The following is a 57,671-nucleotide window of genomic DNA, read 5'->3' as shown; positions in this document are numbered from 1 at the left end:
CGTGTTTCGCAAGAGTGCGAGCGAAAATTGCCTTATCAATTAGCGATGCTCCCAGCGAATTACTGCCGAAATCGATCGGAATTTCGTGTAAGCTCTTAACTAGGGTAAAGTCGGTAGTCGAAGAACCGATATCGACAATTAGCACGGAAGATTTGAGTTTGTCGTACTCAAGCTTGCCGGCTTCTTTGGCTTGCATAAAAGCGGCTCGCGATTCCGGAACAACACTCAGCAAAGGAATTCCAGCTTCTTTGAGTAGCTTTTGATATTCTTCGCGATCGCTCAACGACCATCCCGAAGGACAGCCAACATAAAAGTAGTCGCTATCTCCACCTTTGATTTGCTTGTTATCTTTTAAAAGGCGGAAGTAGGTTTCCAAAAAAGTGCGAATTGTCTCCCGATAAGTTGGATCGTTGTTTGGTTTTTGCTTGAAAGTGATTTTGAGTTGAGTAACGCCTGCTTGAATTAAGGCTTGTTCTCCGACAAGATAACCTAAATCCGGATGCCAACCAAGTGCCGTTACTTGGATTTTCTTATTATTAACCTCAAGCATTTCTGGAGGCTCAATGCTCTCCACTATTGCTTTAGCTACGGCTGTTTCGCCATGTCCCAAATCGAAACCGATCGTCTCTAAAATTTCCATACTTCTACTGTTAAATGATACCTTATGCCATTTCTGCGATAACTTACGCAACCGTCACAAAAGAAGAGTTCAATTTTAAGGTACGTTATTGCGCTTTAGCGCTGAAGCGCAACAACCTACCTATCAATCTGCCAGCTGCGTAACACCTGTATCTTCATCTGCGTTCATCTGCGTTCATCTGCATATATCTGCGGTAAAAAATCTTCAAAACCTATGAATCTCTAGCCTGAGAGAAAGCCGGCTCAATTACTCTACCTCTTCTGAGCAAGCGATCGCCCTTCAACAAAGCCGGAGTTATGGTAATGTAATCTTTGGTGGTGCGATCGATACTTGGTTCAAAGTCAAAATACTCTCGTCCGTTTTGTGCATCCTCCGGTCGGTAGATTTGCACGCGAATTCCCTGTTCCATCAAACTTTGTGGCAGCAGCCTTGCTAATTCTAGCGTCATTTGCGGTCTTTCCAAATATGACGCGCCCATCAATCTTTGAATCAGATTCAATAGTTCTGGTAACTCTTCTATACCAAGGTCATCGAGAGGTTTTTTGGCGTCTTGAGAGCGACCTACTGCTAAATCTATCGTATTCAAAGCATCGGCAATGTTGTCTAGAAGCACTTGACTATCAACTCGCACAATTGGTTGGGGTGCTTCCGGAAGTTGGGGAAGTTCCGCACTATCTTTATTTTTATCTTTATCGAGTTGGAGTACAACTTCCACCCCCAGCAGCACTCCCACCAACAAAATCGCCATCCAAGCGCCTGGAGATGTTCTCGTCAGGGAAACTAGGGAACCCAAAATAGCGATGGAAATCAGTCCCTGTACCGCTTTGAGGATTAATCTGTTGGGAGAAAGTCGTCCGCCTTGGTTTACAATGCGATCGGGCTCTGGGAGAGCAAGTTGAGTTTCGTTAGCGGCGGTGAGAGTGGCGACAGATTGTCGCAATGTATCCAAGAAAAACGAAGCCAGACGTACCTGATTTACATTCAGCTCGCCAATGTAACTCTTTTGAAGAGTATCGAGTCGGCTATGAACCAGCTTAACAACTTGCTCGACGCTGGTTGCGCGATCGATTTCTTTCTGTAGTTCGCTGCGTTCTTTGCCAAAAAGTGTTAATAGCGTGTTCATCTCTCGCACCAAGACTTCAGGTTTGCCCAAAAGTAGAACGATCGGGCGTCTTTTTCAAGTTTGACGCAAAGGGGATACAAATTTCACCAATCGAGTCTCGCTCCGGTAATAAAACTTAATAGTTAAGCTCGCTAAAATTGGTTGAGTGAGGGAATTGCTGCTGTGCCGAGCTATTCCCATCGCACATATTCCCATCATAACCGATTTAGTTACAAATCTCAACCTTTTAATGCACAATCCCTCTTGAGAGGTAAATTAATATTAAGCAAGAGAAAACGGGAGAAAAAAATGGCTGAGGAAAAAACCTATTTAGAATTATCCGAATCCGATGGCGTTTCCCATAAATTTTACGAAGTAATTATCAACGGTACGGAAGTTTCCATTCGCTACGGTCGGATTGGCGACAAAGGTCAGACTCAAGTAAAATCCTACCCGACAGCGGAAAAAGCGAAAGCGGAAGCGACGAAAAAGATTAACGAAAAACTGAAGAAAGGTTACGAACAAGCAGTCATGGGTGTGCGCCAAAAACGTGCTGTGACTCGACGGGAAATCAAGAGCGATCGATCCACCGCTTCCCCATCTCCCGTGCTGTGGAAATTCGCCTCCGGTTCTGCCGCTTTTGGTATATTTATTGAAAAAAATCGCTGTTGGGTTGGCAATCAAGCAGGTCAAATATTTGCCCTCAACAATACAGGTCAAGTAATCAATCAATTGCGATTACCTGACGGTGTGAAATGTATCGTCGCCGATGAAGGTTGGCTTTATGCGGGATGCGATGATGGCAAAGTCTACGATTTGACGGGAAAAATACCCCGCGTCGCCTATGAAATTGCGGAAAATGTGGATATTTTCTGGCTCGATATTAAAGATGCAATTCTGGGAGTTTCCGATCTAGAAGGGAACATTACAACTATCAATCACGAAGATGAATCCCAGTGGACGAAAAAAAGTAGCGGTAAGTACGGTTGGATGGTACGTTGCGATGAAATTGGCGTCTATCACGGACACAGTGAAGGCGTCACCATGTACGATTGGGAAGATGGCAAGAAAATTTGGCATCAAAAAACACGCGGAGATGTATTGTTTGGTTGGCAAGAAGAAGCAATGGTTTATGCCAGTACCAGCCAAAATTTAGTTTGTTCTTTTACTAAGAAAGGCGAAGCTAAAACAATTTATCAGTGCGATGCAGCAGTGTATTCTTGCGCGACAGCAGAAGATGGGAAATATGTATTTGCAGGGGATAATTGTTCGTCGATTTATTGCTTTAACGAAAAAGGCGATCGACTCTGGAAACTAGCCACCGGATGCGGTTCCGCCTTCTCCATGCAATTTTTAGACGATCGCCTTTACATCGTCACCACAGACGGTTCGCTTGCTTGTATCGACGCCAGCGAATCTGCAATTAATGCCGCACAAGCGGGTACACTTCCTCAAACAATTAATATTAAAGCACCAGCAGCAATTGCCGCCGCCGTTCCTTCCAACACTTTGGAAACTACTTCAAACACAACTCAAGGAGTAATTGTCGAGTGTTTCAAAGAAGGAAGTAACTTAAGAATTCGCGTCGTTTCTCCCGGTTACAATTCCAACTGGAAAGTGCAATTTCCTAAAGACATTCGCGAAGAAGGTGCGCGTTATTTGGTGGAAGAGGTGCGGGCATCATCTCGCGGTGGTTTTTATCGCGCTTTTGGGGATATTAAGAAGTTAGTTACTCGTTGAGATTGAGGATTGTTTTTTCAACGCAGAGGTACGCAAAGGTTAGCGCAGAGGTACGCAGAGGAAAAGAAAAACTTTGCGTTACTTTGCGTTGACCTTTGCGTCCTTTGGCGCTTGGGCGAAAGCTGGCGTGCCACTGCGATCGCATATTGGTTACATTCTGCGAATGTTCTTGCTATAATTAATAGTAAAAGTTTATCGTCTGGAAAAGAGCGAATTTTTACTGTTTAGTAAAAGGAACCGTATAAATTGCCATTGCCGAATCCCGAAAATGCTTTTATTCAGCCTGCAAAGCTGGCGGGGTATTTGCTTTCAGAAACTCACTCTGTCGGAAAATCAAAAGCTAAGTTTTTTCGCGAACTCGGTTTTAATGAGGATAATGTCGATATTTTAGAGCAGGAGTTATTAAAAATCGCTCGTTTTCAGGAGATTAGTGAAACAATTGCTACAACACATGGCACTAAGTATGTAATAGTAGGGACAATTAATACACCAAGCGGTAAAGCGGTTAGTATCCTCACAGTATGGATTATTGATGCAGGTCAAGAAAACCCTCGATTTGTTACCGCTCGACCATTTTTAGAAAATAAGGAGCGATCGTAATATGCTTAAAGAGCTAGATGTAATTACTTTAACTCGCGATCTTGAAGAACACGGATTGAAAAAGGGCGCTAAGGGAGCGATCGTTCATTGTTATGATGATGAACAGGCGTTTGAGATAGAGTTTGTCAGCGACACGGGAGAAACACTAGCTTTATTAACTTTGGCAAGAGCGGATATTCAATTAGAGCGAGAAATAATTAGAGGGCAAGTTTTAGAAGTTCTTGATGCTTTACCCGCCGATTTATTGGCAGAAGTGCGAGATTTTGCTGAATTTTTGCAGCACAAGCTTCAAAGAAAAGTGAGTTAAAAGTTATGCAGTCAAATAGGGGTAGTTATTATGAGTCTCACCGATTTAAAAAATCTCTACGAAGTTGATGACTATCAATGGCTAGAAGAAACAGTAAAATTGTTAAAAAAGCAGCAATTTGAAGACCTAGATTTAGATAACTTAATTGAGGAGTTAGAGGATTTGGGCAAGGAAAAGAAAAATGCTGTAGCCAGCCTTTTAGAACAGGTTATCCGTCATTTATTATTATTGCAATATTGGAGGAGTGAATCGGAGTATAATGCTGTTCACTGGCAAGAAGAAATCTATAATTTCAGAATTCAGTTGAGACGAAGGATTACTACGAATCTCCGTAATTATTTGGAGTCGGAATTGAACTCTATCTATAAAGATGCGTTAGGGTTTGTGAAAATTAAAACTCAAAATTCCGTCACTTTCCCCCCAGAGTGTCCTTACTCGCTTGACCAATTACTTGACGTTGAGTGGTTGCCCTCGTTAAATTAAATCTGAACACACAATCCTGGTAAAATGGTAGCGAGCGATTAAGAAGAATAAATAGGCGTGATACACGCCACGCGCACGCTACCATTTTGGGTAAAAGAAGAAGCGAATCTCTGTTGTTATGTTACAAAAACTGCATACCAAGATGCTGCTTTATCCTGCTCCCAATCCAAACAATTTAATAATAAAATCCGATACTTTATTGAACTCTTCTACAAACTTAGCAGCTACTGGTAACACGGAAAACATTGTTTTGAGAGCAGAATTCGCCTCTTGAGCCTGTTTCTTTTTTTCTCCTCCATCGGGATTGTTAACAGCATCTTCAATTAGTTTTACTTGTGCTAACACTTTCTCTTTTTGGTCTTTAGTCAAGTTTGACTGTTCCTCAATACCCTCTTTAAGTTTGGAAATCAAATCTTCGATTTCCGCCTTATCCTCTTTTGGTGATGCAGATTCTTTTTCAATATATTCGTAAGTAGTATTTTTAGCATCACCACCTGTGAAATTACCTTTAAAGTCTCCTCCGATACTGTTCTTGATTGATTTATCGTCCATAACTTCCTCCTAGTTTGCTTTGTTTTGTTGTTTAACGATAACTTGAAGTAGTGCCAGAAGCATCTCCTCCAATGTAATTACCAGTAACGTTACCTCCAACTATATTCACTATGTAACCACCTAATTTATTATTTTCCATATAGTTACACAAGTCTTCAACTACGATTTTTAAACCTCTTACATCTGTAGTCACAAATACTTTCATGTGTCCTGAATTCAGATATAGTCCTAGCCCATATCGTTGTGGCTGATTAAAGTTGTATGTAACTCCACCAACCGCTGCTAAAATCATTAATCCGCCTACTAAGCTAATATCTGGAATACTGCCGAGAAACAATCCTATAATAAACAAAATTAAAAGCGCTCCCAGTGGGATTTTAATTGTCTCAACTTTGGCTATGCCAAAACCTGTGACGTTATGGAATTGAAAAACATTAGAACCAAACTGAACTGTCTTGGCTGTCAGCTTTATTGTTCCACCTTCCAGAATTTCAGTATATCTATCACCGGGCAAGATTTGTTTATTTTCAGCCATTGTCACGTCCTGTCAATTTTTCTTAATTAACTTAAAAACTATTTGCAAAGGTTAGGTTTCGTTACTTAAACGAACCAGGTCTACGCTAGCGTGTGGGTCATCTGGGTTATCCTCTTCCTTGCCTGTACAAGTTTGCTGCCATTCTTAAAGATCGTAAGCTCGCTGTTATTGTGCAGTAATTTGGCTAACTGCATCAGGAAAAGTCGAATTTTGTCATCTAAATTGTGAGATAATGTCATAAAAAGTCAGATAAAATACACCAAAACCAGCAGATACACTACCTATGGAGCTTAAGGAAATCTTAAGGTTTGCCGACGATCTAGTCTTTGCCAAGACAGGAAAACACTTGGACGACCTGCAACAGGCTATCTTAAGGGAAACGTTCCAAGGTCAGAAATATGCCAAAATTGCACAAGACCGTAACTGTAGTGAAGGTTACGTTAGGAGTGTTGCTTCTGATCTGTGGAAAATATTTTCAGATGTATTAAAAGAAGATGTTACAAAAACGAATGTTAAATCTATATTGGAGAGAGCAAGGTTTTATAATTTTTCACAAACTATAGCTAGCGATAATGCAACAGTTAATAACTTCAATATTTGTTCAAAAAATTCCCAACTTCCACAAGTCACACCACAACCGCAACAAACCCCAACCCGATCGCACATCGACTTAGGCGACGCACCGGAAATCTTCAGCTTCTACGATCGCACCCACGAACTCGCCACCCTGGAAAACTGGATTGTGCGCGATCGCTTGCGCCTCATCGCACTTGTGGGTATCGGCGGAATTGGCAAAACTTCCCTCGCACTGCAACTCATAGAACAAATCAAAACCCATTTTGATTATCTTATCTACCGCAGTCTCCGCTTTTCGCCAACGCCAGATGCAATCCTCACCAATCTGCTGCAAATCTTCTCCCAGCAAGGAGAAATACCGCAGGCGATCGAAACGCAACTTTCCCAACTCATCAACTACCTACGCAAGTATCGCTGTTTGATTGTCCTCGATGACCTACAGATGCTTTTCAGCAGCGCACAACTCGCTGGTCAATATAAATCTGGATATGAAGATTATCAATTATTTTTTAAACAAATAGCCGAAGTTTGTCATCAAAGTTGCATACTATTAATAAGTTGGGAAAAATCTAGAGAAGTCGCCTCACTGGAAAGAGTAAATAATTATGTGCATTCCTTCGTATTGGGTAGCTTAGGCGTCGCCGCTAAACAAATTCTCAGACAGCATAATTTATCAGATGAAGATTGTTGGGAAACTTTGATTAATACTTATCAAGGCAATCCTCTCTGGTTAGAGTTGACCGCCACGATGATTCAAGAGTTATTTAGAGGTAATGTTTCGGAATTCTTAGAATGCGACGCGCCGATATTGTGCGAATCCTTGCAAGCGCAGTTAGACCGACAATTTCAGCGATTAACTCCGCAAGAACAAGGAGTTACGATCCAGCTTGCCAATCAAACCGAACCCGTCTCTTTGCCGCAAATTCGCAAGACAGTAGAATTATCGACTTCAGATTTATTGAATGCGATGCAATCTTTGGGAAGGCGGTTTTTGTTGGATGCAAAAGAACAGGGTAAGACAAGTTTTTTTTCTCTCAATCCTGTGCTGCAACAGTATGTGAAAAATAGATATGGTAACTAAATAATACAGTATTTACTGGGCGAATATTTTTGGAGGTTGGGTTGAGCGAGAGGGAAACCCAACAATTTGAGAGAAGAAGTTGGGTTTCGTTCCTCAACCCAACCTACAGATATTACTTATGCTTGCTACAATTGGCAGTATCTAGGACTGCTTTATTAGGTGGGAATTTAGCGAAAGTTTTAGAAATATTGCCAAAATTTTTCTCTTACTTATCTGGATGCCAAAAAAGTTATCGCTCGTTTAATGGATAAACCTGTTGATTTTTTCCCAGCAGAACCCCCCGCGTCTTTAGAACAAGTTTTAAACGAAGATTGGTTTTTTGATATTGCGTAGTTTTTTGTTTATAAATAAATAGACATTTACTCCAAAAGAATCTCTCTCGGCAGGCAGGATGCCTACCCCACAAGAATTTTTGGAGAGGTCTAATGAATGATGAATCTGCAAAACTCACTCGTTTGTGACGGGGGTCGATCGAAAACCGCTTGGCTTTTTGTGAGCGAGTAACCAATAAGTATTCATCAATCCTTTGCCTTTGATAGAAATAGTACCGCGTTCCTGAAAGCGGTAGTTTTTCTTCAGATGTTCGTAAACTGTTTGACTGACTTGAATTTGTCCTGGTTCTCCATGAGATTCCATGCGACTGGCAACGTTGACCGTATCTCCCCAGAGGTCATAAATGGGTTTGCGTCTACCGATGACTCCAGCTACCACAGCGCCGGTGTGAATGCCAATTCGCAGTGCAATAGGTTGGTTATCTGGCGTGCGGAATTGGAGGATTTCTTGCTGCATATCCAATGCCATATCAGCAATAGCGACAACGTGATCGGGTCTGGGTTTGGGTAATCCGCCTACCACCATGTAAGCATCGCCAATAGTTTTGATTTTTTCCACACCATGTTGGTCTGCCAATAAATCGAAAGCAGAGAAAATATCATTTAGTAACTTTACCAGTTCTTTCGGAGATATCTCGGAAGAGAGTTGGGTGAAGTTGGCAATATCGGCAAACAGAACTGTAACTTCAGTAAAGTTTTCTGCGATCGTCTTTTCTCCTCGTTTCAATCTTTCTGCAATCAGTTGAGGTAATACATTGAGCAACAACCGTTCCGAGAGCAACCTTTGCTGGCGCAATTCTGCTTCCGCCGCTTTGCGATCGGTAATATCGCGCACGCTGCCTTCGTAGTGCAAAGAACCATTGCGATCGGAAATTGCGCGGACATCTTCTGATATCCAGATAGTGCTGCCATCTTTGCGGTAAACTTGTGACTCGAACCCGCTAAGCGAATCGAGTCCCTTCAAGTAAGCAAGCAATTCCTCCCATCTCTGGGGTTGCACGTATAGTTGCTTACCAATATGTTTGACGCTGGCAATTAATTCCGCAGGAGATTCGTAACCGTACATCTTTGCTAATGCGGGATTCGCATTCAAATAGCGTCCGTCGCCACTCATTTGAAAGATCCCCTCGATCGCATTTTCAAAGATGCTGCGATATTTCTCCTCAGAAAGTCGCAGTTCCTGAGTGCGTTGTTCCACTATATGTTCCAATTGCTGTGCCTGCTTTTGCAGTTTTTCTTGCGACTGACGCAAGGCAGATTCTGCATCTTTGCGATCGCTGATATCGTATAGTGTTATCAGCAAACTTGACACTCCCGCAAGACGCAAAGGATGCACGGAAGCCGATACCCAAAACAGGCTACCATCTTGTCTCTTCACCTGCATTTCGTAATCCCGTACATGGCCTTGTGCTGACAGCAAATCATTGATTTTTTGCTCGTCATACGGATTGGCAAAAAATGCTTGCACCTTTGTTCCGATCAAAGTTTGCACATCGATTTTCAGCATCTCGCTGGAAGCTGTATTGGCATAGGAAATCATCCCATTCTGCTGCTGAGTCAAAATCATCAAAATAGATGTGGACTCGGAGATCGCCCGAAATAACTCCTCGCTTTGGCGCATCGTTTCCACGGCTTGAGTATATAACTGATACTCCACTGCATCGCCGTGTTCTCTTGTCGTCAGGAGCATTATTTCCAGGTCAGCTTTATCTTGAGAAACCGTTTCTAAAATTTCTTGTAACGTTGCTTGTGCCAGCTGGCGTTCGCCGATTTCTGCCTGCAACTTTTGGTTGGATTCGTGCAACTCGGCTTCTATGAGATCGCCATGTTCTATAGTCGTGAGCAGAGCAATTTCCAGATCGCTATTAGTTTGTTTTAGGTCGGCCACTTCTTGGCGGAGACGTTCTATCTCCGCTAAAAGTGCGGCTTCTCGATTGGTGATTTGCTCTGCGTTCATCATATGCCATCAAGCAAACTCCAGTTTTAACGCAGGCATCAAGCGTTGGAGGTTCTTTAAGGATTTGGTCTGCCAAAGAATCTTTTCTGAACCTTGGAGAGCGAGATTTACGTTGCCTTTTTCCCGTACCTTAATCACAAACATAGATAGCATACTGATGCCGGAGCTATTGAGAAATTGCAGCTCGCGCAAGTTAATGGTGAAATTGGGAGATTGTTCGATCGCACCCAGCAACAAATCCATTACAGGTTTATATTCTTCCATACCAGCCAATCGCAGGAAGCCCCGAAAAAACACAGTTGAGGTTTCCGGGTCGTGCCAGATATAATAGTCATCGGTTTTGATTTCCACCAGTTCTGTACTCCTCGCCATAAAGAATTGTACCTACCTAATCAACTTTCAATCCTAACTCTAATGGCATATTCGGATGCTCGCCCCTGTCTGCCGATTGGAATTGTGGATTGAACAGTTTAGAGGTCTAAACGTGCAATCACGCTTATCCAAACCACGTCCGGATGCCGATCCGCGTACTCGAATTTCCAGCCTAAGCGGGCTGAATAATCGTTGAGTACGGTCAGCAAGCCCATATTGGATTCTCCATTTCCCATCGCCGTTTTTTCCAGTTGACGGGTATAGAACTCATCTAGATCCGAATCGAGCAATTCTCGGATAAAGTGCTGATATTTTTCCCCCCTTTCCCGGTTAGCATAATTGATCGCATTAAATATCAGTTCGTGTTCGTACAGATATAGGGTAATCGATATCGGCAGATTGGCAGACTCATCACTGTATTTAACAGCATTTTCCAACAGCTCGTTGGCGATATAGCTGACAATTCCTTTGACGGTATCTTTGCGGTTTATTTTGCTATCTTCAGTCGGCTCTCCCGGAAAAAAAGCAGCAAAGTAGTCGCCCAAAAAATCCGCCGATATACCGTTGTGTTGCCAGCGACGTTTGCGGGGAACAGAATTGGGAGAAAAGTTGAGGGTGAGATACTCGTTACTGGCAGGTATTTCTGCCAAAAATTGTCCAAATATCTGAAATTCAGAAGATAAATTCATAACGGTCTTTTGCATTTAAATAAAGGTCACAAATTGCAATTCTTACGATGAATAATTTGATGACTGCCCTGTTGTTTTGCTAAATATAGTCTTTGGTCTGCGTTGTCTAATCAGCTACTAGGCGATCGCAGATCGGACGGCATACTAGAAGCCACCTCTATACTGAGCGTAACATGGGAGCTAACGGCAGATCCGGGATGGGAGATTTGCATCTGGGCGAAAAGCCGCTGGCATTCTTTCCGCGATCCGGCTTCCAGCATAGCTTCTGCCCGGTGTCGTTCTAGGATACACCGCTTTTAGCTGGTGACTTTTCACCATATATATCCCCTGCTAAAGGAAAAGGTCATCTTATAATGCTACGATATTATACATTGCATCTACCTTAAGAAAGAAATAATAGTTCATCTTCGATCGCTAGCAGCGATCGGCGGGACAAGGACGAGATTTGTCTCTCTTGTCCTGAAAATACCTATTTAACTAGCATCCCAGTCCCCAAATAAGCAGGGTATATGCAAACCAAAACTTGGATTCGAGAAATTAGAAAAGCCAAAAAACAACCCATAATTGCTGCTTTATGGACAAGCCGAGCAATTTTTGGTTGTCAAACTTCATCACAAAATCAAACTACTCCTCAAGCTGACGCTTCTCCAGTTGGTGTCAGCCAACGCTTTGACGGCGTGAAATTAAGAGTGCTAACCTTCGATGGGCCGCAAATTGCCGAACCTCTGAAGCGACGTGCGCCAGAATTTAACCCTCGCACAGGAGCAGCAGTTAAGGTAATTACCGTTCCCTTCGGAAAGTTATACGACGAAATTAAATAAGAATCCCGAAAAAAGCAGCGGAACTTTCCCTGTGAAGTAGAGGTCAATGCTTTCGGTTGAACGACCCCTATCATCAGGTGTAAGTTATGAAAAAAATCCTACTTGTTGCTGCCAGCTTATTAGTGCTTTTAAATTCCAATCCTGCCGATGCCTGTAGTTGTCTTTCCGCTAACCCCAGACGAAGCTATCAACAAGCAAGAGCGGTTTTTGCTGGTAAAGTAACCGATATTGTTGTGCGTCAGCGTGCAGTCGATCGCCAACCAAATAACGACAATGAAGCCGATCGACTTTTTACAGAAGTGAAAGTTACATTTGAAGTTACCAAAGTTTGGAAAGGCAGAATTAGCAGACAAGCTGTTGTTATGACATCTCGTTCTAGCGCCAGTTGCGGCTACAATTTTGAAAAAGGTAAAGAGTACCTCGTTTATGCTGCCAATGAAGACGCTGAATTAACAACCGGCTTATGCAGCGGCACCAAACCTCTTGCTATGGCGCAAGCAGATTTATCTATATTGAGGAATGCAGGCACAACAAGAATAGAAAATCAGACTGGAGAGCGATCGCAAGAAGACCGAGGGCTCTAAAATAGATATAAACCTCACTACAGGTGGTGGCGATAATCGCGATGAAGAAGGTACGGGTGCGGAGGTAGTATTTCGTCTTAATTTGGGTATTCAAGGAGTGCCAGAATTTCTATCAAGAATTAGCTTGTAGATTGGTAGATATAGCAAGCGATCGCACATTCGGCAAATCTTTGGCCACCAATTGCCAACTTTCACCATCATCAGAACTGCTGAAAACGCGATCGCCACTTGCAGCCCAAATATCGCCAGCATTATCTATCGTTAACAGCACCATGCGATCGAACTGTTCTGGCAAACCCTGCTGCAACTGCACCCAGTTCTCACCGCCATCATAGCTGCGATAGATACCCACATTAGCACCCCTAGACCAAGTTGGAGGTGGGCCCGCCGCTGCTGCCGCGAACACCTTCTCCGGTTGCGTTGGCATCGCGACGCAAGAAACAGTATATTTGCGATCTAACCCATTCATCGAATATTGCCAGTGCAGTCCGCCATCACTGCTGCGATGAAAACCCTTGCCTGTCGTCGCATACAGCCTCAGACTGTTGAGAGTCGGAATCACCGTATGCACATCCCAATACAGTCCCTCGTTCAGACTTTTCCACGTCTGACACCCATCAATGCTGTGATAGATGCCGCCTTCTTCCACCGCGATGTACACACCGCCAGCTACCTGGGGGTCGGGAGAAATATAGCGGACGTGGGGAATGTGCGGCGGTGGTGGAAAAGTCCAAGTCTCGTATCCCGGAATTCCTCGAATCGATTCGACTTCCCTCCAACTTTCTCCCCCATCATCGCTGAGGTACAGCATCGCCGGGGAAACACCCAAATACATTCGCCCAGACTTGGCGGGGTCAGCTGCAAACGACCAAACTTCTTCCTTAACGGGTTTTTCGTTGACTTTTTGCCAGTTATTCTGCTTGCTGCGTACCCAAATTGCACCCTCTCGCGAGAAAGCAAAGACAGTTGCACCAGCCGATGCTAAAAACGATACGGAAGGAGACCCCGCCTCCTCTCGGATATCGTGGGAACGGTTATCGAGTTGAAAAACGCCGCCTTCTGTACCGACCAGCACAACTGACATGAACGTCCTCCTGCTAGGAAAGGTGACATTTATTAGGTTGCCATAAAAACCGATCGCACAACGTCTCTCAAAAGTAGTAGGAGATTCGCTCACCGAACAACGAACAACTGACAACTGATATCGTGTCCGGTAGCATTGGTAGTATATGAATGATGACCTGGATTGTTTCTTGGAATCGTTGGGTTAAAATTTAACCGCAGATGAAGGCAGATAAACGCAGATAAACGCAGATAAGATCGCCAATTTTTTAGGTAAACCATGCTAGCGGACACTATCTGACAACGGATGACTGACTATTTTCCGTAAATAAATTCATGGACTTGTATCACTTGTTTGGGAATTGGGGATAACTATTTGCGAGTCTCCTTACCCCGACTGCGATCTATTTTATACTGCGTGACCATGAGTTTTGCCATATTTGACGAAGGTTATTACTTGGAAAAGAATCCAGATGTAGCGGCGGCTGTTCGAGCCGGAACTTTTCAGTCTGGTCTGCAACATTTCCAATTAGTTGGAATGCAAGAGGGGCGAACTTCTGTTTCGCCATTCTGGAGCGAGGGCGGTTACTATGGCTCTGGTTTCTTGCCCAATAATTTCGATGTTTTGTCAAAGGTAATGCAGGGAGAGTTACCCTCTGCTTTGGCGCACTTTATCCAAACTGGCGAAGCAGAAGGTCGGGTAATATCGGACGCTTTCTACAATGAAAGGTTTTATTTGGAGCGCAATCGCGATGTGGCTAATGCCGTTGCAGCAGGAATTTTTGCTTCTGGTTTTTCCCACTTCATTCAAATCGGTAAAAATGAGGGTCGTCAGGGTTCGGCTTTCAACGAAAAAGCGTATTTAGCCTTCAATCCGGATGTAGCGGCAGCAGTTAGTTCTGGCGTTTTTAGTTCCGCATTGGAACATTACACAGAGTCTGGCAGAAGTGAGTCTCGCGCTGCTTTTTTGAGTGGCAGTAAGGGCAATGATTATGTGAGCGCTTTTGACACTGGTAACTCTACAATTACCGGAGTTGCTATTGATGTAATTACTGGGTCAACTCCCGAAATTGTTCCTACCAGTTTGGGAGTTGGCGAAGTCGATACGTTGATTGGCTCTAATTCAGGTATTAGCGATCGCTTTATTCTCGGTGTCGGTCGTAGCGCTTCCAATCCCACCCCGTTAAAGTTTTACGTAGGACAAGGAGACGCCGACTACGCATTAATCTCCCACTTCGACATTCTGGGCGGTGATGCTATTGTACCGGGTCTCGATCTAATTCAATTAGCAGGAAGACCGGAGGATTATGTCATCCAAACTTCAAATGAAACGTTTAAAACTAATATTTTTGCGATTGTTAACGGGGGAAATAATCCGCAGTTAGATTTAATCGCGGTTGTTGAATCTCTTCCTCTTTCAGTGCGGAGTGTAGACTCGACAAACGAAACCTTTACCCTCAGCGCTCAACCGCAGTTTTCATAAGTGGTAAAGTGCTGTAGTTGAGAAGCTGGCAGTTGGTGCGATCGCTACTCCAGCTTCTACAAATTTTCGATGAACTTTTTGTTAGATTTTTTGACTTTTTCTACCCAACTTTTGTGTAAATTCAAAATTTTTCCATAAGATTCCGTGGTTTCTGATATTAACTGCATCATGGATGGAGGAAAGACATTGGGAAATAGTTTGTGCATAAATTTAGCAAAAATTTCCCTTAAAATATACTCAACAAACAATCGCCCAGACAAAGGAAAAGCGTTGTCGCTAAGCTCTACCAAAGCATGAGCATCGGGCTTTCGACGCATAGTAAACTGCTCTGTTACTTTGGCCAAATTATCGGAATATTCATCAAAAAGACGACCCAAAATAACCGCATCTTCGAGTGCCGAATTGCAACCTTGACCGAGGGAGGGCGACACGGAATGGGCTGCATCACCAATTAGCACTACGCTGTCACCGTAATGGTAGCGATTACACCGAATTGTTAAGACCGTCGATATCGGTCTGGAAAGAAAATCTTCTGCCTCAGAATCAGACATTTTCTGAGCGATTGCGGGAAAATTATCCCGAAAGAATTGCCGTACATCTTCTTTACTAGAAAGCCGAACTATTTTATTTTTATCGCGAGGAAAGTGGATAACACCGCTCATCATCCCGTCCTGTTGATGCAGCAGCAATAAAGCGCTGCCATCGTCCAATCTCCAACTATGAATATAGCCCGGTTTTAACTTGCTGTCTAAGTTTTCGTCCGGTCGAGGTAGAAAAATTGATTTATAATCAGAACGAACATACTGCTGTTCTAATTCAAACATTTCTGTGTTCGTAAAATGCTCTCTGACAACAGAACTCGCTCCATCTGCACCGATTAGCAGGTCATAATAAACGGTGAATTCTCCGCCTTCAGGTGCTGTTTCGGCAATGTTTTGAAAAGTGACTGTTTTTGCCTCAAAATTTACGGCACTGCATTTGGAGTCAAAGCGAATGTTGAATCGGCTATTATCGTATTTTTCAGTTAGCTTTTGCAAAAGCACGATCGTCAAGCTAGTGCGATCGAGCGCAAACAGAGGTTTTCTTCTTCTCAAAAACCGCTGCTTGCCGTTTTTTTGGTGAGAAACTGCTCCCAACATCTCTACGCTTATCGCCCGAACCGCTTCTGCCAAACCTTCAATCTTGCTCAACGCGCTCATTCCCCTTTCGCTCAAAGTAATCGGGAACGTTCTGGACTTGGAGAAAGGAATGATGCGAGGGTCGCTGCGACGTTCGTAGATATCAATTTGATATTTGTCGCCACGACGCAACAGGTAATGTGCGAGCAGGAGTCCGCTGGGGCCAGCGCCCACGATAACAACTTTTTTGACCATATTTCGCAATTTCTCAAACTTGCTTATTTTTAATCATTCTCAAGGAACATTAGTTTTTTTGTGACTTTAATTAACATAACAGATGACAGACTAATTCAACATCAAAGGAATGCGATCGTGATTAACTTCCACAGAAGCTTTCAGCTAGTTTACCGCACAGCTACAACAGTACTCCTAGCTATCACTGTCTGGATGTGCGGTTTACCTGCTTTCTCCGCTTTCGCGATTTCATCCCCTACATCAGGCACACCTACCCATCTTACAGAAGGAGATTCTGCCGTTGCCCGGTCTAGGGAAATGCGAATCGATGCCATAGGAGAATGCAGAAAGTATTTAGCAAATGGTGACAAAAATACCGTTGCTGACTTAGATAGACCGTTAGATAAAAGAGGTTCTCACCAACTTGTCGGTGCTTTGAAAGTTACCGACAATCCCGAACCGACAGAAGCAGAAGTTGAATTTAAGCGTTGCTTGGAAGAAAAAGGAATTGCACCCAAACCATAGTGCTTGTTTGGAGGGTGCGTTAACGCAGTGTAACGCACCATTAGACATCTCCTCCAAAAGAATCTCAAAGGGCAGGCAGGATGCCTACCCCACAAGAATTTTTGGAGATGTCTATTTATTTGTTGTTATGCAAAGGTGCAAAATATCGTTTTGTGCGTTAATTTTGGCTTCTCAGATTGCATCTATAATCAATCCAATTGCGCCCCACCCTCTCAGCTGCATCAGGCGTCTCATAAGCCAGTTGCATCCCAAAAACTTCCCCTGTCGAGTTGGTCACCCGAAACTGCCACCCAGTAGTATTGGTGTGGAAGACCAGCAGCAGGTATTGCTGGAAGACAACGATCTGGTGGATGCGTACAATAGGCATAAAACAGCTCGCTAAATCTTAAGTTTAGTTTAAGATTGTAACATTTCTTAAGATTCTGTAAAGGAAGGAAAAATGAGTTACACCGCCACTGTGAGAACTCAAGGCGACCCCTTGAATGTGCGTTCTAGCGCCAACGGTTTAGTTATCGATACCATTGCCAACGGTACAAAGGTATCGGTGACGGGCGACCCGGTAGCAGCTGGGGGAAAGAATTGGGTGCAGATTGGCACAAATCGTTGGGTAGCTTTAGAATTTCTTGTGAGGGAAACTTCAACTGATAACAATAACGATAATTCTCACTCGATTAAAGGAGCGAAAGTTGTCGCTACTCAGACGAACGAAACTATTGCCGGCGGATTAAAAGTTTATCGCACCCAATTGATTGATGGTACGGGCAAAGTTGTGAATACAGTGCGGTGCGTTTCTGGGAGAGTCAGCAAACAAACTCCCACTGATGTAGCAGGTTCGCAAACACCTATTCCGTTTGGTGTTTATACATTCGATCGACCAGGTGCAGTCGATAAAGCTTCTGGAGAATTTGGCGGTGTTTGGTCACCCGTTACACCTACTTTCAAAACAAATCGTAGCGGACTGGGAGTACACTACGATCCGTCAGCATTTAAGAACAATTCCCAAACCGGAACTTCCGGCTGTTTGGCAACTCCAACTATTGAAGAAAGAGAAGTGATGAGTAATTTTATTCGCACTTACAAACCAACTCATTTAATAATTCAAAAGGGATAATTTGTTGGGATAACCCGATTTTGAGGTACGTTGTTGCGCTTCAGCGCTCTTATTTGGCCCTAAACCGCAACAACGTACCTTTATTTCAATTCTGTTGTCTCTCCCTGCTGTCATCTACGTAGCGATCGCACTTATGCAACGCCAGCAAGCTTTAATATCATGTCCGCTAGCATCGGTTGTGTATATTTGTAGGGGCGAAGCATTCGGGCGATAATCGATCGCTCAAAACCCTAGATTTTATATCCGAATGCTTCGCCCTCCCCTTGGTCTCTAGCTTTTTGGAACCATTTATCTGCTTCTGTTCGATCGGCGGTAACACCTTCATCACCCGTAAGATAAATTCCACCTAAATTGTTGGAAGCGACACCATAACCTCGAGCCGAGGATTTCACGTACCATTCGATCGCTTCTAAGATATTTTTCTCTACACCCAATCCTAAATGGTAGATATTTGCGATCGCACATTGCGCTTCCGCATTTCCTTCATCTGCAAGTGGTTGTAATAAGCTGAGTGCTATGGTGTAATCTTGGGAGTAAAAAGCAGCTAAAGCTTTTTCTAAATCGGACATTTTATTTTCACCTTTTTGGTTTACAAATTTATGGCCTTGGAAAAGTAAAATTTGTTGTCTCTCCCTGACAAACCCAAGCACCCCAGAAAAAAGGATGCTCTAAAGGTTTTTCTTCCTCTTGACAAGATACATTATTTGGTGATAATAATTCTTCTAACACTTCGCGACCGAGTTCGGATTGGCGCAACTCTCTAACGGTGATATTGCGGATGTAATTTTGGGCTTCTAGTAATGCGTTGGAACGACCAAAACCGCCTTTCAAATTATCAAAAAATCTCTCCATCAACAGGGCAGTTGCTTTATCTGGGACTGGCCACAAACTCATTACTAAAGTTTTGGTTCCGGCGACTGCAAAAGCGCGACGCAAACCGAAGACACCTTCGCCAATTTTGACATCACCGATCGCAGTATTGCAAGCCGATAAAACCGTGAGTTCGTTGGCCCAAAGGTCGAGTGCGGCTACATCTTGGGCAAACAGAAAGCCTTTGCCAGCTTTTTCGGGAAGAGTTCCGCCAGATAGCCAAGTATTCGCACCTGCTAAGGCAAGTCCTGAACGCAGCATCGGGTTTTCCACTTTTGTAGCAGAAAAGCGGCTCCCAAATCCCCGACTCTCTAAAGTGGGTGGTTGATGGGGCAAGTCGGGTAAGAAAACGCCGTGAGTAGCTATCAGCAGAATACTGGGAGAAGGGCTTTTTGTAATCTGAGTTTCCAGTGCTTCAGCATCGAAATAGGGTGAAACTTCCAGCTTTTTGGCAACAGCTTCACCCAGAAACCTTGTACCTGGTGCGCGTTCCAAGGTATTGCCCAACAACGATAGAAACCCGGTTTCTCCAAGAAACCGGGTTTCTGATGCCCCACCCAAATCAAAATCAGGATCGGCAATAATTAAAGGTGCTGTAGCGGGGCGATTTGGTTGAAAATGAGAACGCAAAATATCGCGTCCGACACTGAGGTAAGAGATAGTATACTCATCCATTAAAAATCCCGTTCCTGTCTCATCCGGCAATAACTGAAACGGCAACAAATTTAATTCACCATCGGGAGAAACTAGCAGATATTTACTATCCCCTATAACAGCAGCAATGGGATCGAAAACCGCTTGCCGCAGTTCCATACCAGAGGCGGTATCGTATTTCATAAAGGTAGGGGTTTCTTCGTCATCATCTCCCATATCCAGCAAGTCACCTTTGCCAGAGAAGTAAGATCGAAATACCCGCAACAATTTATCGATATGTTCAGCTTCTCCTAAATCAATCATCTCTACTTTGTCTGGCTGTTTTGCTGGCAAGATAAAAGCCAGGTAGCGGGCAGGTTTCCATTTAGATTCACCACGCGCTGGGACTGCTTGGAAATCAAAAACATCAAATCGCACGAATTCTATTAAGGTGGAACCTTCGGGTAATTCCAAAGCAACAGCGCGACGGTTAGCAGTTTCGAGTTCCTGTTGTAGTTGGATTTCGGGAACTTGGGATGCGAGTAGTTTTTCTAAGTTTTTGCATTCTGTTTCTAAATCGGATAGGCGCTTTTGATATTCTGCTTGGCGCGTGCGAAACTCGTCTTCGTTAATTTCTGGATTGCGTAAGGGTGGAGAATAGATTAAGTGAATTTGTTCTGCCCTTAAAGATTGCCATTGTTTGAATTGGGGTGCGAGGTGAGAATAGCGATCGCTATACAAAGCATAGTTGAAAGCAGCAAAGGCGGCGGCGGTTAAAGCTTTGCGTTTGAGTACCAAATCATAAGCTGCTTGTTTTGCTTCAGGAGAGTTAGAAAGGTGGGAATTAACTAGAGAGATAAAAGCATAAAAAGTATATCGGATGGTGTCGAGATAGGCGATGCGATCGGTTTCCGAACTAGCAGCAAACATTTGGCGAATCAAGTCATTATAGATTTCGCTGGCTTGGTGGCTGAGTGCCAGTGCCTCAGTATAGCGGTTAGTGGCTGCTAATAGTCCCGCTAAATTACGCAAACTGAGAGCGACATCGGGATGTGATTCTCCTAACAAGCCTTTTCTCATCTCCAACGCTTCCACAAACAAAGATTCTGCTTCGCTATACCTTCCTTGGGATTTGTAAATTCCTGCCAAGTTATGCAAACAGGTAGCAACAGAAGGATGTAATTCTCCCAACAAGCGTTTTGTTATCTCCAACGCTTCTACAAACAAACGTTCTGCTTCGCTATTCTTTCCTTGGTAAGAATAAAGTAGCGCCAAATTATTTAATGTGCAAGCAACATCGGGATGTGAGTCTACAAACAAGCGTTTTTTCATCTCCAACGCTTCCACAAACAAAGGTTCTGCTTTGCTATACCTTCCTTGGTGGTAGTAAAGTAGGGCTAAATTATTCAAACTGGCAGCAACATAAGAATGTTGTTCTCCCAACAAGCGTTTTGTCAGATTCAACACTTTTACAGACAAAGATTCAGCTTCCCTAAACTTGCCTTGGGAATAGTAAATTAGTCCCAAATTATTCAAACAGATAGTAACATTAATATGTTGCTCTCCAAACAAGCGTTTTGTCATTTCCAATGCTTCCATAACCAAAGATTCTGCTTTCCTAAATTTACCCTGGGATATGTAAAGTCCTGCCAAACTATTCAAACTGTTAGCAACAGAAGGATGTTGCTCTCCCAACAAGCGTTTTTCCCTCTCTAACGCTTCCATTAATAAAGGTTCTGCTTCACTATACCTCCCTTGGGAATGATAAATTAACGCCAAGTTATTCAAACTGGTAGCAACAGAGCGATGTTCATATTTAAAGAAGCGTTTTATTATATCCAATGCTTCAATATACAACGCTTCTGCCTCACAAAACCGCCCTTGACAATAGTACAATCCTGCCAAATTATTCAAACTGGTAGCAACAGAAGGATGTTGCTCTCCCAACAAGCGTTTTTCCCTCTCTAACGCTTCCATTAATAAAGGTTTTGCTTCGCTATACCTCCCTTGGAATTGGTAAAGTTTTGCCAAGTTCTTCAAAGTTATAGCAACATCGGGATGTTCATCTCCTAACAAGCATTTACATAGTGCTAAAGCTTCTAACAACAAAGGTTCTGCTTCCCCAAACCGTCCTTGAGATGTGTACATTGCCCCCAAATTTTGCAAACTGGTAACAATATTTGGATGTTTTTTTGCCCAGATTAGTAGTCCTAAGTCCAAAGCCTGCTCAGCAACCATTATACCCTTAGCATACTCACCGCACTCGTTTAGTTCAATAACCTGTTGGTTTAGCTGATTCCAATTGTAAATTGCTTCCTCCAATTTTACAGCCGAACTTTGCAACCAATCAGCAGCATTCAGTTCATCCGATTTAACGAGATAATCGGCTACATATTTCATTATTTGTACTAAGGTTTCATCTATTAAATTGCAATTATCCACTAGAATATTGGCTTCCTTTCCTGTGGTGCAATTCAGTAGGTTTTCAATCAAATTAAAATAAACTTCGATGCGTTCGTCCACCTGCGTTTCTTTCCTAAATTTTGGGTATGCAATTATGCCGTAACCGTATATTCCCTGTAGAGAACTTTCCAATCTCCGCTGCATTCCAAATACTTTAGTAATTCATTCAAATGCCGTTCTTCCAGTTGCAAAGTTTTCCCGCTTCCCTCTGGCAACCAATCTAAACTTGGCTTCTCCTTCCCGATAACCGCTACAAGCTGCTCTAGACCGATACTGCCAGTAATTTTAAACGATTTTTTCCCCGAAGCACGCTGGGGCAAAACAGCCACACCCACAGGTAAAGACGGCTGAGGCGCATAAACTGAAGGACACAAGCACCAAAACCTGCCAGTTGTGCCTTTTTCCAGCAGCAGTAAGTATCCCGGAGTCTCAAGCTTTACCTCAAAAACAATATTACTACCCAAAGGCAAGCATTCTTCGTAGGGACTCCCCATATCCAGCATTCCAAACAGTTTTGGCCCCATTTTGTCTGTCGGGGTAGCCAGTTTCAGTAATTGTTCCCAAGGGTGAAGAGCTACCAAACCTTGCTCTTTCGCCCATTGGGGAAATACTTCCTCGCGCAGCCAGCATTTTGCATTCTTCCAACGGTCAACACCTTTGCTAGGAGGAGGACACCCCGCCGCCTCAAGCTTCTTACAAATTGCACTCAACTGCTGACGAAAGATGCGGTAAGCTTCACCATTTTCGGTTCCCTTGTTCAACTTCTCCGCGAACTTAGCAGCTAACGCTTCGTGCGTTAATTCTCGATTATCTTCCAGAAAACGTTTTTCAAATATCAGGCTATTCTTACCCGTGAAACCAAAACGGGTTGTCATTGCATCGAGGAAATTTCCCTCATAATCTTCATATCTCGGTAAATTCATAGTCCATCCTTCTGATCGCAGGTTAGTCGATATTATAGGTACGGCGATGGAAAAGCATCAAGATTTAGTCAATAAAACTCTACAAAAATCGACATCTACAAAAATCGACACTTTTCGCTTCTCATCTCAATTTAATGCTGCTACGTTTAGAGCATAAACATAGAAAATTAAAGGAAGGAAACGAAATGTTTGATAACTTCCATGAAGACCACTTCGACTTTCAGATCGATGGTCACACCGTTCATGGGCCACACCTGCCCCATGAGAGCGTACTAATTTTTGGAGTGGCGAAAACATTTTCAACTATCGGCACTGCAATTGGTGGGCCTGCTGGTGGAGTGATTGGCGGCTTATTAGGGTTAGTTATAGTTGGTGGATGCCTCGCCGAGCATTTTGCCAGTCATAATTCTCATTCCTAGCGCCGTTAATTCAGATTAATAGCGAATGAAATATAAAATTTACCCCGCAATCTATACAGACTGCGGGGCTTTTTTTTTGCAGTTCAAAAAATCGTAATAGGGGTAGAAATTGGCATTCCTGATGGGATTTGGATGCTGATTATTCGTACCAGATAATCAAAGGTGCATCTATCTCCTGGTGTGGAATACATCACCCGCCGGGGAATCAATTCCCCGCGTCATAGCGAAAGTCGGATAAATCCGACTGAAAGAAAAGCATAAACTTGGGTTTATCTATCGTCATTTAAGCAAAATTATTTGCAGGTACTAGAAACCGGGTTTATATTTCCAATCTCAGCTGCATCAATCGCTGGGGGAAGGGCGAAGCATTCGGATTGTTCAATTTTTGTGAAGCTACAAAGATTGTCGCCCGAATGCTTCGCCCCTACAAAAATATCGCTGTTATAAACAGTCCTCTTCAGAGGACTTTCGCTATGACGCTGGGGTTTGAACCCCAGGCGGGTGATGCGGCTGATGCAAAATCTATATAAACAAATCCACCTTAATTTACCCCTGCCAATTCTGCTTTGCCCTGGTAAATATCTCATCTATCGTTTGCCCTTCATAAAGCCGCCGCGAAACTTCCACATAATTCGTAGGTTCCCGATGCAAAAGAGTGAGAAATCGCAAAGCAGCAGCAGAACCAAGAGACTTTTGCAAAGCCTCTATTCCTTTAATCCTTATTTCTGTATCATCCATAATTTTTGCCCTCTCCATTAGCAACCCATATTGGTTGGCTCTAATTGTTTAGATTCCTGTATAATAATTATATTACCCATCCACTTCCAAAAAGCAGCATGATCCAAACTCTAGATGCAATCTACGAACAAGGTGTTTTTCGCCCTTTAACTAAACCGGAAATACCTGATGGAGAATCCGTAAAATTAATAATTGAAACCTCATCAAAATCCAATCCAGAGGAAATGCTTAAATTAGCGGCTCAAGTCTACGAAGGTTTATCTCAAGAGGAGATAAATGAAATAGAACAAATTGCAGGCGATCGCAGTAATTTCTTTACCGGACATACCCCATAAAAGTCGTGGCACAAGTTATTTTAGATACCGATATCCTTTCAGCTATCATGCGACAGAATCCAATGTACTCAACTGGCTAAATTAGCAAGGATAAATAAACTTGGATCTCAAACAACGATTACAAAATCATCTCACGGAAATTGTGCGCGATCGCGATCCTTACCTCTCGCCGATCGGTCATCTTTACGTACAACAATATATCCGCGCACAATTGCAACAATGGGGAACTGTGGAAACTCACGAATTCACAGTAAACGGCAAAACTCATCAAAATCTTATCCTCAATTTACCTTCCTCTGGTAAGGAATATCCACCTATTTTAATTGGCGCACATTATGATGGAGTACCGGGAAGTCCGGCGGCGGATGATAACGGTACTGGCGTTGCAGTATTACTGGAATTAGCCAAAGCTTTCGCAGCAGAAACGATTAAATATCCCGTGCGAATAGTTGCTTTCGATATGGAAGAATATGGTTTATTAGGTAGCCAAGCATATGCTAATTTATTGAAGCAACAAGGACAGCGATTGCGTTTAATGATATCATTAGAAATGTTGGGTTATTGCGATGATTCTCCTAATTCCCAACGTTACCCGGCTGGGTTGGAACGCTTCTATCCAGATCGCGGTAATTTTATCGCTTTAATTGGTAATTTAACTGCACTTTCCGATTTAATGAAATTGAGGGTAAATATTCGCGGAAGTGGAACGAAATGCGAGTTTTTGCCAGTACCAAATAGAGGTACAATTGTTCCCCAAACTCGCCTGAGCGATCATGCACCTTTTTGGGATAATGGTTATCGGGCGATGATGATTACGGATACGGCTTTTATGCGGAATCCCCATTATCATCAAGCGAGCGATCGCATCGAAACCCTCAACCTAGATTTTCTCGCCGGCGTTTGTCGCGGTTTGGAAATCGCGATCGGGCGACTGTGATTAATCTCAACGCCAGGTATATCCGGGAGTATTTTGAGCTTGTGCGATGCGTTCGATTTCTTGGCGCACTTCCCTCATGGTTCTTCCTCTGCCTAAATGTTTTGTCCACAGTTCCAGATTTTTGCGATCGGCAACTTGTCCCAGCACTTCCAGGTAAATGCGATTAATCGCATCTTGAGCTTCCCGACTTTTAGCGATATCGTGGCGAATATCCCTTAACGATCGGCGTCTTTCTAATTCTCTGTAGCAAGTTCTCAATTCCAACTCATCAGCATCTCTTTCCAGCACTTCGCGATAAATTTTATTGATTTTGTCGTAAAGCGAACGACGTTCTCGTTGCCGATTATTGAGGAGCGAGCCATTATTTAAGCAAACCTCAAGTCCTCCATTTTGGATACATTCCTGTGCGTTAGTAGGAGATGTGAAACCGATCGCAACCAAAAAAGCAGTAGTTGCGATCGCGCTAGTTGCCAATAAAGCAAGTTGCTCTCCTGTACTTAATGTGCAAATCCTGGTTTTCTTGGGCATGGGACAGTGAGTATTGGGGATTGGTAACGATTGTCAAGCAAGCATTACTGTGCTTAATTTCGCAGAATATGGGTTATTTAGTCTGTGCGAGTACCACCACAGATCGAACTAACTTTTCTGGCTCAAGAGGCTTGGTAACGTGCCGTTGATAGCCATTGTCTAAGGCTCGCTGACGATCGTCTTCTCTAGCATAAGCAGTTAAAGCGATCGCCGGAACCCGTCCACCTTTTTCAGGCGGTAAAGCACGAATTTTTTGGATCAGGGTATAGCCATCAACTTGGGGCATTCCGATATCGCTGACTAACACATCGGCTGGGAAGGATTCCAAAGTTGCCAGCGCTTGGGGCGCAGATGCAACCGTCACAACTTCCGCTCCGTATTGGGTCAACAATACAGTTAATAACTCCCGCGCATCAGGGTCATCATCGACTGCGAGGATTCTAATTCCCCTGAGATCGAGTTCTTGCGGTCGCAACTTATCTGTCTGTTTGATTTCCGGCTCAACATTCAGTAATGGCAATCGGACAGTAAAAGTGGCTCCCAACCCTTCACCCGGACTATCAGCCACGATCGTACCGCCGTGGGCCTCGACTAACTGACGAACGATCGCCAACCCCAGCCCCAATCCTCCATACTTGCGAGTGATGGAGGCATCTTCCTGACGGAACGATTCAAAAATGTGAGGAAGAAACTCTGGGTTAATACCTTTACCAGTGTCCTTCACCGTAATTTCTGCTAGATTGCCAACTTGTTCCAGACTGATATTGACTTGCCCGTGATTCCCAGTAAACTTAATCGCATTAGACAGTAAATTCCAGACAATTTGCTGCAATCGGGCGGCATCGCCAGACACTTGCCCAATATTCGGTAATACGGAATTGAGTGAGATAGATTTAGCTATAGCTGCCGTTCTCACAGTCTCGATCGCAGATTCGATCGCAAACGATAAATTCACAGATGTCACATTCAAGCTCAGCTTGCCCCGCAGAATTTTGGCAACATCGAGCAGGTCATCAATCAATTGAGTTTGCAATCTAGCATTCCGCTCAATAGTGGCGAGCGCTTGAGCAGTTTTAGTTTCATCTAACTTACGAGTTTGCAATAATTTTGTCCAACCCAAAATGGGGTTAAGGGGCGATCGCAACTCGTGGGAAAGAACAGCCAGAAATTCATCTTTGATTCGGTTGGCGCGTTCTGCTGCTGACCGTGCGGCTTGTTCTTGCTCCAAGAGGCGATGACGTTCGATTTCCAGTTGTTTTTGCGCTTCGATATCAGTTGCAGTGCCAAACCATTTGACAATTTGACCTCGCTCATTTTTTTGCGGAATTGCCTGATGCAAATGCCAGCGATAGATGCCATCTGCTCGCCGCATTCGACCTTCGGCTTGATAGGAAGTTTTCTGTTGCACCGCCTCATTCCATCGTTGACTCAAAATCGGTAGGTCTTCGGGATGGACAACCTCTTGCCAACCAGTGATGCGGACTTGTTCCAGCGTTACCCCCGTAAACTCAGTCCAGCGTTGATTGACATCCAGTAAAGCTCCTTCCCCATTAGCTGTCCAGACTAATTGGGGGATCGATTCTGTCAAACAACGATAGCGTTCCTCACTTTGACGCAATGCTTCCTCTGCTTGTTGGCGATCGGTAATATCAGTATTAGTGCCAAACCACCGCAATACTTTACCCCGTTCATCCCGAACTGGAATAGCGCGGGAGAGAAACCAGCGATACTGTCCGTCTTTCCCCCGCAAGGGAAAGGTATCCTCCCAAGTTTCCCCCGTTTCCATACAGTAACGAAACTTTTTGACTACCGGCTCAATATGGTCTGGGTGATGCACTTTCTGCCAGCCCCAGCCTTGCATTTCTTCTAAGGTTGTACCCGTATAATCAAACCAGCGCTGGTTGTACCAAAAAATCCACCCGTTCTCATCTGCCATCCAAGCAAATTGGGAAATGTTATCTGCCAAGGTACGGAAGCGTGCTTCGCTTTCCCGAAGTTCCTGTTGTGCCAGAGTGAGTTCGGTAACATCCATCACAGCTACCCCAACCCCGATCGCTTCCCCATTAGGCAAACAAACAGGATAATGATTGGCAATGGTACTTCTAAAAACACCCGGTCGAACTTCGCCACTAAACTCCACATTCAGGACGGGTTGTTGAGTTTCCATAATCTGAAGCAGCAAAGGCGCAAATTGAGGTGCTATTTGCGGTACGACTTCCCACAGAGTTCGTCCCAAATGCTCGCTTAAAGGGAGTTGATTGATTTTAGCCAGTGCTTCGTTGGCATAAAGAAATCGCAGTTCCCGATCGAACAGCGCTAGGGTAATCGGGGATGCGGCTATAAATGCTTGAAGAATCGCTTCGCTGCGTTGCCGTTGCGCTTCTACTTGTTTGCGATCGCTAATATCTTTGAACAGGATAGCGACTTTTCGGCTTTCGGGTTCTCCAGTGCGGAAAGCGGAAACATCAAACCATCGATTCATAGCTTCAGAGCCATTTTCAAAGCGGACTGGTTCCCCTGTCAGTGCAACTTTACCGTAAATCTCAAACCAATGATCTTCCAGATCTGGAAGTAGCTGACGTGCTGTTTTACCTTCTGCTTGTTTGAGTCCTGTTTGTTGCTCAAATAACGGATTTATTTCGAGGAACCGATAATCGAAAGGCTTGTTGTGTTCGTCAAACAGCATTTCAATGACACAAAAGCCTTCATTCATCGATTCAAATAAAATGCGATAGCGTTCCTCGACTTGTTTGCGATCGTGAATATCAATAACTGAACCGATGTATCCTTTAAATTCCCCATCTTCTCCAAACCAAGGGCTTGCGGCATCGATCGCCCAGCGATATTCACCATCCTGACGACACAAACGATATTCCAACCGAAAGGCTTCGTAACGCTCATTTGCTTTTAAGAAGATGTCTTTAGAAAATTCGCGATCGTCTGGATGCACTGCTGCTAACCACCCAAGTCCCAATCCCGTAGCTTCGGTTTGCCCCGTGAATTCGTACCAGCTTTTGCTAAGGTAAGTGCAATATCCTGTAGCATCTGTCACCCAAACCATCACAGGTGCGTTATCTGCCATATTGCGGAATCGTTCTTCACTTTGACGTAGGGCTGCTTCTACTTGTATTCGCTCGGTAATTTCTTCACAAACGGTACTGATACCAATTACGCGATCGCCATCTTTTAAGGGTAAAAATTGTTCCAACCAGGTGCGTTTCACTCCCGGTTGTGCTGGTGTTTCTCCATGAATTTCTACATTTAATAGCGCTTCTCCCGTTGCCAAAATCGGACGCAGAAGCTGTTCGACAGTATCCGCCAGTTCGGGGAACAGTTCCCGTACAGTACGCCCGATATGAGCTTCTACAGGCAACCCATTAATTGCTGCCAATCGCTGATTGATTCGTAAAAAGCGGAGGTCGGTATCCAGGACATTTAAACCAATCGGGGCAGATTGATAGATAGCTTCAATTTCTGCCAGTTGTCGCTGAAGTTGTTGTTGGCTCTGCTGAACTAAGGCTTCACTGCGTTTGATGTCGTCTATATTGGTAATTGTGCCGATCCAGCCTGTAATTTGATTGTGACTGTTTTGTGTCGGGATGGCTCGACAGATGAACCAGTGGTACTCGCCATCCCAACGGCAAATCTGGCATTCTATCTCAAATGTCTCTCCATTGGCGAGCGATTGGCTCCATTGGGCTAAACTGCGATCGCGATCGTCGGGATGAACTGCACTTACCCTCGCTAAACCCATCGACTCGGCTTCACTCAAACCTGTATACTCATACCAGCGTTGATTCCAGTAATTGACTGCCCCCGTTGCATCGGCTGTCCAAACCATTTGAGGCATTGCTTCTGCCAATTCTCGATATCGCTGTTGGCTGGCTTCGATCGTGGCGGCGGCTTGGTTGCGTTCTGTCATATCTAAAAAAACGCCGATCGCTCCTCTAATCCGATCGCGATCGCCTCGCAGGGGAGTGGCATAGGATAATATCTGACGCACTGTACCATCCGGCCACAAAATATCAAATTCGGCATCTCGCACGTCTACGCCCAGTCTGGCAGCAACTTGCATCGGTAAGTCTTGGGTGGCTATTTCCCGTCCGTTCTGGAAGACTCGATAGGGAGGTTGTTCATCGACTGGCGCACTTTTCGAGATGTTGTTACCTGGGCGAACGCCTAGCAATTGTCGGAGGTAGGCGTTATTCTGCATTTGAGTGCAGCTGGGATCGGTGGCGATCGCAATGCCCACAGGAATAATATCTAAAAGAGTTTGCAGTTCGCTAACCCGATTTGTCAAATCTCGGTTTAATTGTTGAATGGCTGCTTCAGCTTGTTTTTGCTGAGTTAAATCCACGGCAAACACCATATGCTCATCGGTGCTATCCATCCACTGCATCGCACTCAGCAAAATGGGAATTCGCGTTCCATCTCGATGCAGCAGTTCCATCTCCTGCGGTGGGAAAAAACCATATTGCTGCAATTGTGCCAGGTTTTGCAGAGCCCGTTGAGTCAAATCTGCCGGGATAAAGTTATGCCAGTTCATGCCTTGTTGCTCAAACTCTTCCCGCGTGTAGCCGTGCAGGTGCAGTATGGTATCGTTCGCGGTCATCATTTCACCGCTGACCGAGCCAATAGCAATACCAATGGGAGCGGTGTCAATTAGTCGTTGCAGTCGTTGCTGTTGCTGTTGCAGGTCTGTTAATGTTTGGCTCAAGTCTAACTCTAAACGTTTGCGATCGGTAATATCGCGCCAGGAGGCGACAAAGCCATCATTCAACTTGGTAGCCCGGATATCAAATGCTCTCTTCAGCCGACGATCTCCATATATGTCATCGTAGATGAGGGAATCTTTGATTAACGGTTCTCCTGTTTCCACTACGCGACAATACTCGTCAAATAACCCTGTTTGGCGATGGGCTGGCAGAATTTCACATAAACCTCGACCGATTTGCATTTCTTTGGGCATCTGGTTATTTTCGCAGGCTGCCTTGTTGAGATAATCGATGCGAAAGTCTACAATCTGCCCGGACTCATCCCGGATGGATGAGAAGATGCCAAAGCAATCCAGCATATTCTCAACCGATGTTTGGAACTGCTCCTGACTGTATTGCAGTTCCCGTCGCAATTCGGCATTTTCGATCGCACTTCGCATCGCTAAGCGCAGGTCGTCTGGAGTCATCCGGTCTTTGACCAGATAATCCACCGCTCCGTTTTTGAATGCTCGCACCGCTACTTCTACATCATTACTGTCAATCACCACAATCGGGGGACAGCGCCTACCCATCTGTTCCTTCAGTTGCTGAAGAACATCGAAGTGGCGCGAGTGCGGAGAGTGGAGTTCTAGAAGGATGCCGTCAATCTGCTGTGCTGGCGACAGTACCAGAATTTGGGTATCATATGGCTGAGTAAGAATTCTGTATGCAAAACTCCCGTCTTGCTGTAATTGATACCGATAATTGCGATCGCTCTCATCAGAGTCGGCAATTACAAGAACAGTCCGGTGAGTTGACATAACTTAATACCCAGTCCACAGAGTTTTCAGGAAACCAGTCGCAGCCACAGGTGGGCAGGATGCTATAAACTACCCACTGCTACTGCGCCCTTGCAGTGGGTTTTCAGAAGCCCTGAATCATCCCTGTTCAAAGAACAAGAAAGACCCGTGCCGCAAGGCGAGTTTATAGTCACCTTACCAAGAATTGCGATGTTGCAACTTCCGTTATAATCTGCATCCCCAGACCATCCGCAATGTCCACATTCAAACCGCTTTCCGTCTCGATAAGATTTACCCTGAATTGGGTGAATGCGAAAGCAGTTATGGCACATCTGGCTAGTGTATCTGGGGTCAACAAATACAATTTTCACTCCTTCTTTTATCGCCTTATAAGTTAGGAATTGCCGCAGATGATAGAACGCCCAACTATTACCAAGACGCTTATCATCTTTGCTTCTTGGCTTTTGGTTGGTGCGTTCTCTGATTCCGGTTAAATCCTCCAAGCTAATGACTAAATTACTTTCTTTAGCCTGCTTAATCAAGCGATAAGAGATGACATGATTTGTATGTTTTTGAAAGCGGTGTTCCTTGCCTGACAACCGTTGCAAGAATTCTCTGCATCTTCTACGAGAACTTCTTGTGCCTTTCACAGCTTTTCTTTGGACTCTAGCTCTCAATTTGGCGTATTTATTTCTGATGCTGGTAACTTGCTTCCCGCTAAAACTTTCTCCCTTGGATGTAACGACTAAATCTGTTCTACCTAGATCGCACCCCAAAACTTCATCTGATTCAGAAGGTTCTGGCGGTATCGATCCTAGTTGGATATTTAAGTAGTAGCTACCATCTTTCCTTTTAGACAAGGTTGCTGTCTTAGGATTCTGCCCTTTGAGCAAACCTCTTTGATAGTTACCAATTGCTAAATTAAACTTTTCTCTTCCACCCAGCATTGTTAAGCTAACAGTCCAATCCTTTTCCCTGAAGCTAAAGGTTCGGACATCATAAGTGGCAGAAGTTGGCTTAAATGCTTTGACTGGCTTTTTGTCTTTCTTGGCGGTTTTTCGGTTTCCTGAAACCCGTCTAATTGCATGGATGGCAAGCTGAGACGAAAGACCGAATCTTACTCTAACATCCTGATAAACCAAAGACTGCATTGCCAATTCATTAACTAAGGTTGGCGCTACGACTTGGTTTACATATTCGCAAGCATCAGCAAAAGCTTTTAGCGTCGCCTCTATTTTGGCGACTTGCTCAGACGACACTTGGAGTTTACAGGATACTGTTAGAACTTGTTTCATAGCTTGACTATATGTCAATAAATGAGAAAATGCAATGTCGGACTCCGTACCTCCGTCCGACCGCTATCCCTCCCCATCCTACTGCGTTGAGGGTGGGGACTCTCGCGAATTTGTTGAAATAGTATCACTCAATCTTTTGACGCTCCTCAACTAACCTAAAGGTATAGTTAGGGTTTTACGGTGATTTCGATCGATAAGATCGGCTTTGTTGCCGATCTCTGAGATAGTTTTCCAAAAGCGCTTTGCTACTATTGTGCAATTTCAGGGCAGGATATTGGCTCATATCGATCGCGTTTATGTTTTACACTACCAACTTGCGGTCATCTTTCGTGAAATTTATACCTATACGCCCCTGAAGCGCGTCCGTGTTCTACTTGACTGTAGCCAAAATATCTCTTACACTAATAGTAAGAGTGCGAAGTAAATAGATAGGAGCCAAAATGATTTCTCCATCTGTTGAGCGGAAATTGGCGAAGGGCTGGGAGGAAATTTTAGCACCGCAGAGTTTGGGCTATCGGATTAAGCTGCTGTCCCAGATGTTATCTCGCAAATTTCAAGACCGACTGGAACCTTACGGCCTGACTCCTTTCCACTGGGTTGTATTGTGCTGTTTGTGGCAAGAAGATGGCTTAGCTACCTCCAGCATAGGGGAAAAGCTGCAACAGGTGGGAGGTACTTTGACGGGGGTGCTAGACCGGATGGAGGAACGGCGACTGATTCGCCGGGAACGGGATAGCCGCGATCGCCGCATTTGGCGCATTTGGTTGACTGAAGCTGGCAAGGAACTGAAGTACGTACTGCCTCCCATTGCCATAGACATCCGCGAAGAAGCGATGCAAGGCATTCCACCGGCAGAAAGGGAGCGGTTTTCCGAACTGGTGGATATAGCGATCGCAAATCTTTCATAGGTTCCTTGGGATAGAGGCTAATTACCTCCAGAGAGTGACATCTTTATTGTGGAAATTTTCTAAGATACTACGTATACGAAATAAATTAGTAATTCGCTAAAACAAGCGAAAATTACGAACGCTAAATAAAACCCTAACTAACAGAGAAACAACAACTGTGAAACGCTCAAACACAGCAGTAATAAACGGAAAAAAACCCGCAGTTACGGATGTAGAAAGCGAGTTGCTGACTGCGGACAAACAAAAAACCCTGCCGGTGGTAGAGCCGGATATTCAGGAAGAGAAAGAGGATATAACGCCGCCCCAAAAGGCACCGCGCCAAAAAGTAAAGCAGCTAATTTTGGCGGCTTTGGGAATAGGTGCGATCGCTACAGCCAGTAACTTTGGCTATAATTACTGGCAATATGCTTCCACCCACGAAGAAACAGACAACGCTACCGTTGCCGGACACATTCTCAATGTCAGCAGTAGAGTTAACGGTACAGTAGCCCAAGTGCTGGCAGACGATAACCAGCTAGTGCAAAAAGGTCAGCCATTAATAAAGCTTGACCCAGGCGACTTTCAAGTCAAAGTGCAAAACAGCGAAGCAGCGCTAGAAGCGGCGAGGCGTCAAGCTGCGGCGGCACAAGCAAACATCGCCCTAGCGGCACAAACTGCCCAAGCCAAAACAACCACAGCGCAAGGGGATGTGGGTGCTGCTGTAGCCGCCATTTCCACCGCACAAGCAGCAGTGAAAGAAGCGGAGTCGGGAGTTCCGGCAGCTGAAGCGGCAGTCAAGCAAGCCCAAGCGGGAGTACCCCAGGCACAAGCCGCACAAGCCGCAGCTGAAGCTGGCGTGCAGCAAGCCCAAGCCGTAGTTGCCGCAGCGCAAGCAGGAGTGCCCCAAGCGCAAGCAGCGGTTAAAGAAGCCGAAGCTGGTGTAGCGGCGGCGCAGGCTCAGTTAGCGCAAGCTCAGGCTACTTTGGAAAGGGCGGAAAGCGACTATAACAGGTATAACAGTTTGTATGCTTCTGGTGCGATCGCCCGTCAGCAACTGGAGACTGCTAAAGCAGCTTACGATGTAGCGCAAGCCCAAAAAACCGCCGCCCAACAAGGAATTCAACAAGCCCAGGCACGAGTAGCGCAAGCCACCGAAGGTGTAGGTAGAGCGCAAGCGCAAGTAGCGCAAGCGCAACAAGGTATAGCAACAGCCCAAGCGCAAGTAGCGCAAGCGAGAGAAAACGTAGTGAGAGCCCAAGCGCAAGTGGCTGAAGCGAAAGAAGGGGTAACTAGAGCGCAAGCCAAAGTTGCTCAAGCGAAAGAAGGTGTAGCCAGCGCCCAAGCCAAACTCGCCGCATCTAAGGGAGGATTGCAACAGGCGACAGCCACCAATCAACAAACTGAGGTGAACCGCAGTCAGTACGAAGCTGCTCAAGCTGCGATCGCACAATCGCAAGCTGCCCTCAAAGACGCGCAGTTGCAATTATCTTACACCGAAATCGCCGCCCCTGCTGCGGGAAGGATCGGTCGCAAATCCGTAGAAGTCGGACAAAGAGTGCAATCGGGAACTCCTTTGATGGCAATTGTCAGTGACGAATATTGGGTAGTTGCCAACTTCAAAGAAACTCAATTGGAGAGGATGAAACCGGGAGAAGAAGTAGAAATTAAACTCGATGCCTTTCCTCATCAGACATTTAAAGGTCGGGTTGATAGTTTCTCCCCCGCTTCCGGTTCTCAATTTGCCTTATTACCGCCAGATAACGCCACCGGCAACTTCACCAAAGTTGTGCAGCGCATTCCAGTCAAAGTTGTTTTCGATGCTGACAGTATCAAAGGATATGAATCGCGCATCGCTCCTGGGATGTCAGCTGTAGTCAGCGTGGCAGTCAAGGCAAAGGCAGAAAACTAGCTGTAGCAAGACGAGAATAAAAACGGTATAAGCTTATCTCAGACATAGCAGAGATGGATAAAAAACTACAGGACTTATGCAAGTTTCACACTCAAATTAACTTGTAGGGTGCGTCAGATCCTAAAATAGTGGCTTTATCAAGGCATTAATCGGTCTGACGCACCCTACCAATGTGCCAGTTGCAAGTCCCCAACTAATAACATTTGGATATGTTAATCCCAAACTATCTCTGCAATATCGGCTTTAATAATGGTAGGATTTCCTTTATTTACCAGCTGCAATACATTGTTACAAACCATTGTTGACGATGATAAACGCGGCAGAGTGATGAGCCTTTACATAATGGCTTTTAGTACGATACCCGTTTTTGTTAAACAGCTTCCATCTTTAAAAGAGTTTATTGACCCGTTTTATGCAAAAATTGGCATCCTCCGTTAGGTAGATAGATTTTTTAATTTAATAAAGTTTTCAATTTGTTGAGCCGATCGCATAGAATGACCGCAACAGAGCGGCTTGATGGTTTAAAACAAATTAAATTTTAATAATTTTTGTATTCACAAACACAGTAGACCGAATTATTGCCATTATATTTTGAGCTATTTTTAACAGTATAAAATCTAGGTGAGAGAACAAACCATGAGTCAAGACATATTTGAATTACGCGGCCCAGAAGGAAATACCATAGTCGGCAATCTTGCCGATTTGGGTCAAGATCCGTTGGGTTTTTTGACGAAATGTACCCGCGAATATGGCGATATTGTACCCCTGCGCTTGGGCTTAACACCAGCTTGTTTTTTGACTGAGCCTGAATATATCGAGCAAGTCCTTAAAGAGAGAATCTTATTCATAAAATCTAAAGGCATAAGGGCGCTGCGAAGCTTTATAGGCGAAGGACTTCTCAGCAGTGAAGGAGACTGGTGGCAACATCAGCGACGCCTAATTCAACCAGTATTTTCCCATAAGCGCATTGCAGGTTACGGTCAGATTATGGTTGCTTATGCCGAAAAGACGATCGATACTTGGCAAGATGGGGAAACTCGCGATGTTCACGATGAAATGATGCGGCTAACGTTAAACATTGTGATGAAGTGTTTGTTTAACCAGGATGTTACGGAGGGAGAAGCTAAAAATGTCGCTCATGCGATCGATGTGGCAATGCACTGGTTTGAAAATAAGCGCAAGCAAGGTTTCTTTATTTGGGAATGGTTTCCCAGACCGGAAAATATCCGCTACAAAAATGCCATCCAGCAAATGGATAAAAGCATTTATCACCTGATTGAGGAACGGCGTACTAGCGGTGAAGATACCGGGGATCTGCTGTCCATGTTGATGCAGGTAAAAGATGAAGAAGATGGCAGCCAAATGACAGATAAGCAATTGCGAGATGAAACGATCACCCTGATGTTAGCAGGTCACGAAACCACAGCGAATACTTTGTCGTGGACGTGGATGCTTTTATCTCAAAATCCGGAAGTGCGTAGCAAATTGCAAGCGGAGTTAAAAGAGGTACTTGACTCCCGTTCTGCTACTGTTGCGGATCTGCCAAAATTGCGCTACACCGAGATGATTATCAAGGAAGCAATGCGACTTTATCCACCCGTACCGATCATGACTCGCGAAGCAACTCAGGATTGCGAAATAGGCGGATATGAAGTGCCTGCTGGATGTCAAGTGATGATGAGTCAGTGGGTGATGCACCGCAATCCTCGCTATTTTGAAGATCCAGAAGTATTTAAACCGGAACGCTGGGCTAACGATTTAGAAAAGCAACTTCCCAGAGGGGTTTATTTTCCGTTCGGTGATGGCCCCCGTACTTGTATCGGTAAAGGATTTGCGATGATGGAAGCGGTTTTGTTGTTGGCGACAATTGCCCAAAAGTTTGAAGTTGATGTTGTGCAAGATTATGCGATCGTACCTCAACCTTCGATTACTCTGCGACCGGAATACGGCATTAAAGTAACGCTGAAGCAACGTTAGCAGGTAGGGTGGGCAATGCCCACCCTATGAAAGTTAGATGTGAGGACTTATTATGACTGATGCAGGTGCTAAAAAACTACCGCAAAAACCGACAGGCGATCGCATACCCTTAAAAACATGGATTGGACTTTTCGGCACAATTCTGGGCGCATTTATGGCGGTGTTGGATATTCAAATTACCAACGCCTCCTTGCAACAAATTCAGGCAGCATTGGGTGCAACTTTAGAAGAAGGTTCTTGGATTGCTACCGCTTATCTGGTGGCAGAAATTGTAGTAATTCCGCTCACAGGCTGGCTAGCGCGAGTATTTTCCCTGCGTTGGTATTTGTTAGTAAATGCTGGCTTATTTACTTTCTTTTCTATATGCTGCGCTTGGGCGTGGGATTTGAATTCTATGATTGTGTTTCGCGCTTTGCAGGGATTGACGGGAGGCGTTTTAATCCCGATGTCGTTTACTTATATTCTGACAAATTTACCGCCTGCAAAACAAACGATCGGCTTAGCGATGTTTGCGATTACAGCAACTTTTGCACCCTCAATTGGCCCCACTTTGGGAGGATGGCTGACGGAAAATTACAGTTGGCAATACGTTTTTTACTTAAATTTGCTTCCCGGTTTGCTGTTGCTGTCAGCGGTTTGGTATGCGGTGGAACCTCAACCGATACAACTGCATCTGCTCAAAGATGGAGATTGGGGCGGAATTATTGCGATGGCGATCGGCTTGGGTTCGCTGCAAGTTGTTTTGGAAGAAGGTAGTCGCAAAGATTGGTTTTCTAGCGATTTGATTGTGCGGTTAACTGTAATAGCCATGATTTTTCTAGCTATATTTTTCTGGATTGAATTTACCCGAAAAAAACCTTTTATCAATCTCCGTTTGCTAGGCCGGCGCAATTTTGGTTTAGCCAGTATTGTAAATGTATCGCTTGGGGTAGGTTTGTACGGTTCCATCTATATTTTACCTTTGTACTTAGCCCAAATTCAAAGATACAATGCGATGCAAATTGGGGAAGTAATTATGTGGGCTGGATTGCCGCAGTTATTCATAGTGCCATTCGTACCTAAGTTAATGCAAAAAATCGATACTCGCATCATGATTGGTGTGGGTATTAGTTTATTTGCTGTCAGCTGTTTTATGAACTCGAACATGACTCACGATACTGGTATAGATCAGTTACTTTGGTCGCAACTTGTTCGCGCTATGGGACAACCTTTAATTATGGTGCCTCTTTCATCAATTGCTACTGCTGGAATTGAAGCGGAACAAGCTGGATCTGCTTCTGGTTTGTTTAACATGATGCGAAATATGGGCGGTTCGTTAGGAATTGCAATTTTGGCAACTTTGCTAACTCGGCGAGAGCAATTTCACTCCAATCGTTTAGGAGATGCTATTTCGTTATACGATCCGCAAACGCAGCAGCGCATCGAACAAATGACTCAGTTTTTTGTGAGTCGAGGGGCGGATTTGAGTACGGCGAGCGATCGAGCGATCGCAGCGATTAGCAATATTGTTCGCCGCGAAGCTTTCGTGATGGCTTTCAACGATTGTTTTTACATAGTTGGTTGCGCTTTATTGCTGAGTGGTATTGCCATTATCTTCTTCAAAAAGGTAAAGGCAACTGGTGGTGGTGCTGCACATTAATTTATAGAATTGCATAAATTAAGCGATTTTTAGAAGCTGACTGTAATCCAAAGTAAGGGAATATATAAAAACAAAGAAATTATTACCAATGGAATACCTAAACTTGAGGCTAATAAACTATTTTTACCGATGCTTTTGTTGATGAGCAAAATCAGTAACCCGGAAACTAAAGGGTAGATTACCAAGCCGATGTGATAAGCTGTATCGGAATTAGCGTACATAGGAACTCCTACATCAGAATAATTTTTGCCTTTGAGAGCATCCGTTACAGTCAAGCCTAAATTAAATGAAAATACGATCGAAGCGATAGTGGAAAGCACTATAATAATCTGCATCTGTAAATTAGGGTCATTATTTCTAGTTATGTATTCAAATAATGGTGGTTGGCAATTCTGGATCGATCGAGGTGGTACGTTTACCGATATAGTGGCGCGGCGTCCCGACGGACATCTCGTAATTCACAAGCTGCTGTCAGAAAATCCGGAACGCTACACCGATGCAGCAGTGCAGGGAATTCGCGATCTTTTGGGAATTACTGCTGATACACCCATTCCAGCTGATGAGATTGAAGTCGTCAAGATGGGAACGACGGTGGCGACGAATGCGCTGCTGGAAAGAAAAGGCGATCGCACAGTTTTACTGATTACCAAAGGATTCCGAGACGCCCTCCGCATCGGTTATCAGAATCGTCCCGATATCTTCGCCCGTCACATTATACTACCAGAAATGCTGTACGATCGCGTCATAGAAGTAGAAGAACGCTACAGCGCCGATGGCAAAGAATTACTTCCCGTACAAACTGGCTATATTCAACCTTTACAACAAGCTTATTATGAAGGAATTCGCAGTTGTGCAATTGTTTTTATGCACGGTTATCGCTATCCCGAACACGAAAAAAAAGTTGCAGATATCGCAGATAGAATAGGTTTTACTCAAGTATCGGTATCCCACCAAGTCAGCCCTTTGATGAAGCTTGTCAGTCGTGGCGATACAACTGTTGTGGATGCTTATCTTTCCCCCATTTTGCGGCGATATGTAGATCGGGTTAGCAGTAATTTGGGTAATACTAAATTGATGTTTATGCAATCGAATGGGGGACTTACCGACGCACAATTATTTCAAGGCAAAGATAGCATTTTATCAGGCCCTGCGGGGGGAATTGTTGGCGCTGTGCAAACAAGTTTGATGGCAGGTTTCGATAAAATTATCACCTTCGATATGGGCGGTACTTCCACCGATGTTGCACATTACAACCATACAGTCGATCGCTCTTGTGGGGTAGGCGTCCCGCCTGCCCCTAAATTGCTAAGGACGGGCGAGACGCCCATCCCACAAGCCCAGACCCCCATCCCACAAGGCGAGACCCCCATCCCACAAGCCCAGACCCCCATCCCACAAGATATTCCACAAGATATTCCACAAGAACAGTTTGCGCCACAATACGAACGCACATTTGAGACAGAAGTTGCGGGTGTGCGATTGCGGACGCCGATGATGGCGATTCACACTGTCGCGGCTGGTGGAGGTTCGATTCTATACTTTGATGGTGCGCGTTATCGCGTAGGGCCGGAGTCGGCGGGCGCAAATCCCGGCCCTGCTTGTTATCGCAAAGGTGGGCCGCTGACGGTGACCGATTGCAATGTGATGGTGGGTAAGTTGCAGCCTGAGTTTTTCCCCAAGGTATTTGGGAAAAATGGCGATTTGCCGCTGGATGCAGAGGTGGTGGGGCAGAAGTTCGCACAACTGGCGGCGGAGATGGGAGGGGAGTCGAAACCGGAGGAGGTGGCGGCGGGATTTTTGGCGATCGCAGTCGATAAAATGGCAAACGCGATTAAAAAGATCTCTCTGCAACGCGGTTATGATGTGTCGGAATATACGCTGTGTTGTTTCGGCGGTGCGGGGGGACAACACGCTTGCTTGATTGCCGATGCGTTGGGGATGAAGCAGGTGTTCCTCCATCCCTACGCGGGTGTGTTATCCGCTTATGGTATGGGTTTGGCGGATGTGCGCGTGATTCGGGAAAAGGCAGTGGAAGCAAAGTTGAGTGAGGAATTGTTGCCGTTGTTGCAACAGGTTTTGGAGGGATTAGTCACAGAAGGGAAGGAGGAATTGAACCGCACAGGCAAGATGCCTGTGCCACAAGATACACAGGTTTTTCGTAAGCTGCATTTGCGATATGAGGGAACGGATTCGTCGCTGATTGTCGATTTTGGTGATGTTGTGGGGATGAGGCAGCTTTTTGAGGAGGCGCATCGCCAACGTTACGGTTTCATTGTGTCGGAAAAGGCACTGATTGTGGAGGCGGTTTCGGTTGAGGTGGTAGGTAAAACTGATGTGCCGGCAGAATCTTTAATTGCCAGGAAAACAACTGAATTTGCCTCATCTATAGCGACTGTAAAAATGTACGCGGCGGATGCTTGGCAGGAAACACCTGTTTACAAACGGGAGGATTTGCAACCGGGAGATGGCATTTTTGGCCCTGCAATTATTGTAGAAGCAACTGGTACAAATATCATAGAACCGGGTTGGCAAGCGAAACTCACAAACAGAAATCATTTGATTTTGCAAAAGAGCGATCGATCTGCGCTTTCCCATCCCAAATCCCAAATCCCAAATCTAAAATCTCCCGACCCGGTGATGTTGGAGATTTTCAATAATTTGTTTCGTGCGATCGCCGAACAAATGGGTATCACTTTGCAAAATACTGCTGCTTCCGTGAACATCAAAGAACGCCTCGATTTTTCCTGTGCAATTTTTGATGGCAACGGACAATTAGTTGCCAATGCGCCGCACATTCCAGTCCATCTCGGTTCCATGAGTGAAAGCGTCAAAAGTTTAATTGATGCTTATGGAGATAATATCAAACCCGGTGATGTTTATGTTTTGAACAATCCCTACAACGGCGGCACTCACTTACCGGATATCACAGTTATTACTCCTGTTTTTGCTATCTCTCCCACTCCCCCACTCTCCCCCTCTCCCACTCCTCCTCTCTTTTACGTCGCCTCGCGGGGACACCATGCCGACATCGGCGGCATTACCCCAGGTTCCATGCCACCCCACAGCACAAATGTAGAACAAGAAGGCATATTAATAGATAATTTCCAATTAGTAGAACAAGGAAATTTCCGCGAAAAAGAACTGTTAGAACTTCTCACATCCGGCAGCTATCCTGCCCGCAACACTACCCAAAACATCGCAGATTTGCAAGCGCAAATTGCCGCCAACAAACAAGGTGTGGAAGAACTCCACAAAATGGTGGATCATTACGGTTTAGAAACGGTGCAAGCTTACATGGGTTTTGTGCAGGATAATGCGGAAGAGTCGGTGCGTCGCGTTATCGATGTGCTGAAAGATGGCAGTTTCACCTGTGCTTTGGATAATGGGAGTCAGATTCAGGTGAGGATTGCGATCGACAAATCCACCCGCAGCGCCAAAATTGATTTTACCGGAACTTCCCCGCAACTGGATAGCAACTTTAACGCACCAGCAGCAGTGTGCAAAGCCGCAGTTTTGTATGTCTTCCGTACCTTAGTAAATGACGACATTCCCCTCAATGCAGGTTGCCTCAAACCTTTAGAAATTATTATTCCCGAAGGTTGTATGTTGAATCCGCGTTATCCAGCTGCTGTAGTTGCCGGAAATGTGGAAACTTCCCAGGCAATTACCGATGCTTTGTACGGTGCTTTGGGAGTAATGGCAGCTTCTCAAGGAACGATGAATAACTTCACTTTTGGGAATCAAAGATATCAATATTATGAAACAATTTGTGGTGGTGCTGGTGCTGGTGCTGATTTTGATGGCACCGATGCCGTTCAGACGCACATGACGAATTCTCGCCTCACCGATCCAGAAGTTTTGGAATGGCGATTTCCGGTAGTTTTGGAGAATTTTTATATTCGGCAAAATAGCGGTGGTAATGGGCTTCATCGTGGCGGAAATGGTGTAATTCGTCGCCTTCGTTTCCGGGAAAAGATGACTGCGGGAATATTATCGGGGCGTCGAGTTGTTGCACCTTTTGGGTTGCACGGTGGCGAAGCGGGTACTGTCGGTAAAAATTACGTGCAGCGACAAGATGGAACTGTGGAAGAGTTGGGTAGTACTGCTGTGGTGGAGATGAATGTGGGGGATGTGTTTATAATTGAAACACCCGGAGGTGGTGGGTATGGTGTGTGAGAAAATTTTTAATTAAAAATTGCCATAGCAGAATTTTGGAATGCGATCGCACAGCACTGAAAGGAGGAATGAAAAGTTATGACCGCCAGATCTTTCTTTGATGAGTCTAAAGAACAGTCTTTAGTTAAGGCTACGATAGTTGCTAAATACTTTTGGGCGTGGGCAAAGGTGATTATACCACAAGCTAAGAAAAGACGAGAAAATATTGCCTATATTGACTTATTTTCTGGCCCCGGTCGTTACAAAGATGGTTCTAAGTCTACACCATTGCTTATTTTGGAACGTGCGATCGCCGATTCAGATATGCGAGAGATGTTAGTAACTATTTTTAACGATAAAGACTCAAACAACACCCAGTCATTACAGCAGGCAATCAATTATATCTCTAATATAGGCAGCTTGAGGAACATACCAGTAGTTTTAAACAAGGAAGTTGGAGAAGAAATTGTCCAAGAAATTCAGCGAATACGGTTATTGCCTACACTATTTTTTATAGACCCTTGGGGTTACAAGGGATTATCGCTTCGGCTAATCGGTTCGTTAATCATGAGTTGGGGTTGTGATTGCATATTCTTCTTTAATTACAACCGTATCAATATGGGATTAAATAACAAAGCGGTAGAGGAACACATGAACTCGCTGTTTGGCAAAGAACGTGCCGACACTCTTAGAGAACAACTGCAACAAATGCAGCCTTATGAACGTGAGTTGACTATTGTAGAGGCTATCTGCCAAGCTCTCAAAGAAATAGGGGGTACTTATCCTTTGCCATTTCGTTTTAAAAATAGTGACGGTAGCCGTACTAGCCATCATCTTATTTTTGTATCTAAAAATGTACTAGGTTACTCAATTATGAAAGAAATTATGGCAAAAGAAAGCTCTAGTTCAGAGCAAGGAGTAGCATCTTTTGACTACGATCCGGCTACGATATATCAACCTTTACTTTTCGAGCTTTCACGACCCCTGGATGATCTAGCAGATATGTTGCTTGATGAATTTGCAGGTCAGAGCATGACTATGCTAGAGGTTTATGAGCGACACAACGTTGGTAAACGCTATATCAAAACAAACTATAAAGATGTCCTGAAGCAACTAGAAGCCCAAGGAAAAATTACTGCTGAACCACCTGACAATCAACGCAGAAAAAACACTATGGCAGACACAGTAAGAATTACCTTTCCACTAAAGAGGTAACAAGGTCTTTTTTAAATTTGCGACTAGCTGCCAACGAGGATCTTTTCCACTGCTGTCTGTGCTTATCCCAAGCTTTTGGCATTTCATCCCAAATTTGCTCATCTAAAAGCCGTCCTCCAGCTTTAGGCGTTCTACCTCCCCATTGTTTAAAGAAAAATGCCACACCAGCTTCTTGACACTGTTCGCGGATACTTTGCGCCCATTCTACTTCCATCGGACGGTGTTTTACACCAGACTCTCCCCCAACAATTACCCAGTGAATACCTGTTAAGTCAAGTTCCAAAGCACCCAACAACGGTTCGCAAGAAAGAAAGCGTACATTTGCGCGTACTTGTCGCAAGGAATCCACTCGATGAACGTAATTTTGATTTTCCACAGACACGCCCATCCAGATATTTTCATGCCAGTCTAATTGAGGAGCTAACTCAAGTAAACGCTCGTGGCGTTTGGTCAGGATTTGATATACGTGCCAAGGAGTTTCACGAATCACCTCAAAGACTTCTTTAAGGAAATCAATAGGCACTTTTTCGTGAAATAGATCGCTCATTGAGTTAACAAAAACGCGACTAGGTGTACGCCAATGTTTAGGCTCTTTTAAACGGTCTGGGTGCAGCGTCAAGTCAAAGCCATTAGGGAAATTTTTTGGGAAACGTTTAGTGAGTGCTTCTGCATAGCAGTGCGTGCAACCCGGACTGACTTTGTTACAGCCAGTCGTGGGGTTCCAGGTTCTATCAGTCCACTCTATACCAGTATTTGTGCTTGCCATATGCAGACTCTACCATTAAAACAGCAAGTTTTCTTTTTAAGGCCACTAAAACGCATTTAATACATTTGTACTAATTAGACTTTTATATTATCCCTTAAAATCTCATAAAATACAAGAAAAATTTCCACACGTGCCGTAGGCATTTGCACCCCCCAACGGTGAACAAATGAAAATTGCGATCGCACATAAGATTTCATGCAGGTTCGGTGGTATCAGCGAGCTAATTTTTGAAATTGATTTAATCGCATCGCACAGCACTGAAAGCAGGGTGCGATCGCTCCTTCACATCCAAATCTAGGATATAATTACTGATACTTCAATAAGCAACCCAAACCATGACTCAAACAACACCAAAACGCCCTTATCGTCGAGGCAGGCTATTCCCAGAATACACTATCCCCCCAGAAGAACTCGCCAGACGCCAAGCCGAAAAAGATGCTCGTTCTCAGCGTTATCGCGAGGTTTTTGCACGAGTCAGCCCTGAATTGATAGAAAATCATTACAATTGGTTTATTGTTATTGAGCCAAACAGCGGTGATTATTTTATCGATCCCGATGAAGAAGTAGCTGTTCAAAAAGCTCGTCAAAAGTACCCCAGCGGTATGGTTGGCATCATGCGTCTTAATGAGACAGGAACTTGTGGAATGATATGATTTCAGGCAGGTTCGGTGATATCGGCGAGCTAATTTTTGAAATTGATTTAATCGCGGCTGATGGAGAAAGGTTCACTATCGATGTGCTACTAGATACAGGATTTACAACAGGCTGGCTAGCCCTTGACAACCAAGATGTCCTAAGTCTGGGGTGGGCTATGATTGAAAGTGAACGAGCCATGCAAACGGCACGAGGCGAGGCATTTTTTGACATATATGAAGGAAGAGTTGTACTCGATGGACAAGAGTACATAATTCTCGTTTTAGCTGGGGACGGAATTCCCGAATCTCTACTGGGTTTGCAGTGGCTGAAAATGCTGCCGTTGACGGTGAATTATGGCGCAGGAGTGTTGACGCTGGGGTAAAAAGAAAAATGCGATCGCACAGTAGTAGTATAAGGGTTCAATTAAAGCTTAACCGACCTACGACTAAATCCCTTTCCTCAGGACAATAGTACTCAGAATTTTTAAATCTACTCCAAGTGTAACCAAAAAGACTGTCATTTTCTTCATAAGTATATATTCGTATTGTTCCCTCTCCAAGCCCACAATAAAAAGAATCATCTTTTGTACAATAAACATCCTTTATCTGAGGGTCTTTTATACGTCGCGTATCTTTCGTACCATGCCCCGATCGACTTTGGTCTACAACCTTAACTGTCCACTGTTTTGTTGCTTTAACCAAAGGTGGTTCTGCTTTTATTTCTTTGGGAGTTTCTACTACCAACATAACGTGTCCAGTGTTGTCTTCACCATCTGGATACTCGATAGCAATAATATCCCCTGGTTGAACTTGTGTCAGGTTTTTAATCTGAATGAAATCTTTCTGATTGACAATAGCGTAGTGGAAGTCCTCTGCTAAGGGACGGTCACGGGTTTTCTTCATCCACTGCTTAAAACGTTCGTCCGTGAAATAATCACCATAACTATGTTGTAGTAATTTGCTCATAAACCCGCTGCAATCTGTTTTTGATTCATAATCAGAGGCTCCATTAACACCCTTCCAATTTACAGTAGGTTCGCCGTGTTGATAATTATTATTCTCCCAACGCAATCCCTCAAGTAGTAATAAAGCATCTTCCAAGTGTTTTGGCTTAGTTGAAGTTTGAGCCTTTACAGGCGATGAGGGCATTAGCACGCCGATCGCACTAACCCAGGTTATAGTCCAAGCTTTCGCTAAAAAAGTTCGTCTCGGTATCAGCATAGATAGTGAATTGATAGCCAACAGTAATATTTTAAGGTGAGAAATAATACAAGCCTATGACGTTTTATGACAAAATTTAAGTTCCTCTCGTGCTTCGGGATGCGTAGCAAGGTAATCTTTTAGCCACAAACAACCCTGTACTAGAAGTTCATCTAATTCCCTAACCCGCCAAATTCTCGCAGTTTTATCACTCGAACCAGTAACAATGAACTTCCCATCTGGACTGAAACTAGCGCGAACAATTTCATTCCCATGCCCTTCCAGTTTAGCTAGCGGTCTGCCAGACAAATCCCAAATACGGGCGGTTTTGTCTTCAGAGGCGGTGACAATGCGCTGCCCATCCGGGCTAAAGCTGGCATTAGTAACATTTCTCACATGACCTACCAGTACTGCTAGCAAGTCACCTGACAAATTCCAAACACGGGCAGTGCCATCCCATGATGCAGTAATAACATACTTTCCATCAGAACTAAAATTGGCACGAATCACAGTATTTTCATGCCCTTTAAGTTCAACTGACGGTTTACCAGACAAGTCCCAAATACGTGCAGTTCGATCGCTGGATGCAGTGACAATGCGCCTTCCATCAAGACTCCAACTAGCACTGTTAACCCACCAACCCTGATGACCTAAAAATTTAACCAATATCTTGCCTGACAAATTCCATACATAAGTAGTTCCATCACGAGATGTGGTGACGATACGCTGACCATCAGGACTAAAGACAGCGCTGCTGACTTCACGTTGATGTCCTGGGAGAATAGCTAACTGTTTACCTGACAAATCCCACACACGAGCTGTTGTATCGTGGGATGCCGTAACGATCCTCTGCCCGTTAGAGCTAAAACTGGCGCGAGTAACTTTTTTTTGATGTCCTGAGAGAATAGCTAACTGTTTACCTGACAAATCCCATATACGGGCGGTTCCGTCATCTGATGCAGTGACAATGCGTTGTCCATCAAAACTAAAGTTTGCATCATTAACACACTGTTGATGTCCTTTGAGCTTCGCTGATTTCTTACCAGACAAATCCCAAACACGGGCTGTTCCATCATCAGATGCAGTAACAATATGATTTCCGTCAGGACTAAAACTGGCGTGAGTAACTTTTTTTTGATGTCCTCGAAGAACAACTAATTGCTTGCCCGATAAATCCCACACACGGGTAGTTTTGTCCGAAGATGCAGTAGCGATGCTTTCTCCATTCGGGCTAAAACTAGCGCTGTAGACAGTTCCTTTATGACCTTGAAGCTTATTTTGTTCTTGAATGTTATCAAGAATTATCTGTAAAGCTAAAATTGGACTTGTGGCCGGATACTTTTTTAATGGGCGACCGTCTTTAACCAGTTCCTTTAACTGTTGTCCAGCCTTCATTGCCAATAAAAGTGCTTCTATTTGTTGAAACTCAAACTGCCGTAAAGCAGCGTTACCATCTTGTTCAAGTTTGGTACCTCTCACTACTTCTTGTCGTTTTTGTTCAGTTACGAGTAATTGCACTCCAGTAATTAGTGCCACCACTAAGGATACAGCCAAAATTACTGAGCCAATCTGTATTCGTCGCTTGGCTTTTTTTGCGGCTTGGTGCAAAATTGACTTCGCTTGCTTCTCTACTTCTAAAGTTTCTCGGTTATCCATTTCTTGACTTGCGCTGAGAAACTGATAATCCAAATCACTCAAACTCTTACCAACTACCCAGGCTTGTGCATTCCATAAGTCTTGCCCGCGCAAAAGCTGTGAAGTATCTTGACAGGACGATTCTTCCCAAGCAATTATAGCTTCTGCATAAGGACGTACATTTGCTAGCTCTTTATCAACCCAATTTTCATCAAAAACAGATTCATAAATACGGTTATAAACTCTTAAAAATCCGTCCTGCTTAACTACTAAACTAGATAGCCGCAATTCCATTTGTTCAGAGCTATCATCGCTCTCAATTCCTCCCCATCGTAAAATCTGTTGATATAACCCCAACAATCGACAAATTCGCTTTTCATTACTAAGTATGCGAGCGCATATTGTTTGTAAATGCTGTTGTTGATCCTGCGCCCACCAATTTTCTATCATCCGTTCTCGTACAATTGCGGTTACCCATTCTGCATCATCTTGAGGATGAAGAGGTAAAGAATATACACTAATCAGTTGACACAACCATTGCGTGAGAAACGGTTGTCCGCCTGTCCATTTTAATACCTCTTTCATGACTGCTTTGGGATTACTAAGTACCCCAAACAATCCTTGTTCTAAAGGCTCTGTTTGCTCTAGTTGAAAGCCAGTCAGTTCAACTGCTCGGCTATCAATATTAAAAGGTGTGTAATGCGTATTTGCAATTAAATCCGCAGGTGTTGCTACCCCTAGCAGAGCGAAAGTGAGGCGATTATATTTGAGATGGTCAGCCCGTTTGTTATAACAACTACGAACAAAAGCAAAAAAATCGTCTTTAAACCTTAGATTCAGAACATTATCGATTTCATCGACGAAGATAACAATATTTTGATTAACCTTTTCTAGCAGTTCTTCTGAAACAAACTTACTCAATCGCATTGATGGAGGAATATATTGATGCTTGTACCACCAGTCTCCTATATCAATTTCCAAATTAAAACCGCTGACTAAAAGGCTGAGGAAACCACCAAAAAATTCATCCGGCGTTACTTCATAACTGCAAATATCCCTCATTTCAATTGCACAACAAGCATAGCCTTCTTTTTCCAGAGTTCGCATTGTTCTTACCCGCAAACTAGACTTACCCATCTGTCGGGAGTTTAAAACATAACAAAACGAACCGCTTTTTAACCCTTCATACAGTTCATAGTCTGCCTGTCGTACCACATATGTGGAGGCATATTCTGGCAAACTTCCACCTACTTGATAAGAATTACTCTGGTTGTATGTTGCGCTCATAGTTTATTTTGAAAACGAGATAGAAAATACTGACGGTATAACTCATAGCGTGGCATTACGCTATTGCTGAAAAGCTTCACCAGCCCCAAATCATTTAACTTCATTGCCATACTTTGATTTAACTGAGAATTAAATTCTACTGGTGAGTTCGCTAGGACTATTTTTTCAAAAGCACTCGCCAATTCAGAATTAGATTGTAAATTCCTCCAATGTCGTTCTAAGTGGCGGCTATAAATTCCCCATGCTGTGTGAGATGTTTGCAGCACTTCATCAAGCGTTGTATCTTGTTGTTCTATCCGTTTGAGGGCTTCTGCAACTAAATAAGGATGTCCTCCTACTATAGCCATTAATTGTGTGACTTTGTTTCGATCGAAATCTAATCCATATCGATGTGCTAAAGAAAGCACTTGCTCTTGGTTAAAGTCTGTTAATATCACCTCATATCCGGCATTAAACGGAGATTGGTTGATATCAACCTCAGTGTAGATTTCTGAATGTAGCATGACGAGTCGGAGTTGTCGCCAAACTTGACGAGTTTTAGCATCTTCATGCCACGTTCGCAGCATACCTAAAAACTCACTGGCAATTGACCGGATTGAAAAAATTCGGTCTACCTCATCTAAAGCTAAAGCTAAAGGACGTTCGCCCGGTAACAAATACTTTTCAAAGTAGCTTCGACATTTAATCTTGCTATTTCCAATACTCTTGCGCCAGTGTTCTTCAACGCTGGTAGTCAACTCAAATCTATCAGCAACAATAGTATAAAACCATTGCAAAAATTTATCCAAGTTGCTGAAATCTTCTTGAGTCGCATCCCGCAGATTTAAAACGGCTGTTCGATATCCCTTTTGTTCGACGTAATGGATGAGTTTTGACATCAACTCTGTTTTTCCTGTTTGCCAAGGGGCTTTAATTCGTAGCAGACATCCAGGCTTCAAAATCTCTGAGTAACAGCGCTCTTCAACGGGAGGGCGTTCTACATAAAAGCCAAAATCCCTCTCTTGGGCTTCTACGTATGACAGATGCTTAAGCTGGTGCTGATTCTCAAAGATGTTGTCTTTTTGATCTAAACTGCTTAAATTGAGCGATCGCTTCATTTGAGCCCCTTCCACTTCACTGGGCTTCTCTCCCCTATGCTGAAAGGTTGATACCTCGTCCACAGCTTTTATGTCTTTATAATTTCTGCTGGACTCGATCTGAGTTTCCTTACCGGAAGTTGATGGAGTTTCCATGTCAAACTCAGCAATCTCCTGACAGTTTAGGGATAATCTCACACATATATCTTCAAAAACAGCCCGATCGACTGGTCTACCCGTCAAAAAATTGACCACTGTAGAGCGAGCCATGCCTAGCTCCTCAGATAGAGCCTGTTGGCTGGCAAAGCCGTTCCGTCTCACTGCTAGCTTAACTATCCCAATACAGTCTTGTCGAACCTTGAGCGATCGTGGCATATCGGTACTTGTGAGCTAATTAGATTTTACATAGATGTCATAGCTAATGGATGCAATAGCTTAAAAGTCAGCCTTACTCAGTCATTCTCAGGCTTGAACTCAGTCAGCAATCCTATTTCATTGAAATATCGCTACTGATAGCACTACTTACTAAAACCAGGAGAATAAATATGAACTCTGCCTTCAAACGGAATTTTGCGATCGGATCGGCAACTGTCATATCCCTACTTTCAACTCTAAGCTCTGTATCAGCAGTCACAATCCCCCGACCTATTCCACCAATTAAGGGCTGCACCTGTATGGGTCGCTATTTTCCACCGAAAATATGCCGGGTGATGCGCTGTGCGGAAGCATCAAATTCTATTATCAACAGCGATCGACGCCCGCTCATTCAACCGTTGAATAACACCCAAGTATCACCAATTTCCACCGATAAAAACGATCTTGTTGCAGGACGCTATCGAACTCGTGGCCCCGGTGGTGGTATTGGCAGAAGTGCCGATGGTGAGGACGTATGACGATTTGCATTTTATCAATCTCGTTACAACAAGAGTTCCACTACCACTACTAGGAAATTAGTCGAGAATACCACAGGAGAATTATATGACTGTCAAAAAATTTGGTTTGAGTTCGCTATTTCTACTGCTTATTAGTGCAACTTCTACTGGCTTAACGAGTCAGGCTGGAAGTGCCGCAACTTCTCAAGCACACTCGTATAGCCCTGTACGGCAAACAATTTGCGGTTGTCGGCAACGACCTGATTGGGAAGAGAGAATTAAATCTAGCTACCGTCCCCATATTTACTGCCCTGATGTCTCATCAGTTCCAGGATCGGGAAGTCATACAATTTATTGCCCTGACTTCTCTAAATCATCCAAAATTCCTACAGCTGCTCTAGAAACCCCGGTACGCCTTGCCTACGATCCTGATGCAAGGGAGGCTGCAAGGGAGGCGGCAAGAGAAGCAAGGGATGCTGCTCGCGGTCACTCTCCAAGAGAAGTTCTAGATGCTGCTGGAAGGGGTATCGATCGTGGAGAAGTGCTAGGAGGTGCCGCAGCAGGTGCCGTAACTGGAGGTATGGCCGGAGGACCTGGCGGCGCAGCAGGTGGTGCTGCAATTGGTGGCACAGCGGCGGGTATTAGTGGCGCTGTTCGTGGAGTCCACAACTATTGCACAGGCTGTCACTCAGGAGGAGGAAGAAATCGTAATCCGAATTGATTGACCTCCCACAAATCTACTCATTAAGTACATCGTGTGGATTGAGCGTTCTGCGTCAGTCCACACCCCCTTACGGCAATGTCTAGATTAATTTTTAACAACAGTTCGGCTTCGTTTGCTGGTAATTTAGTGGCTTTCCGTTGCGCCTGTAGTGCGATAACTTGAGATACAAATCGCTCTAAGTCCGGCTGGCTTAACTGCTCGACGGCTTTTAGTAAATCTTCTGAAGAAAGTTGTATTTCTACTTTAACTGTTGACATTTTCGGTGTCTCACCAGCGAGTCTTTATGGTTGATGGTGGAAAATTTTTGTATATGTTACAGATAGCTGGGATGGTGGGTTACGGCACGGGAACTTAATTATCGATCGAAAGTACTGAACTTATCGCCCGTGCCTAACCCACCCTACGATTAAATAAGTTTTTATTATCACCACAACAACGGGGGTGTCTCACTGGAAATCTCCTTTGCAGTTATGACACTAGCAACTACTTAGTTTGCGCTCAATTTTACGATACCGTAGACTTCAAACAAAGTAAAGCGCTGTGACAAAAGCGATCGCACACTCCCCACCTCCAGTTATTACAGCGGGATTTCGATCGCAAACTCCGTCCCTTTTCCAGGAGAAGAAACACAACGCAACTCTCCAGAATGACGCTCTACCACAATTTGATAGCTGATCGAAAGTCCCAGTCCAGTTCCCTTACCGACAGGTTTAGTTGTAAAGAACGGGTCAAATAATCGTTTTTTTACTGACTCTGGAATTCCCGCACCGTTGTCGGATATCTTGATGATTACTCGCGATGAATTTTTTAGCTCTGTGGTAATTGTAATTTTACCGGGATTGGCTTTAATCGATTCGTAACTTCTGCCTTGATAAGTTTCTTCAATTGCATCAATGGCATTAGTCAGCAAATTCATAAACACTTGATTCAATTGTCCGGCATAGCACTCGGCTAACGGCAAATTGCCATAATTTTTAATCACTTGAATAGCTGGATGTCCCGATTTTTCAGAGAGGCGATGTTCCAGCAATCTAAGGGTGCTGTCTAAGCCTTCGTGAAGATCGATCGCTTTTTTCTCAGCTTCGTCAAGTCGGGAAAATGTTCGCAGCGATCGCACAATTTCCTGAATGCGGGTTGCTCCTATTTTCATAGAACCGAGCAGTTTCGGCAAATCTAATTTTAAAAAATCTAAATCGATATCTTCTTCAAAGTCTGTAATAGCATCGGCTGGCTGGGGGTAATGTTGGGCATAAAGTTCGACTAGGGATAACAAATCGGAAATATATCTAGAGGCGTGATCGATATTGCCATAGATAAAACTAACGGGATTGTTAATTTCATGGGCAATACCCGCTACCATTTGTCCTAAAGAAGACATCTTTTCGCTTTGAATTAGTTGCAGTTGGGCGCTTTTCAATTCAGATAAAGTTGCTTCTAAAAGTCTCGCTTTTTCTTGCGCTACCAAGGCTGTTTGTGTAGCTTGATTGTAGAGTTCGGCTTGCGAAATGGCGATCGCTAACTGATTGCACACAGCTTGCAAAAATTCCAATTCCGCATCAGTCCAGGGACGCACGCCCGTAGAATGATAGCATCCGATCGTACCAATTTCGCCACTATTGGTCATAATCGGTATAGCGATTGCAGAAGTATAACCAAAAGACATACAAGCTTGCTGCAATTCTGGATCTCCACAAGTTGTCACTTCGTTCACTCGTATGATTTTCCCTTCGATCAGTCTTTGTGTAATCGAACCATATGCTTGTGTGGGGTAAATACCTATAAGGCTGGCAATGTGCGGTTTTTTGGCTTCATGGACTATCTCCCATACCTCCCCGTCTTCTTCCCTGCTGGCGGGTAGGTTTGAAGAATAAGCACGATACCAAGAAAACGCACACGAATCCACATTCAATAAATTTTGAAGCGAACTAACAACTGTTACCAAAATTTTGTCTAAATCAAAAGAAGTGCGAATTTGCGACACCAACTGATTGAGCAGTTTTTCCCTAGCCACTTTTTCTTTCAAGGCAGTTTCGGCGCGTTTGCGATCGGTAATGTCGCGCATCGAACCAGCAAATCTAGTAACTCTCCCCGCCGTATCCCACAATGCTTGTCCTCTGGCAATTACCCAGCGGTATTCGCCAGTGCTGTTACGAATTCGATACTCGATATCCTGGTAAGGAACTGCTTCATTTATGTGAGCAGAAAGAGCGCGATCGACGCGGACGCGATCTTCTGGATGAATGCGATTTATATAACTTTGGGAGACATTTTTTAATTCGCTTTTTGTAAAACCTACAAATTCCATTAATCGCGGCGAATAGTAAATTTGCTCTTTTGGCGTATGCTCGTCCAACCAAGTATAGCGAACTTCCCAAATGCCATCGTTAGTGGCTTTCAATACCAGTTCAAACCGTTCCAAACTCTCCTGAAGTGCGGTTTCGGCGCGTTTGAGCGCGGTAATTTCTACAGCAACTATCCCCAAACCAACTGGGCGACAATCCTCGCCCGGAAGTGGAAAGAAAGAAGCGATCCAATGCCTGATAGTACCAGTTTCTTTGGGAGCTTCACCCGATACTTCCATGTTGAGCATCGGTTCCCCGGTTGTTAATATTTTCTCAAATATCGGCGCTAAAGAATCAGCTAACTCTGGCACGACTTCGCCGAAGGTTTTGCCCAGATACTCTTTTACCGATAACCCGTTCATTTCCGCAGCCGCATCGTTAATTTGGACGTAGCGCAACCGATCGTCTAACATTACCAAAGCAGCGGGAGCAGTGCTGAAAAAGGCATCAAACCGAGCTTGTCTCAATGCTAATTCTCGTTCTAAATTCTTGCGCTGGGTGATATTTTCGATCATTGCCAGTCCATAACGGATAGTGCCATCTGGGTGACGCAATATAGTAGCTTTCATATTCACCCAAATAATGTCATAGTTTTTGGTTAGCAAGCGTTTTTCAATTTGATATCTGGGGATTTTTCCTGACACCACCTGCTTCATTAGGGATATTTCAAGCTTCCTATCTTCCGGGTGGGTAATATCAGCTGGTGTCATGGTCAGGAGTTCTGCTTCTGTGTAGCCCAACATCTCGCAGAGAGCGCGATTCACTTTCTCTATGCGATGGTTGTCAGTATTTGCTAAGGCTATACCAATGGGAGCTTCTGTAAAAATTTGACGCCAGCGTTCTTCATTTTCAGCTAAAGCTTCTAAAGCCAATTTGCGCTCGGTAATATCTTCTGCGATCGCCAGCAAATATTGAGGGTTGCCCTCATTGTCAGTAATTCCCGTTTTCCGCGTATGAAAGAACCGCGTTTCTCCCGTTTTTATTTGAATTGGCTCTTCTGGAATTTCGATGAATTTTCCTGCATTCAGCGCTTCCCTATCTTTACTTGTGAAAAAATCAGCTTGCTCTTTGGGGAAAAAGTCATAATCATTTTTGCCCAGCACTTCTTCTGGAGTGTAACCCAAAATGTTTGTTGTCGCCGGATTCCACAGGACAAATCGCAATTCGGTTGCCTCTTTAGCCACAACCGAAACAGGCAGATTTTCTAGCACCGAGGCAAGAAATTTTTGCGCTTGGGTTAGTTCGGCTTCTACTCGTTTGCGTTCGCTAATATCGGTGAGCGTTCCCACATAGCCGATTATAGTTCCGTCAGTTTCAAATTCAGCGATCGCCTGGGTTAGCACCCAAACTATGCTGCCATCGGGACGCACTATGCGATGTTCGCATTGAAAGGAGGAATGCTGTTTAATTGTCTTTAACCATTTTGTTAATACTTCTTCTATATCTTCAGGATGGATAGTTTGTACCCAACCATCCCCTAATAGCATTTCGCGTCTCAATCCCACCATCTCGATGCAACGCTCGTTTGCATATATTACTTTTCCCGCCGCATCGGTGCGAAAAATACCCACGGGTGCCAATCTTGTTAAAGTTTCATATTGTTGTTCGCTCTTTCGTAAAGCAGTTTCGGCAGAAATGCGATCGCTGATATCGCGCATAAAGGCACAATTATACTCGCAGCCTTCAAATTCCAAATAATTAACGCTAATCTGTACCGGAATAAATCTGCCGTCTTTGGCTTGAATGTGACTGTCGAATTGCAAAAACCCTTGCTGCTTCAAATTTTCCCATTCCTGTTTCCAGATCGCCGGAGTAAAGTTGGGGTCTATTTGAAACACCTTCATGGCAAAAAGTTCTTCTCGATCGTAGCCTGATAAGCGACAAGCTGCCAAGTTGACATAGCAAAACTGTGCATCGGCTTTCACCCAAAAGATGGCATCAGCAGCGTGTTCGAGGGCAAATTGGCAGATTTTTAGCTGCTCGGATAGGGGAGTTTCTTTTTGCTGTAATTGCTCTGCGAGATTTTTGTGTTGAGTAATATCTGCGATCGTCAAAAATAAAAACACTGGCTCGCCCGATTCTTCTCGGACAAGCGACAGCGTTAGCTGCCCGCAAGCAACTGTTCCATCCGGATGCGGAAAGCAAATTTCCCACTCATAATTGGCAAGTTCGCCCTGGATTAATTGTTGGCTCAATACAGAAGCTATTTGAGGATTTTCGGGATGGGTAATTTCTGAAAATGTTCTATTTATCAGTTCGGAAATCTCGCTCCCAACAACTTCGCCAAACTTGCGATTGACCCGCACAAATTTACCTTGCAAGTCACAGTACGCCAAACCAATAATAGTTTGCTCAAAGGTAGCGTCCAGTAACGCTTGGCTTTTCTTCAGGGCTGATTCTAGGGAAGTATATGCAGTTTGCAAAGCAACCAGTTCGGTCGTCATCATAATAGGTAAAAGCCCCAAGTCAAGAATGTATAAAATTTTGCCTTACCGCCAGCACGCGACTATCCCCAGTCAGGCAGGAACGCTGTGCGCTAGCGGCTTTAATAACTTCAGTTCAATATAACCCATACGTCAACTCGCTTCCCTGCAATTTTTGGTAATAAAGGTTACTATTTAACTGTAAGTGATATCCAGGGAGAGATTAAACCAACGATTTTAAGTGGAGTAATTCAGTAGTTAGTTTTTGTTGATGTATTATTTATTATCTATACTGTACGTAATAAAAGTAAACGCGGTGCGATCGCGCACATGGGAGCCAACGCACCGCGGTTGAACAAAACCCGGTCTGCTGGCGCGCAATGCGGGGAA

The 57,671-nt window shown here is 44.2% G+C and carries 49 protein-coding genes and 1 pseudogene (1 of these 50 running past the window's edge); 25 read left to right on the top strand and 25 right to left on the bottom strand.

What is annotated here, in order from left to right:
- Together ACE1CD_RS22585 and ACE1CD_RS22580 are read right to left on the bottom strand one after the other, a co-directional pair.
- Positions 1-640, bottom strand: the 5' end (the start) of a protein-coding gene (locus ACE1CD_RS22585) for an Hsp70 family protein (RefSeq protein ID WP_374826305.1). It extends 1,283 nt beyond the left edge of the window; only the first 640 of its 1,923 coding nucleotides appear in the window; it begins with the start codon at positions 638-640; the stop codon falls past the left edge of the window.
- Positions 641-851: 211 nt separating this feature from the next.
- Positions 852-1,763 (bottom strand): hypothetical protein, encoded by a 912-nt coding sequence (locus ACE1CD_RS22580; RefSeq protein WP_374826304.1) that lies wholly within the window; start codon positions 1,761-1,763, stop codon positions 852-854.
- A gap of 288 nt (positions 1,764-2,051) precedes the next feature.
- On the opposite strand from ACE1CD_RS22580, the gene ACE1CD_RS22575 reads away from it, so the two are divergent.
- Complete coding sequence (locus ACE1CD_RS22575; RefSeq protein WP_374826303.1) at positions 2,052-3,482, top strand: WGR domain-containing protein; 1,431 nt, start codon at positions 2,052-2,054, stop codon at positions 3,480-3,482.
- Here ACE1CD_RS22575 and ACE1CD_RS22570 read toward each other — a convergent pair.
- Positions 3,472-3,627: a hypothetical protein gene (locus ACE1CD_RS22570; protein WP_374826302.1), complete on the bottom strand. Its 156-nt coding sequence runs from the start codon at positions 3,625-3,627 to the stop codon at positions 3,472-3,474. The genes ACE1CD_RS22575 and ACE1CD_RS22570 overlap by 11 nt on opposite strands.
- Before the next feature lie 101 nt (positions 3,628-3,728).
- Between ACE1CD_RS22570 and ACE1CD_RS22565 the strand changes: the two genes are divergently transcribed.
- From ACE1CD_RS22565 to ACE1CD_RS22555, 3 genes are read left to right on the top strand one after another with little or no spacing between them, the layout of a single operon-like run.
- On the top strand, positions 3,729-4,082 hold the full coding sequence (locus ACE1CD_RS22565; RefSeq protein ID WP_374826301.1) for a DUF6883 domain-containing protein: 354 nt from the start codon (positions 3,729-3,731) through the stop codon (positions 4,080-4,082).
- A 1-nt stretch (position 4,083) separates the two neighbouring features.
- The gene (locus ACE1CD_RS22560; protein WP_374826300.1) at positions 4,084-4,389 is read left to right on the top strand and encodes a DUF4926 domain-containing protein; all 306 of its coding nucleotides are present in this window, start codon (positions 4,084-4,086) and stop codon (positions 4,387-4,389) included.
- Between the two features lie 30 nt (positions 4,390-4,419).
- Complete coding sequence (locus tag ACE1CD_RS22555) at positions 4,420-4,872, top strand: DUF29 domain-containing protein (protein WP_374826299.1); 453 nt, start codon at positions 4,420-4,422, stop codon at positions 4,870-4,872.
- Positions 4,873-5,022: 150 nt separating this feature from the next.
- Here ACE1CD_RS22555 and ACE1CD_RS22550 read toward each other — a convergent pair whose 3' ends face one another.
- Complete coding sequence (locus tag ACE1CD_RS22550; protein ID WP_374826298.1) at positions 5,023-5,424, bottom strand: hypothetical protein; 402 nt, start codon at positions 5,422-5,424, stop codon at positions 5,023-5,025.
- Positions 5,425-5,455: 31 nt separating this feature from the next.
- A complete protein-coding gene (locus ACE1CD_RS22545; protein ID WP_374826297.1) occupies positions 5,456-5,959 on the bottom strand; it encodes a DUF6232 family protein in 504 nt (167 codons plus the stop codon).
- A gap of 283 nt (positions 5,960-6,242) precedes the next feature.
- On the opposite strand from ACE1CD_RS22545, the gene ACE1CD_RS22540 reads away from it, so the two are divergent.
- Positions 6,243-7,616, top strand: a complete 1,374-nt coding sequence (locus ACE1CD_RS22540; protein WP_374826296.1) for an NB-ARC domain-containing protein — start codon at positions 6,243-6,245, stop codon at positions 7,614-7,616.
- Positions 7,617-7,820: 204 nt separating this feature from the next.
- Positions 7,821-7,949 (top strand): annotated as a pseudogene (locus tag ACE1CD_RS22535) (DUF29 family protein); the annotation flags it as partial.
- Between the two features lie 114 nt (positions 7,950-8,063).
- Here the strand turns inward: ACE1CD_RS22535 and ACE1CD_RS22530 are convergent.
- The 3 genes from ACE1CD_RS22530 to ACE1CD_RS22520 all read right to left on the bottom strand — a co-directional run bounded on the left by ACE1CD_RS22530 (position 8,064) and on the right by ACE1CD_RS22520 (position 10,966).
- Entirely contained in the window at positions 8,064-9,908 is a 1,845-nt protein-coding gene (locus ACE1CD_RS22530) for an adenylate/guanylate cyclase domain-containing protein (RefSeq protein ID WP_374793357.1), read from the bottom strand.
- Positions 9,909-9,914: 6 nt separating this feature from the next.
- Positions 9,915-10,256: a hypothetical protein gene (locus ACE1CD_RS22525; protein WP_374793466.1), complete on the bottom strand. Its 342-nt coding sequence runs from the start codon at positions 10,254-10,256 to the stop codon at positions 9,915-9,917.
- 119 nt (positions 10,257-10,375) lie between these two features.
- Positions 10,376-10,966: an ATP-binding protein gene (locus ACE1CD_RS22520; RefSeq protein WP_374793358.1), complete on the bottom strand. Its 591-nt coding sequence runs from the start codon at positions 10,964-10,966 to the stop codon at positions 10,376-10,378.
- A 102-nt stretch (positions 10,967-11,068) separates the two neighbouring features.
- Between ACE1CD_RS22520 and ACE1CD_RS22515 the strand changes: the two genes are divergently transcribed.
- The 3 genes from ACE1CD_RS22515 to ACE1CD_RS22505 all read left to right on the top strand — a co-directional run bounded on the left by ACE1CD_RS22515 (position 11,069) and on the right by ACE1CD_RS22505 (position 12,371).
- The gene (locus ACE1CD_RS22515; RefSeq protein ID WP_374793360.1) at positions 11,069-11,266 is read left to right on the top strand and encodes a hypothetical protein; all 198 of its coding nucleotides are present in this window, start codon (positions 11,069-11,071) and stop codon (positions 11,264-11,266) included.
- A 209-nt stretch (positions 11,267-11,475) separates the two neighbouring features.
- The gene (locus ACE1CD_RS22510) at positions 11,476-11,787 is read left to right on the top strand and encodes a hypothetical protein (RefSeq protein ID WP_374793362.1); all 312 of its coding nucleotides are present in this window, start codon (positions 11,476-11,478) and stop codon (positions 11,785-11,787) included.
- A gap of 86 nt (positions 11,788-11,873) precedes the next feature.
- On the top strand, positions 11,874-12,371 hold the full coding sequence (locus ACE1CD_RS22505) for a hypothetical protein (RefSeq protein WP_374793364.1): 498 nt from the start codon (positions 11,874-11,876) through the stop codon (positions 12,369-12,371).
- A gap of 112 nt (positions 12,372-12,483) precedes the next feature.
- Here ACE1CD_RS22505 and ACE1CD_RS22500 read toward each other — a convergent pair whose 3' ends face one another.
- Positions 12,484-13,569, bottom strand: a complete 1,086-nt coding sequence (locus tag ACE1CD_RS22500) for an exo-alpha-sialidase (protein ID WP_374826295.1) — start codon at positions 13,567-13,569, stop codon at positions 12,484-12,486.
- Between the two features lie 288 nt (positions 13,570-13,857).
- On the opposite strand from ACE1CD_RS22500, the gene ACE1CD_RS22495 reads away from it, so the two are divergent.
- Positions 13,858-14,916, top strand: coding sequence for a hypothetical protein (locus ACE1CD_RS22495; protein WP_374826294.1), 1,059 nt, complete (start codon positions 13,858-13,860; stop codon positions 14,914-14,916).
- 56 nt (positions 14,917-14,972) lie between these two features.
- On the opposite strand, the gene ACE1CD_RS22490 is transcribed toward ACE1CD_RS22495, so the two are convergent.
- Positions 14,973-16,289 carry an FAD-dependent oxidoreductase gene (locus tag ACE1CD_RS22490; protein ID WP_374826293.1) on the bottom strand — a complete coding sequence of 439 codons (1,317 nt, stop codon included), beginning with the start codon at positions 16,287-16,289 and terminating at the stop codon, positions 14,973-14,975.
- 60 nt (positions 16,290-16,349) lie between these two features.
- On the opposite strand from ACE1CD_RS22490, the gene ACE1CD_RS22485 reads away from it, so the two are divergent.
- A complete protein-coding gene (locus tag ACE1CD_RS22485) occupies positions 16,350-16,793 on the top strand; it encodes a hypothetical protein (protein WP_374826292.1) in 444 nt (147 codons plus the stop codon).
- Between the two features lie 157 nt (positions 16,794-16,950).
- Here ACE1CD_RS22485 and ACE1CD_RS22480 read toward each other — a convergent pair whose 3' ends face one another.
- Positions 16,951-17,160, bottom strand: coding sequence for a hypothetical protein (locus tag ACE1CD_RS22480; RefSeq protein WP_374793374.1), 210 nt, complete (start codon positions 17,158-17,160; stop codon positions 16,951-16,953).
- 72 nt (positions 17,161-17,232) lie between these two features.
- Here ACE1CD_RS22480 and ACE1CD_RS22475 point away from each other — a divergent pair, with 72 nt between their 5' ends.
- A complete protein-coding gene (locus ACE1CD_RS22475) occupies positions 17,233-17,904 on the top strand; it encodes an SH3 domain-containing protein (RefSeq protein WP_374793376.1) in 672 nt (223 codons plus the stop codon).
- A gap of 230 nt (positions 17,905-18,134) precedes the next feature.
- Here the strand turns inward: ACE1CD_RS22475 and ACE1CD_RS22470 are convergent, their stop codons facing one another.
- The 3 genes from ACE1CD_RS22470 to ACE1CD_RS22460 are packed head-to-tail and all read right to left on the bottom strand — an operon-like array spanning position 18,135 to position 22,793.
- Positions 18,135-18,473 carry a tetratricopeptide repeat protein gene (locus ACE1CD_RS22470; protein ID WP_374826291.1) on the bottom strand — a complete coding sequence of 113 codons (339 nt, stop codon included), beginning with the start codon at positions 18,471-18,473 and terminating at the stop codon, positions 18,135-18,137.
- A gap of 28 nt (positions 18,474-18,501) precedes the next feature.
- A complete protein-coding gene (locus ACE1CD_RS22465; protein ID WP_374826290.1) occupies positions 18,502-22,014 on the bottom strand; it encodes a tetratricopeptide repeat protein in 3,513 nt (1,170 codons plus the stop codon).
- Positions 21,963-22,793, bottom strand: coding sequence for a DUF4384 domain-containing protein (locus ACE1CD_RS22460; RefSeq protein ID WP_374826289.1), 831 nt, complete (start codon positions 22,791-22,793; stop codon positions 21,963-21,965). The genes ACE1CD_RS22465 and ACE1CD_RS22460 overlap by 52 nt, the downstream gene beginning before the upstream one ends.
- Before the next feature lie 185 nt (positions 22,794-22,978).
- On the opposite strand from ACE1CD_RS22460, the gene ACE1CD_RS22455 reads away from it, so the two are divergent.
- Positions 22,979-23,212, top strand: coding sequence for a hypothetical protein (locus tag ACE1CD_RS22455; protein WP_374826288.1), 234 nt, complete (start codon positions 22,979-22,981; stop codon positions 23,210-23,212).
- Positions 23,213-23,758: 546 nt separating this feature from the next.
- Here the strand turns inward: ACE1CD_RS22455 and ACE1CD_RS22450 are convergent.
- Positions 23,759-23,950, bottom strand: a complete 192-nt coding sequence (locus tag ACE1CD_RS22450) for a hypothetical protein (protein WP_374826287.1) — start codon at positions 23,948-23,950, stop codon at positions 23,759-23,761.
- Between the two features lie 98 nt (positions 23,951-24,048).
- Here ACE1CD_RS22450 and ACE1CD_RS22445 point away from each other — a divergent pair, with 98 nt between their 5' ends.
- Together ACE1CD_RS22445 and ACE1CD_RS22440 are read left to right on the top strand one after the other, a co-directional pair.
- A complete protein-coding gene (locus tag ACE1CD_RS22445; RefSeq protein WP_374826286.1) occupies positions 24,049-24,285 on the top strand; it encodes an antitoxin family protein in 237 nt (78 codons plus the stop codon).
- A 100-nt stretch (positions 24,286-24,385) separates the two neighbouring features.
- Complete coding sequence (locus ACE1CD_RS22440) at positions 24,386-25,222, top strand: M28 family peptidase (RefSeq protein ID WP_374826285.1); 837 nt, start codon at positions 24,386-24,388, stop codon at positions 25,220-25,222.
- Positions 25,223-25,228: 6 nt separating this feature from the next.
- On the opposite strand, the gene ACE1CD_RS22435 is transcribed toward ACE1CD_RS22440, so the two are convergent.
- The 3 genes from ACE1CD_RS22435 to ACE1CD_RS22425 all read right to left on the bottom strand — a co-directional run bounded on the left by ACE1CD_RS22435 (position 25,229) and on the right by ACE1CD_RS22425 (position 32,539).
- On the bottom strand, positions 25,229-25,750 hold the full coding sequence (locus ACE1CD_RS22435; RefSeq protein ID WP_374793396.1) for a hypothetical protein: 522 nt from the start codon (positions 25,748-25,750) through the stop codon (positions 25,229-25,231).
- Between the two features lie 73 nt (positions 25,751-25,823).
- Positions 25,824-31,265: a PAS domain S-box protein gene (locus ACE1CD_RS22430; RefSeq protein WP_374826284.1), complete on the bottom strand. Its 5,442-nt coding sequence runs from the start codon at positions 31,263-31,265 to the stop codon at positions 25,824-25,826.
- A 62-nt stretch (positions 31,266-31,327) separates the two neighbouring features.
- Positions 31,328-32,539, bottom strand: a complete 1,212-nt coding sequence (locus ACE1CD_RS22425) for an RNA-guided endonuclease InsQ/TnpB family protein (protein ID WP_374826283.1) — start codon at positions 32,537-32,539, stop codon at positions 31,328-31,330.
- Positions 32,540-32,979: 440 nt separating this feature from the next.
- Here ACE1CD_RS22425 and ACE1CD_RS22420 point away from each other — a divergent pair, with 440 nt between their 5' ends.
- From ACE1CD_RS22420 to ACE1CD_RS22405, 4 genes are all read left to right on the top strand, one after another.
- On the top strand, positions 32,980-33,447 hold the full coding sequence (locus tag ACE1CD_RS22420; protein WP_374826282.1) for a MarR family winged helix-turn-helix transcriptional regulator: 468 nt from the start codon (positions 32,980-32,982) through the stop codon (positions 33,445-33,447).
- 157 nt (positions 33,448-33,604) lie between these two features.
- Entirely contained in the window at positions 33,605-35,335 is a 1,731-nt protein-coding gene (locus ACE1CD_RS22415) for an HlyD family secretion protein (RefSeq protein WP_374793401.1), read from the top strand.
- Between the two features lie 636 nt (positions 35,336-35,971).
- Entirely contained in the window at positions 35,972-37,312 is a 1,341-nt protein-coding gene (locus ACE1CD_RS22410) for a cytochrome P450 (RefSeq protein ID WP_374793403.1), read from the top strand.
- 52 nt (positions 37,313-37,364) lie between these two features.
- Positions 37,365-38,951: an MDR family MFS transporter gene (locus ACE1CD_RS22405; protein ID WP_374793405.1), complete on the top strand. Its 1,587-nt coding sequence runs from the start codon at positions 37,365-37,367 to the stop codon at positions 38,949-38,951.
- Between the two features lie 29 nt (positions 38,952-38,980).
- Here ACE1CD_RS22405 and ACE1CD_RS22400 read toward each other — a convergent pair whose 3' ends face one another.
- Positions 38,981-39,286, bottom strand: coding sequence for a hypothetical protein (locus tag ACE1CD_RS22400; protein WP_374793407.1), 306 nt, complete (start codon positions 39,284-39,286; stop codon positions 38,981-38,983).
- Positions 39,287-39,314: 28 nt separating this feature from the next.
- On the opposite strand from ACE1CD_RS22400, the gene ACE1CD_RS22395 reads away from it, so the two are divergent.
- Positions 39,315-43,127 carry a hydantoinase B/oxoprolinase family protein gene (locus tag ACE1CD_RS22395; RefSeq protein ID WP_374826281.1) on the top strand — a complete coding sequence of 1,271 codons (3,813 nt, stop codon included), beginning with the start codon at positions 39,315-39,317 and terminating at the stop codon, positions 43,125-43,127.
- 78 nt (positions 43,128-43,205) lie between these two features.
- Positions 43,206-44,321 (top strand): three-Cys-motif partner protein TcmP, encoded by a 1,116-nt coding sequence (locus tag ACE1CD_RS22390; protein ID WP_374793411.1) that lies wholly within the window; start codon positions 43,206-43,208, stop codon positions 44,319-44,321.
- On the opposite strand, the gene ACE1CD_RS22385 is transcribed toward ACE1CD_RS22390, so the two are convergent.
- Positions 44,299-45,087, bottom strand: coding sequence for a DUF5131 family protein (locus ACE1CD_RS22385; RefSeq protein ID WP_374793413.1), 789 nt, complete (start codon positions 45,085-45,087; stop codon positions 44,299-44,301). The two genes, ACE1CD_RS22390 and ACE1CD_RS22385, sit on opposite strands and share 23 nt — an antisense overlap.
- Positions 45,088-45,422: 335 nt before the next feature.
- Between ACE1CD_RS22385 and ACE1CD_RS22380 the strand changes: the two genes are divergently transcribed.
- Positions 45,423-45,740: a hypothetical protein gene (locus ACE1CD_RS22380; protein WP_374793415.1), complete on the top strand. Its 318-nt coding sequence runs from the start codon at positions 45,423-45,425 to the stop codon at positions 45,738-45,740.
- A complete protein-coding gene (locus tag ACE1CD_RS22375; RefSeq protein ID WP_374793417.1) occupies positions 45,737-46,105 on the top strand; it encodes an aspartyl protease in 369 nt (122 codons plus the stop codon). Before ACE1CD_RS22380 ends, ACE1CD_RS22375 begins: the two co-directional genes overlap by 4 nt.
- A gap of 37 nt (positions 46,106-46,142) precedes the next feature.
- Here the strand turns inward: ACE1CD_RS22375 and ACE1CD_RS22370 are convergent, their stop codons facing one another.
- From ACE1CD_RS22370 to ACE1CD_RS22360, 3 genes are all read right to left on the bottom strand, one after another.
- The gene (locus ACE1CD_RS22370; RefSeq protein ID WP_374826280.1) at positions 46,143-46,871 is read right to left on the bottom strand and encodes an NlpC/P60 family protein; all 729 of its coding nucleotides are present in this window, start codon (positions 46,869-46,871) and stop codon (positions 46,143-46,145) included.
- A gap of 126 nt (positions 46,872-46,997) precedes the next feature.
- Positions 46,998-49,844, bottom strand: coding sequence for a WD40 repeat domain-containing protein (locus ACE1CD_RS22365; protein WP_374826279.1), 2,847 nt, complete (start codon positions 49,842-49,844; stop codon positions 46,998-47,000).
- Entirely contained in the window at positions 49,841-51,295 is a 1,455-nt protein-coding gene (locus ACE1CD_RS22360) for an AAA-like domain-containing protein (protein ID WP_374826278.1), read from the bottom strand. The genes ACE1CD_RS22365 and ACE1CD_RS22360 overlap by 4 nt, the downstream gene beginning before the upstream one ends.
- 170 nt (positions 51,296-51,465) lie before the next feature.
- Here ACE1CD_RS22360 and ACE1CD_RS22355 point away from each other — a divergent pair, with 170 nt between their 5' ends.
- Both ACE1CD_RS22355 and ACE1CD_RS22350 read left to right on the top strand, forming a co-directional pair.
- Positions 51,466-51,813 carry a hypothetical protein gene (locus ACE1CD_RS22355; RefSeq protein WP_374793424.1) on the top strand — a complete coding sequence of 116 codons (348 nt, stop codon included), beginning with the start codon at positions 51,466-51,468 and terminating at the stop codon, positions 51,811-51,813.
- Positions 51,814-51,898: 85 nt separating this feature from the next.
- Positions 51,899-52,513, top strand: a complete 615-nt coding sequence (locus tag ACE1CD_RS22350) for a hypothetical protein (RefSeq protein WP_374793426.1) — start codon at positions 51,899-51,901, stop codon at positions 52,511-52,513.
- 23 nt (positions 52,514-52,536) lie between these two features.
- On the opposite strand, the gene ACE1CD_RS22345 is transcribed toward ACE1CD_RS22350, so the two are convergent.
- Positions 52,537-52,773 carry a hypothetical protein gene (locus tag ACE1CD_RS22345; RefSeq protein WP_374793428.1) on the bottom strand — a complete coding sequence of 79 codons (237 nt, stop codon included), beginning with the start codon at positions 52,771-52,773 and terminating at the stop codon, positions 52,537-52,539.
- A 320-nt stretch (positions 52,774-53,093) separates the two neighbouring features.
- On the bottom strand, positions 53,094-57,305 hold the full coding sequence (locus ACE1CD_RS22340; protein ID WP_374826277.1) for a PAS domain S-box protein: 4,212 nt from the start codon (positions 57,303-57,305) through the stop codon (positions 53,094-53,096).
- Between the last annotated feature and the right edge of the window lie 366 nt (positions 57,306-57,671).

The organism is Aerosakkonema sp. BLCC-F183 (assembly GCF_041929145.1).
Lineage (GTDB): Bacteria > Cyanobacteriota > Cyanobacteriia > Cyanobacteriales > Aerosakkonemataceae > Aerosakkonema.
This window is presented reverse-complemented; position numbering and strand designations above follow the sequence as displayed.

Coding starts and splice junctions, on each gene's coding strand:
- ACE1CD_RS22580 (WP_374826304.1), bottom strand. CDS start 1,763: ATGAACACGCTATTAACACTTTTTGGCAAAGAACGCAGCGAACTACAG.
- ACE1CD_RS22575 (WP_374826303.1), top strand. CDS start 2,052: ATGGCTGAGGAAAAAACCTATTTAGAATTATCCGAATCCGATGGCGTT.
- ACE1CD_RS22570 (WP_374826302.1), bottom strand. CDS start 3,627: ATGCGATCGCAGTGGCACGCCAGCTTTCGCCCAAGCGCCAAAGGACGC.
- ACE1CD_RS22560 (WP_374826300.1), top strand. CDS start 4,084: ATGCTTAAAGAGCTAGATGTAATTACTTTAACTCGCGATCTTGAAGAA.
- ACE1CD_RS22555 (WP_374826299.1), top strand. CDS start 4,420: ATGAGTCTCACCGATTTAAAAAATCTCTACGAAGTTGATGACTATCAA.
- ACE1CD_RS22550 (WP_374826298.1), bottom strand. CDS start 5,424: ATGGACGATAAATCAATCAAGAACAGTATCGGAGGAGACTTTAAAGGT.
- ACE1CD_RS22545 (WP_374826297.1), bottom strand. CDS start 5,959: ATGGCTGAAAATAAACAAATCTTGCCCGGTGATAGATATACTGAAATT.
- ACE1CD_RS22540 (WP_374826296.1), top strand. CDS start 6,243: ATGGAGCTTAAGGAAATCTTAAGGTTTGCCGACGATCTAGTCTTTGCC.
- ACE1CD_RS22530 (WP_374793357.1), bottom strand. CDS start 9,908: ATGATGAACGCAGAGCAAATCACCAATCGAGAAGCCGCACTTTTAGCG.
- ACE1CD_RS22520 (WP_374793358.1), bottom strand. CDS start 10,966: ATGAATTTATCTTCTGAATTTCAGATATTTGGACAATTTTTGGCAGAA.
- ACE1CD_RS22510 (WP_374793362.1), top strand. CDS start 11,476: ATGCAAACCAAAACTTGGATTCGAGAAATTAGAAAAGCCAAAAAACAA.
- ACE1CD_RS22505 (WP_374793364.1), top strand. CDS start 11,874: ATGAAAAAAATCCTACTTGTTGCTGCCAGCTTATTAGTGCTTTTAAAT.
- ACE1CD_RS22495 (WP_374826294.1), top strand. CDS start 13,858: ATGAGTTTTGCCATATTTGACGAAGGTTATTACTTGGAAAAGAATCCA.
- ACE1CD_RS22490 (WP_374826293.1), bottom strand. CDS start 16,289: ATGGTCAAAAAAGTTGTTATCGTGGGCGCTGGCCCCAGCGGACTCCTG.
- ACE1CD_RS22480 (WP_374793374.1), bottom strand. CDS start 17,160: ATGCCTATTGTACGCATCCACCAGATCGTTGTCTTCCAGCAATACCTG.
- ACE1CD_RS22475 (WP_374793376.1), top strand. CDS start 17,233: ATGAGTTACACCGCCACTGTGAGAACTCAAGGCGACCCCTTGAATGTG.
- ACE1CD_RS22470 (WP_374826291.1), bottom strand. CDS start 18,473: ATGTCCGATTTAGAAAAAGCTTTAGCTGCTTTTTACTCCCAAGATTAC.
- ACE1CD_RS22465 (WP_374826290.1), bottom strand. CDS start 22,014: ATGCAGCGGAGATTGGAAAGTTCTCTACAGGGAATATACGGTTACGGC.
- ACE1CD_RS22460 (WP_374826289.1), bottom strand. CDS start 22,793: ATGAATTTACCGAGATATGAAGATTATGAGGGAAATTTCCTCGATGCA.
- ACE1CD_RS22455 (WP_374826288.1), top strand. CDS start 22,979: ATGTTTGATAACTTCCATGAAGACCACTTCGACTTTCAGATCGATGGT.
- ACE1CD_RS22450 (WP_374826287.1), bottom strand. CDS start 23,950: ATGGATGATACAGAAATAAGGATTAAAGGAATAGAGGCTTTGCAAAAG.
- ACE1CD_RS22445 (WP_374826286.1), top strand. CDS start 24,049: ATGATCCAAACTCTAGATGCAATCTACGAACAAGGTGTTTTTCGCCCT.
- ACE1CD_RS22435 (WP_374793396.1), bottom strand. CDS start 25,750: ATGCCCAAGAAAACCAGGATTTGCACATTAAGTACAGGAGAGCAACTT.
- ACE1CD_RS22430 (WP_374826284.1), bottom strand. CDS start 31,265: ATGTCAACTCACCGGACTGTTCTTGTAATTGCCGACTCTGATGAGAGC.
- ACE1CD_RS22425 (WP_374826283.1), bottom strand. CDS start 32,539: ATGAAACAAGTTCTAACAGTATCCTGTAAACTCCAAGTGTCGTCTGAG.
- ACE1CD_RS22420 (WP_374826282.1), top strand. CDS start 32,980: ATGATTTCTCCATCTGTTGAGCGGAAATTGGCGAAGGGCTGGGAGGAA.
- ACE1CD_RS22410 (WP_374793403.1), top strand. CDS start 35,972: ATGAGTCAAGACATATTTGAATTACGCGGCCCAGAAGGAAATACCATA.
- ACE1CD_RS22405 (WP_374793405.1), top strand. CDS start 37,365: ATGACTGATGCAGGTGCTAAAAAACTACCGCAAAAACCGACAGGCGAT.
- ACE1CD_RS22400 (WP_374793407.1), bottom strand. CDS start 39,286: ATGCAGATTATTATAGTGCTTTCCACTATCGCTTCGATCGTATTTTCA.
- ACE1CD_RS22395 (WP_374826281.1), top strand. CDS start 39,315: ATGTATTCAAATAATGGTGGTTGGCAATTCTGGATCGATCGAGGTGGT.
- ACE1CD_RS22390 (WP_374793411.1), top strand. CDS start 43,206: ATGACCGCCAGATCTTTCTTTGATGAGTCTAAAGAACAGTCTTTAGTT.
- ACE1CD_RS22385 (WP_374793413.1), bottom strand. CDS start 45,087: ATGGCAAGCACAAATACTGGTATAGAGTGGACTGATAGAACCTGGAAC.
- ACE1CD_RS22380 (WP_374793415.1), top strand. CDS start 45,423: ATGACTCAAACAACACCAAAACGCCCTTATCGTCGAGGCAGGCTATTC.
- ACE1CD_RS22375 (WP_374793417.1), top strand. CDS start 45,737: ATGATTTCAGGCAGGTTCGGTGATATCGGCGAGCTAATTTTTGAAATT.
- ACE1CD_RS22370 (WP_374826280.1), bottom strand. CDS start 46,871: ATGCCCTCATCGCCTGTAAAGGCTCAAACTTCAACTAAGCCAAAACAC.
- ACE1CD_RS22365 (WP_374826279.1), bottom strand. CDS start 49,844: ATGAGCGCAACATACAACCAGAGTAATTCTTATCAAGTAGGTGGAAGT.
- ACE1CD_RS22360 (WP_374826278.1), bottom strand. CDS start 51,295: ATGCCACGATCGCTCAAGGTTCGACAAGACTGTATTGGGATAGTTAAG.
- ACE1CD_RS22355 (WP_374793424.1), top strand. CDS start 51,466: ATGAACTCTGCCTTCAAACGGAATTTTGCGATCGGATCGGCAACTGTC.
- ACE1CD_RS22350 (WP_374793426.1), top strand. CDS start 51,899: ATGACTGTCAAAAAATTTGGTTTGAGTTCGCTATTTCTACTGCTTATT.
- ACE1CD_RS22345 (WP_374793428.1), bottom strand. CDS start 52,773: ATGTCAACAGTTAAAGTAGAAATACAACTTTCTTCAGAAGATTTACTA.
- ACE1CD_RS22340 (WP_374826277.1), bottom strand. CDS start 57,305: ATGATGACGACCGAACTGGTTGCTTTGCAAACTGCATATACTTCCCTA.